67 protein-coding genes and 1 pseudogene (2 of these 68 cut by a window edge) are annotated in these 54,905 nt (G+C 48.9%); 55 read left to right on the top strand and 13 right to left on the bottom strand.

Translation table 11 applies throughout. The annotated features are described in order from the left end of the window. From ACZ6J2_RS03560 to acuI, 3 genes are all read left to right on the top strand, one after another. A protein-coding gene (locus ACZ6J2_RS03560; protein WP_471724820.1) for a replication protein P crosses the window boundary here: on the top strand, positions 1 to 585 show its 3' portion. It extends 102 nt beyond the left edge of the window; only the last 585 of its 687 coding nucleotides appear in the window; its start codon lies off the left edge, out of view; the stop codon is at positions 583 to 585. Positions 586 to 691: 106 nt separating this feature from the next. Next, entirely contained in the window at positions 692 to 991 is a 300-nt protein-coding gene (locus ACZ6J2_RS03555) for a putative quinol monooxygenase (protein WP_047651449.1), read from the top strand. A 334-nt stretch (positions 992 to 1,325) separates the two neighbouring features. Beyond that, positions 1,326 to 2,309 (top strand): acrylyl-CoA reductase (NADPH), encoded by a 984-nt coding sequence (gene acuI, locus ACZ6J2_RS03550; protein ID WP_047651450.1) that lies wholly within the window; start codon positions 1,326 to 1,328, stop codon positions 2,307 to 2,309. A gap of 60 nt (positions 2,310 to 2,369) precedes the next feature. Here acuI and acuR read toward each other — a convergent pair whose 3' ends face one another. Next, a complete protein-coding gene (gene acuR, locus ACZ6J2_RS03545) occupies positions 2,370 to 3,026 on the bottom strand; it encodes an acrylate utilization transcriptional regulator AcuR (RefSeq protein ID WP_047651451.1) in 657 nt (218 codons plus the stop codon). 434 nt (positions 3,027 to 3,460) lie between these two features. Here acuR and ACZ6J2_RS03540 point away from each other — a divergent pair, with 434 nt between their 5' ends. Then, on the top strand, positions 3,461 to 3,679 hold the full coding sequence (locus ACZ6J2_RS03540) for a hypothetical protein (protein WP_072015523.1): 219 nt from the start codon (positions 3,461 to 3,463) through the stop codon (positions 3,677 to 3,679). Between the two features lie 489 nt (positions 3,680 to 4,168). Next, positions 4,169 to 4,615: an Ivy family C-type lysozyme inhibitor gene (gene ivy / locus ACZ6J2_RS03535; RefSeq protein WP_047651452.1), complete on the top strand. Its 447-nt coding sequence runs from the start codon at positions 4,169 to 4,171 to the stop codon at positions 4,613 to 4,615. Between the two features lie 647 nt (positions 4,616 to 5,262). On the opposite strand, the gene ACZ6J2_RS03530 is transcribed toward ivy, so the two are convergent. After that, complete coding sequence (locus ACZ6J2_RS03530; protein WP_047651453.1) at positions 5,263 to 5,484, bottom strand: YgdI/YgdR family lipoprotein; 222 nt, start codon at positions 5,482 to 5,484, stop codon at positions 5,263 to 5,265. 50 nt (positions 5,485 to 5,534) lie between these two features. Then, positions 5,535 to 6,170 carry a helix-turn-helix domain-containing protein gene (locus ACZ6J2_RS03525; protein WP_047651454.1) on the bottom strand — a complete coding sequence of 212 codons (636 nt, stop codon included), beginning with the start codon at positions 6,168 to 6,170 and terminating at the stop codon, positions 5,535 to 5,537. A gap of 1,011 nt (positions 6,171 to 7,181) precedes the next feature. Here ACZ6J2_RS03525 and ACZ6J2_RS03520 point away from each other — a divergent pair. Continuing rightward, on the top strand, positions 7,182 to 7,649 hold the full coding sequence (locus ACZ6J2_RS03520) for an Ivy family c-type lysozyme inhibitor (RefSeq protein ID WP_252046292.1): 468 nt from the start codon (positions 7,182 to 7,184) through the stop codon (positions 7,647 to 7,649). 79 nt (positions 7,650 to 7,728) lie between these two features. Here ACZ6J2_RS03520 and hchA read toward each other — a convergent pair whose 3' ends face one another. Further along, positions 7,729 to 8,586, bottom strand: coding sequence for a glyoxalase III HchA (hchA, locus tag ACZ6J2_RS03515; protein WP_047652133.1), 858 nt, complete (start codon positions 8,584 to 8,586; stop codon positions 7,729 to 7,731). A gap of 319 nt (positions 8,587 to 8,905) precedes the next feature. On the opposite strand from hchA, the gene ACZ6J2_RS03510 reads away from it, so the two are divergent. From ACZ6J2_RS03510 to ACZ6J2_RS03315, 40 genes are all read left to right on the top strand, one after another. After that, entirely contained in the window at positions 8,906 to 9,130 is a 225-nt protein-coding gene (locus tag ACZ6J2_RS03510; RefSeq protein ID WP_471724817.1) for a DinI family protein, read from the top strand. A 106-nt stretch (positions 9,131 to 9,236) separates the two neighbouring features. Continuing rightward, complete coding sequence (locus tag ACZ6J2_RS03505) at positions 9,237 to 9,479, top strand: hypothetical protein (RefSeq protein WP_224065701.1); 243 nt, start codon at positions 9,237 to 9,239, stop codon at positions 9,477 to 9,479. Positions 9,480 to 9,518: 39 nt separating this feature from the next. Next, positions 9,519 to 10,121 (top strand): DUF1367 family protein, encoded by a 603-nt coding sequence (locus tag ACZ6J2_RS03500; protein WP_047652135.1) that lies wholly within the window; start codon positions 9,519 to 9,521, stop codon positions 10,119 to 10,121. A 4-nt stretch (positions 10,122 to 10,125) separates the two neighbouring features. Next, positions 10,126 to 10,332 (top strand): hypothetical protein, encoded by a 207-nt coding sequence (locus tag ACZ6J2_RS03495; protein ID WP_471724815.1) that lies wholly within the window; start codon positions 10,126 to 10,128, stop codon positions 10,330 to 10,332. Then, entirely contained in the window at positions 10,329 to 10,691 is a 363-nt protein-coding gene (gene rusA, locus ACZ6J2_RS03490; protein WP_471724813.1) for a crossover junction endodeoxyribonuclease RusA, read from the top strand. Before ACZ6J2_RS03495 ends, rusA begins: the two co-directional genes overlap by 4 nt. Next, a complete protein-coding gene (locus ACZ6J2_RS03485) occupies positions 10,688 to 11,521 on the top strand; it encodes an antitermination protein Q (protein WP_471724811.1) in 834 nt (277 codons plus the stop codon). Before rusA ends, ACZ6J2_RS03485 begins: the two co-directional genes overlap by 4 nt. Before the next feature lie 204 nt (positions 11,522 to 11,725). Then, the gene (locus ACZ6J2_RS03480; protein ID WP_072049799.1) at positions 11,726 to 12,037 is read left to right on the top strand and encodes a hypothetical protein; all 312 of its coding nucleotides are present in this window, start codon (positions 11,726 to 11,728) and stop codon (positions 12,035 to 12,037) included. A gap of 119 nt (positions 12,038 to 12,156) precedes the next feature. After that, positions 12,157 to 12,354 (top strand): hypothetical protein, encoded by a 198-nt coding sequence (locus tag ACZ6J2_RS03475; protein ID WP_471724809.1) that lies wholly within the window; start codon positions 12,157 to 12,159, stop codon positions 12,352 to 12,354. 1,075 nt (positions 12,355 to 13,429) lie between these two features. Next, a complete protein-coding gene (locus tag ACZ6J2_RS03470; protein WP_028013330.1) occupies positions 13,430 to 13,732 on the top strand; it encodes a hypothetical protein in 303 nt (100 codons plus the stop codon). Further along, a complete protein-coding gene (locus tag ACZ6J2_RS03465) occupies positions 13,732 to 14,268 on the top strand; it encodes a lysozyme (protein WP_045143003.1) in 537 nt (178 codons plus the stop codon). Before ACZ6J2_RS03470 ends, ACZ6J2_RS03465 begins: the two co-directional genes overlap by 1 nt. Then, the gene (locus ACZ6J2_RS03460) at positions 14,265 to 14,783 is read left to right on the top strand and encodes a hypothetical protein (RefSeq protein WP_028013328.1); all 519 of its coding nucleotides are present in this window, start codon (positions 14,265 to 14,267) and stop codon (positions 14,781 to 14,783) included. The genes ACZ6J2_RS03465 and ACZ6J2_RS03460 overlap by 4 nt, the downstream gene beginning before the upstream one ends. Before the next feature lie 388 nt (positions 14,784 to 15,171). Continuing rightward, positions 15,172 to 15,585, top strand: coding sequence for an Ivy family c-type lysozyme inhibitor (locus tag ACZ6J2_RS03455; protein WP_471724808.1), 414 nt, complete (start codon positions 15,172 to 15,174; stop codon positions 15,583 to 15,585). Positions 15,586 to 16,036: 451 nt separating this feature from the next. Then, complete coding sequence (locus ACZ6J2_RS03450) at positions 16,037 to 17,023, top strand: terminase small subunit (protein WP_471724806.1); 987 nt, start codon at positions 16,037 to 16,039, stop codon at positions 17,021 to 17,023. Beyond that, entirely contained in the window at positions 17,001 to 18,308 is a 1,308-nt protein-coding gene (locus ACZ6J2_RS03445) for a terminase large subunit domain-containing protein (RefSeq protein ID WP_047647971.1), read from the top strand. The genes ACZ6J2_RS03450 and ACZ6J2_RS03445 overlap by 23 nt, the downstream gene beginning before the upstream one ends. Position 18,309: 1 nt before the next feature. Beyond that, entirely contained in the window at positions 18,310 to 19,698 is a 1,389-nt protein-coding gene (locus ACZ6J2_RS03440) for a DUF4055 domain-containing protein (RefSeq protein ID WP_126328671.1), read from the top strand. A gap of 1 nt (position 19,699) precedes the next feature. Then, the gene (locus ACZ6J2_RS03435; RefSeq protein ID WP_471724804.1) at positions 19,700 to 20,797 is read left to right on the top strand and encodes a phage minor head protein; all 1,098 of its coding nucleotides are present in this window, start codon (positions 19,700 to 19,702) and stop codon (positions 20,795 to 20,797) included. Between the two features lie 80 nt (positions 20,798 to 20,877). Then, positions 20,878 to 21,648: a hypothetical protein gene (locus ACZ6J2_RS03430; RefSeq protein WP_127731143.1), complete on the top strand. Its 771-nt coding sequence runs from the start codon at positions 20,878 to 20,880 to the stop codon at positions 21,646 to 21,648. Positions 21,649 to 21,659: 11 nt separating this feature from the next. Further along, the gene (locus ACZ6J2_RS03425; protein WP_471724802.1) at positions 21,660 to 22,613 is read left to right on the top strand and encodes a major capsid protein; all 954 of its coding nucleotides are present in this window, start codon (positions 21,660 to 21,662) and stop codon (positions 22,611 to 22,613) included. Beyond that, a complete protein-coding gene (locus ACZ6J2_RS03420; RefSeq protein WP_471725062.1) occupies positions 22,538 to 22,894 on the top strand; it encodes an Ig-like domain-containing protein in 357 nt (118 codons plus the stop codon). Before ACZ6J2_RS03425 ends, ACZ6J2_RS03420 begins: the two co-directional genes overlap by 76 nt. A gap of 36 nt (positions 22,895 to 22,930) precedes the next feature. Beyond that, a complete protein-coding gene (locus ACZ6J2_RS03415; RefSeq protein WP_471724800.1) occupies positions 22,931 to 23,413 on the top strand; it encodes a DnaT-like ssDNA-binding protein in 483 nt (160 codons plus the stop codon). Beyond that, positions 23,413 to 23,763, top strand: a complete 351-nt coding sequence (locus ACZ6J2_RS03410; protein ID WP_471724798.1) for a hypothetical protein — start codon at positions 23,413 to 23,415, stop codon at positions 23,761 to 23,763. The genes ACZ6J2_RS03415 and ACZ6J2_RS03410 overlap by 1 nt, the downstream gene beginning before the upstream one ends. Position 23,764: 1 nt before the next feature. Continuing rightward, the gene (locus ACZ6J2_RS03405; protein ID WP_471724797.1) at positions 23,765 to 24,349 is read left to right on the top strand and encodes a hypothetical protein; all 585 of its coding nucleotides are present in this window, start codon (positions 23,765 to 23,767) and stop codon (positions 24,347 to 24,349) included. Further along, the gene (locus ACZ6J2_RS03400; protein ID WP_143347128.1) at positions 24,346 to 24,756 is read left to right on the top strand and encodes a DUF4128 domain-containing protein; all 411 of its coding nucleotides are present in this window, start codon (positions 24,346 to 24,348) and stop codon (positions 24,754 to 24,756) included. Before ACZ6J2_RS03405 ends, ACZ6J2_RS03400 begins: the two co-directional genes overlap by 4 nt. A gap of 66 nt (positions 24,757 to 24,822) precedes the next feature. Beyond that, complete coding sequence (locus tag ACZ6J2_RS03395) at positions 24,823 to 25,494, top strand: phage tail protein (RefSeq protein WP_143347127.1); 672 nt, start codon at positions 24,823 to 24,825, stop codon at positions 25,492 to 25,494. A 63-nt stretch (positions 25,495 to 25,557) separates the two neighbouring features. Continuing rightward, positions 25,558 to 25,869, top strand: a complete 312-nt coding sequence (locus ACZ6J2_RS03390) for a phage tail assembly chaperone (protein WP_143347125.1) — start codon at positions 25,558 to 25,560, stop codon at positions 25,867 to 25,869. Continuing rightward, on the top strand, positions 25,761 to 26,177 hold the full coding sequence (locus ACZ6J2_RS03385; RefSeq protein ID WP_320338427.1) for a DUF1799 domain-containing protein: 417 nt from the start codon (positions 25,761 to 25,763) through the stop codon (positions 26,175 to 26,177). The genes ACZ6J2_RS03390 and ACZ6J2_RS03385 overlap by 109 nt, the downstream gene beginning before the upstream one ends. After that, positions 26,177 to 29,089: a phage tail tape measure protein gene (locus tag ACZ6J2_RS03380; RefSeq protein WP_471724795.1), complete on the top strand. Its 2,913-nt coding sequence runs from the start codon at positions 26,177 to 26,179 to the stop codon at positions 29,087 to 29,089. Before ACZ6J2_RS03385 ends, ACZ6J2_RS03380 begins: the two co-directional genes overlap by 1 nt. A 119-nt stretch (positions 29,090 to 29,208) precedes the next feature. After that, complete coding sequence (locus tag ACZ6J2_RS03375; protein ID WP_047652153.1) at positions 29,209 to 29,565, top strand: hypothetical protein; 357 nt, start codon at positions 29,209 to 29,211, stop codon at positions 29,563 to 29,565. Positions 29,566 to 29,629: 64 nt separating this feature from the next. Then, positions 29,630 to 29,977: a phage tail protein gene (locus tag ACZ6J2_RS03370; RefSeq protein ID WP_126327716.1), complete on the top strand. Its 348-nt coding sequence runs from the start codon at positions 29,630 to 29,632 to the stop codon at positions 29,975 to 29,977. Then, positions 29,974 to 30,729, top strand: a complete 756-nt coding sequence (locus tag ACZ6J2_RS03365) for a phage minor tail protein L (RefSeq protein ID WP_471724794.1) — start codon at positions 29,974 to 29,976, stop codon at positions 30,727 to 30,729. Before ACZ6J2_RS03370 ends, ACZ6J2_RS03365 begins: the two co-directional genes overlap by 4 nt. A gap of 1 nt (position 30,730) precedes the next feature. Continuing rightward, positions 30,731 to 31,453 (top strand): C40 family peptidase, encoded by a 723-nt coding sequence (locus ACZ6J2_RS03360; RefSeq protein ID WP_471724793.1) that lies wholly within the window; start codon positions 30,731 to 30,733, stop codon positions 31,451 to 31,453. After that, positions 31,453 to 32,043, top strand: coding sequence for a tail assembly protein (locus tag ACZ6J2_RS03355; RefSeq protein WP_046092069.1), 591 nt, complete (start codon positions 31,453 to 31,455; stop codon positions 32,041 to 32,043). The genes ACZ6J2_RS03360 and ACZ6J2_RS03355 overlap by 1 nt, the downstream gene beginning before the upstream one ends. A gap of 53 nt (positions 32,044 to 32,096) precedes the next feature. Continuing rightward, positions 32,097 to 32,813, top strand: a complete 717-nt coding sequence (locus tag ACZ6J2_RS03350; protein WP_471724792.1) for a YnfC family lipoprotein — start codon at positions 32,097 to 32,099, stop codon at positions 32,811 to 32,813. 53 nt (positions 32,814 to 32,866) lie between these two features. Further along, the gene (locus ACZ6J2_RS03345) at positions 32,867 to 36,052 is read left to right on the top strand and encodes a TipJ family phage tail tip protein (RefSeq protein WP_471724791.1); all 3,186 of its coding nucleotides are present in this window, start codon (positions 32,867 to 32,869) and stop codon (positions 36,050 to 36,052) included. Continuing rightward, positions 36,052 to 36,354 carry a hypothetical protein gene (locus ACZ6J2_RS03340; RefSeq protein ID WP_063440020.1) on the top strand — a complete coding sequence of 101 codons (303 nt, stop codon included), beginning with the start codon at positions 36,052 to 36,054 and terminating at the stop codon, positions 36,352 to 36,354. Before ACZ6J2_RS03345 ends, ACZ6J2_RS03340 begins: the two co-directional genes overlap by 1 nt. Then, complete coding sequence (locus tag ACZ6J2_RS03335) at positions 36,354 to 37,031, top strand: hypothetical protein (RefSeq protein WP_126328656.1); 678 nt, start codon at positions 36,354 to 36,356, stop codon at positions 37,029 to 37,031. Before ACZ6J2_RS03340 ends, ACZ6J2_RS03335 begins: the two co-directional genes overlap by 1 nt. A gap of 104 nt (positions 37,032 to 37,135) precedes the next feature. Continuing rightward, positions 37,136 to 37,375, top strand: a complete 240-nt coding sequence (gene cor, locus ACZ6J2_RS03330; RefSeq protein WP_471724790.1) for a phage exclusion lipoprotein Cor — start codon at positions 37,136 to 37,138, stop codon at positions 37,373 to 37,375. Between the two features lie 56 nt (positions 37,376 to 37,431). After that, positions 37,432 to 38,715: a tail fiber domain-containing protein gene (locus ACZ6J2_RS03325; protein WP_126328654.1), complete on the top strand. Its 1,284-nt coding sequence runs from the start codon at positions 37,432 to 37,434 to the stop codon at positions 38,713 to 38,715. Positions 38,716 to 38,887: 172 nt separating this feature from the next. Further along, positions 38,888 to 39,307 carry a translesion error-prone DNA polymerase V autoproteolytic subunit gene (locus ACZ6J2_RS03320; RefSeq protein ID WP_471724789.1) on the top strand — a complete coding sequence of 140 codons (420 nt, stop codon included), beginning with the start codon at positions 38,888 to 38,890 and terminating at the stop codon, positions 39,305 to 39,307. 2 nt (positions 39,308 to 39,309) lie between these two features. Then, positions 39,310 to 40,578 carry a Y-family DNA polymerase gene (locus tag ACZ6J2_RS03315; protein ID WP_126328653.1) on the top strand — a complete coding sequence of 423 codons (1,269 nt, stop codon included), beginning with the start codon at positions 39,310 to 39,312 and terminating at the stop codon, positions 40,576 to 40,578. 376 nt (positions 40,579 to 40,954) lie between these two features. Here the strand turns inward: ACZ6J2_RS03315 and ACZ6J2_RS03310 are convergent, their stop codons facing one another. Beyond that, entirely contained in the window at positions 40,955 to 41,293 is a 339-nt protein-coding gene (locus ACZ6J2_RS03310) for a hypothetical protein (RefSeq protein ID WP_126328652.1), read from the bottom strand. Positions 41,294 to 41,466: 173 nt separating this feature from the next. Continuing rightward, positions 41,467 to 41,694: a hypothetical protein gene (locus ACZ6J2_RS03305; RefSeq protein WP_025910815.1), complete on the bottom strand. Its 228-nt coding sequence runs from the start codon at positions 41,692 to 41,694 to the stop codon at positions 41,467 to 41,469. Between the two features lie 148 nt (positions 41,695 to 41,842). Between ACZ6J2_RS03305 and ACZ6J2_RS03300 the strand changes: the two genes are divergently transcribed. Continuing rightward, complete coding sequence (locus tag ACZ6J2_RS03300) at positions 41,843 to 42,007, top strand: YnfU family zinc-binding protein (protein ID WP_213758942.1); 165 nt, start codon at positions 41,843 to 41,845, stop codon at positions 42,005 to 42,007. Between the two features lie 240 nt (positions 42,008 to 42,247). Here ACZ6J2_RS03300 and ACZ6J2_RS03295 read toward each other — a convergent pair whose 3' ends face one another. Then, positions 42,248 to 42,466, bottom strand: a complete 219-nt coding sequence (locus ACZ6J2_RS03295) for a cold shock domain-containing protein (RefSeq protein ID WP_126328651.1) — start codon at positions 42,464 to 42,466, stop codon at positions 42,248 to 42,250. A 288-nt stretch (positions 42,467 to 42,754) separates the two neighbouring features. Between ACZ6J2_RS03295 and cspF the strand changes: the two genes are divergently transcribed. Next, a complete protein-coding gene (gene cspF, locus ACZ6J2_RS03290; protein ID WP_274239531.1) occupies positions 42,755 to 42,967 on the top strand; it encodes a cold shock-like protein CspF in 213 nt (70 codons plus the stop codon). A gap of 51 nt (positions 42,968 to 43,018) precedes the next feature. Here cspF and ACZ6J2_RS03285 read toward each other — a convergent pair whose 3' ends face one another. The 3 genes and pseudogenes from ACZ6J2_RS03285 to ACZ6J2_RS03275 form a co-directional block, all read right to left on the bottom strand. Then, positions 43,019 to 43,693: an SOS response-associated peptidase gene (locus ACZ6J2_RS03285; protein WP_023344259.1), complete on the bottom strand. Its 675-nt coding sequence runs from the start codon at positions 43,691 to 43,693 to the stop codon at positions 43,019 to 43,021. 313 nt (positions 43,694 to 44,006) lie between these two features. Further along, a pseudogene (locus ACZ6J2_RS03280) lies at positions 44,007 to 44,078 on the bottom strand (hypothetical protein); the annotation flags it as partial. A 156-nt stretch (positions 44,079 to 44,234) separates the two neighbouring features. Next, positions 44,235 to 44,645, bottom strand: a complete 411-nt coding sequence (locus tag ACZ6J2_RS03275) for an ASCH domain-containing protein (protein WP_471724788.1) — start codon at positions 44,643 to 44,645, stop codon at positions 44,235 to 44,237. 680 nt (positions 44,646 to 45,325) lie between these two features. Here ACZ6J2_RS03275 and ACZ6J2_RS03270 point away from each other — a divergent pair. The 7 genes from ACZ6J2_RS03270 to ACZ6J2_RS03240 all read left to right on the top strand — a co-directional run bounded on the left by ACZ6J2_RS03270 (position 45,326) and on the right by ACZ6J2_RS03240 (position 50,408). Further along, positions 45,326 to 46,849 carry an EAL domain-containing protein gene (locus ACZ6J2_RS03270; RefSeq protein ID WP_471724787.1) on the top strand — a complete coding sequence of 508 codons (1,524 nt, stop codon included), beginning with the start codon at positions 45,326 to 45,328 and terminating at the stop codon, positions 46,847 to 46,849. A 496-nt stretch (positions 46,850 to 47,345) separates the two neighbouring features. Continuing rightward, entirely contained in the window at positions 47,346 to 47,690 is a 345-nt protein-coding gene (locus ACZ6J2_RS03265) for a DUF1294 domain-containing protein (RefSeq protein ID WP_064672627.1), read from the top strand. Positions 47,691 to 47,833: 143 nt separating this feature from the next. Then, positions 47,834 to 48,283 carry a hypothetical protein gene (locus ACZ6J2_RS03260; protein ID WP_471724786.1) on the top strand — a complete coding sequence of 150 codons (450 nt, stop codon included), beginning with the start codon at positions 47,834 to 47,836 and terminating at the stop codon, positions 48,281 to 48,283. A 258-nt stretch (positions 48,284 to 48,541) separates the two neighbouring features. Then, entirely contained in the window at positions 48,542 to 49,573 is a 1,032-nt protein-coding gene (locus tag ACZ6J2_RS03255) for a methyltransferase (protein WP_471724785.1), read from the top strand. 65 nt (positions 49,574 to 49,638) lie between these two features. Beyond that, on the top strand, positions 49,639 to 49,836 hold the full coding sequence (locus ACZ6J2_RS03250) for a hypothetical protein (protein ID WP_023616678.1): 198 nt from the start codon (positions 49,639 to 49,641) through the stop codon (positions 49,834 to 49,836). 3 nt (positions 49,837 to 49,839) lie between these two features. Continuing rightward, a complete protein-coding gene (locus ACZ6J2_RS03245; RefSeq protein WP_471724784.1) occupies positions 49,840 to 50,262 on the top strand; it encodes a GFA family protein in 423 nt (140 codons plus the stop codon). Between the two features lie 68 nt (positions 50,263 to 50,330). After that, a complete protein-coding gene (locus ACZ6J2_RS03240; RefSeq protein ID WP_223239581.1) occupies positions 50,331 to 50,408 on the top strand; it encodes a hypothetical protein in 78 nt (25 codons plus the stop codon). 61 nt (positions 50,409 to 50,469) lie between these two features. Here the strand turns inward: ACZ6J2_RS03240 and ACZ6J2_RS03235 are convergent, their stop codons facing one another. The 3 genes from ACZ6J2_RS03235 to nifJ form a co-directional block, all read right to left on the bottom strand. Then, a complete protein-coding gene (locus tag ACZ6J2_RS03235; RefSeq protein ID WP_471724783.1) occupies positions 50,470 to 50,595 on the bottom strand; it encodes a hypothetical protein in 126 nt (41 codons plus the stop codon). A gap of 148 nt (positions 50,596 to 50,743) precedes the next feature. Continuing rightward, positions 50,744 to 51,853: a porin OmpC gene (gene ompC, locus ACZ6J2_RS03230; protein ID WP_471724781.1), complete on the bottom strand. Its 1,110-nt coding sequence runs from the start codon at positions 51,851 to 51,853 to the stop codon at positions 50,744 to 50,746. Positions 51,854 to 52,242: 389 nt separating this feature from the next. Beyond that, positions 52,243 to 54,905, bottom strand: the 3' portion of a protein-coding gene (gene nifJ, locus ACZ6J2_RS03225; protein ID WP_471724780.1) for a pyruvate:ferredoxin (flavodoxin) oxidoreductase. The gene runs 862 nt beyond the window's last position; 2,663 of the gene's 3,525 nt are visible here — the last part of the coding sequence; its start codon lies beyond the right edge, outside the window — the gene reads right to left on this strand; the stop codon is at positions 52,243 to 52,245.

The following is a 54,905-nucleotide window of genomic DNA, read 5'->3' as shown; positions in this document are numbered from 1 at the left end:
CAGGTGGCTCAGATTATCAACGGGCTATTCGTACAGCTGGCCGCCGCGTTCCCGGCAAGCCTGGTTAATCGAAGCCAGGAAGACGTGAATGAGATCCGCCGACAGTGGGTGCTGGCGTTCAAAGAAAACGGGATCACCACTCTGGAGCAGGTTGAAGCCGGAATGCGAGTGGTACGCCGTCAGGAGCGTCCGTTCCTGCCGTCGCCTGGCCAGTTCATCAAGTGGTGCAGGGAAGGGCGATGCGTGCTGGGGATCACCACTGCTGACGTGATGGCTGAGTACTGGAAGTGGCGTAAGCTGGTGTTTCGGTACCCGAGCAGTGAGCAGTATCCGTGGCCTAAGCCGATTTACTACCACATTTGTCTCGAACTGAGGCGCCGCGGAACCGATGGCCAACTAAGCCATAATGAACTCGAGCGTGAAGCCAGCGATATTCTGGATATGTGGGAAAAGCGCGTGCTGGCCGGTAAGCCGATTCCGCCTGTACGGCGGGCGTTGGCCGCGCCGGTATCGCCGAAGGGGCCGACACCGGCAGAGCTTTTGAAAGCTAAATATCAGCGGATGAAAGCCGATGGCAGGGCATAGTGAGGAAATGGTTCGTTATGAGCGAGGAGCGAACATTCTTTTTGAAATAGCCCTTCATGCTGGCATTATCCATCAAAACCCTAGCCATTTTTCTAAAGGAATTCGCATGCTAAAGGTCATTGCCGAAGATTTTATCAAACCCGAATGCGTTGAAACCGTCCTCCCTTTATACCGTGAGCTCATTGCGACAACGAAACGAGAGCCTCTATGTATTGCTTATGATTTGTATCGAGATGAAAAGGATCCGGGGCATTTTATTTTCATTGAGGAATGGCCTGACCGGGCGGCACTCGATGCACATTGCGCCAGTGAGCATTTCACTCGGCTTGTTCCTTTGATTGATCAACACGCGCGTAAAGCAGCGCAGTACATACTAATGGATGGACAGGTGGATCCTGAGAGATAAGTTCAGCTTTTGGCACGAAACGGTCTTCTGACAGACGGAAGGTCCGGTGTGGGCAAACTCATTGAAGCTCAGTTGCTTTATCTCATCATCAGCCGTCTCCTGAAGCATTAGCTATGTATATTTAAGAGATGCTCATTTTCCCATCTGTACCAGATCAATCTGAATCCAGCTTGATGCTGATCAAGATAGACCGTTTTATGTTCATGAAATAAATAATAATTCTTGATTGCTGGCAAAACATCAGGATAGTAGTGTTGATTATTAGACGATCGGTCAATATTATTTGTACATGACTTAATAACTGAACGGTAAACGCCAAAAAGACGAGGTGAAAGTGTTTAAATCTTTATTAATAAACAAAGCAGATGAACGCTATAGTGCGCAACTTGTTGAAATTGCTGAAAGTGAGCTGCCGCAGGGGGATGTTGAGGTAAATATTGAATATTCCTCCATCAACTACAAAGACGCGCTGGCCATTACGGGCCGTGGCCCAATCGTCCGGCACTTCCCAATGGTGCCAGGCATTGACTTTGCCGGTACGGTGTCCGCCAGTTCACATCCGGAATATCAGCCCGGAGATAAGGTTCTCCTGACAGGCTGGGGTGTAGGGGAAAAACACTGGGGTGGACTGTCTGAAAAAGCACGGGTAAAAGGAGACTGGCTGACGCCGCTGCCGGCTGGCTCAAACAGCAAACACGTAATGGCAATCGGAACAGCAGGTTTTACCGCGATGCTGTGTGTCGACGCACTACTGAATCATGGTATTAAGCCTGAAGATGGTCAGGTACTAGTTACTGGTGCCAGTGGAGGTGTCGGGAGCATTGCGGCCATGATCCTGGCGTCGATGGATTACCGCGTGACCGCGTCTACTGGTCGACCTGAAGAAGCTGCCTGGCTTTATAAAACGGTCGGTGTAGAGGAGATTATTAATCGTTCCGAGCTTGCCTCCCCTGGAAAACCGTTACAAAAAGAACGCTGGGCTGCCGCCATTGATACAGTCGGTAGCCACACACTCTGCAATGCCTGCGCCGGGGTGCGGTATGGCAGTATTGTTGCAGCCTGCGGCATGGCTCAGGGGATGGAATTGATGGGCAATGTGGCTCCGTTTATTCTGCGTGCTGTCACGCTGAAAGGGATTGACAGTGTCATGTTCGCGAAAGAGAAAAGAACAGCGATCTGGCAACAAGCGGTACAGTATTTACCAGAGTCCCGACTGGATAGCCTTACCACCATTTACCCGCTCAGTGACGCTATAAATGTGGCTGAAAAACTTCTGAGTGGAGGAATTCGTGGCCGGGCAGTAATTCAATGTAGCTAATGAGATGGAAGCCAGGCTCGGCCTGGGGGGGATAATTACAATTAGGGGCCGCGCCCTTTTTTACTGTTTAACCGTCGTATCCTTAGAGGGTTGATAGCGTACTGACGTTTTGAAATAGCTCCAAAAATCGTACACAGGCTGGGTTGAACAATAAAGTTTGGCACGCATCACGGCACCCTCCCAACTGCTCCAGAAAATGGCCGCCAGTTGTGTATCGTTCATATCGGAACAGATATCGCCAGAGGATAACGCATCGGAAAGACAGGACGCCACAATTGCCTGCCAGCGTTCAAGTATATCCTGAAGCTGTTTAATAAAGGATAGTGGAAGCCCCGGGCTCTCCTGCATCATATTGCCAACCAGGCAGCCCCGGGTGAAATTGTACTTTTTAATGCCGTCGCAGGCATCGTTGATGAAATTTTCCAGACGTACCATTGGTGGGCTGGATGATCCATGAAGGTGTTTTTTGAGTTTGTGCACAAAGAAACTGTCATAGGCGTTCAGAACTGTCTGGGCATATTCCTCTTTGCTCTTAAAATAGTAATAAAATGAGCCTTTAGGGACACTGGCATTTTTGACAATGGCATCGACTCCCGTCGAAAGAAAACCATTCTGCGTGAGCAGTTCAAGTCCACTGCGGATCAGGTCATTACGGGTATCTGCATAGGTACTTTCTGTTTTTCGTGGCCTTCCTCGTCTGCGAATTTCGCCAGTCATGACTCGTCTCCTGCATTTCATTGACGGAAAAGAATAAGTTATTTTCAATGGGAGCTTCAATAAGTTTATCCCGACGGGGATGAGGTGGTCTCATATACCTCTTGGGCAGGAGCAGTGCCTGCATAGTAGGCCGTTGAAGTAAACCTGCTAACCCAGTGCAATGACGAATTCGCTTTGTCCGCTTCTAGCGCAAAGCTGGCATCCCAGCCTATTTATGACTGTAAAAGCACCTTCACATGATTTAGCCGCTTCGGGTTATGACGAGGCGCTTGTGTGACATGCTGGAATGCCAACTTCGATACTTGCTGAAAGCCTGATTGCCCAGGCTAAACGCCCCTTAGAAATTTTTATGGCGAAATAATCACATAAGTCTCCTCCACTGTGTGTTACAACCGAGTTACAAATCGCCACCACTGGCAGTAAAGAGGCATTTCATGAAACTACGTATCACAAGAGCAATCGGCCTCAGCAAGTTCTCTCCACGTTGGGTTAAGGTTATCTGTTTACGATTGACTAAAAACGATATTGAGCGCTCCCTCAACGCTCTGTTGGCCACAATTGATGAATCTGAACTCTCCTCTGAGCAAGTAAATGCATTAAGGGAATGCGTTGAGGGAATTAACATCGCAAGGGGAAAGGGGTTTCAGGCGTGAAAACGGCAACTGAGAGATCTTTGATGAAATCTATCATCCATAATCTGTACATAAGATAGGTAAGCTACGCTGACGGTTGAGGCAACCTGGAAAACCAAATTTGATGCTTGCTGAAAACAACTTAAACCCAAGCTAAACTCCAATTCGGAATTTATAGGGTGCAATAATTACATGTTGCATTTATATCTGTTCCCTCCAATAACAGGGTAGGTACATCGATATCTGCAAAATGTTAATTTAATCCCTGACTTTAGGATTATCTTAGTGGATAGTCAATATCAGCGTGATTGAAGCTATTTGTTGCTTTTGAAGTTTTTATTGATTCATTTTTGTAATTTACATCAGAAAAAACCTAAAAGAAATTTTTTGTCGGTGTTATTGTTTATTGATATTTATGTGGAATGCATTCACCATAGATGTGTGCAAATGCAGTACTTTCTTTTTATGACATTGTCCTAAGCTGGAACTTTTACTTATAGAGGAAAACATATGCTTAAGCTAATTGTGACAACCTTATCATTGTTAACTGCAACTGCTGCCTATGCGCAAACTGAGATGACAGTAAGCAGTCTAGCGACGGATAGTGAAACCAGCAAAGCTTTCCATAAAATGTCGAAGGGTCATAACCTGCCAGACTGGGTGATGAAAGGCGGTACCAGTACACCTGCGATGAGGGTAACCGTGGACAATAAAGCCTACCAGGTAGTTTCTGCCTGCAAACCCCATGATTGTGCAGCGGAACAAATCGCGATCTTGTACTCACCTGATACCAAGAGTATGTCAGCGGTATTTTCAAAACAATCCGAAGAGGGATATCAGCAAAACTTGGTGTGGTTGAATTCAGGAAGTGATATCTCGATAGATGGTAGGACGGTTCTTTTTGCTGCTCTCAGCGGTAGCCTTCAAAACCATCCTGATGCTTTTAACTTCAAATAACTGAGCGAGTCTTTGCTGCTTTGTGTGATTGTCTTTAAGTTTCATTAATAAATTGCTACCTCTTGGGAACTTGCCTGCAGGTATTACGTCATTACTCTGGCTATGGCAAAAATGTAATCCTGCTTTTTGAGTACCACGTCGGGTTATGCCTGCCCGACGTTTTTTTATTTATTAATTTTCTGCCTGTTAAATATGAGTTATTCCCCGGCATCAATACCAAATACTGGTACCTAAGGCAACTTTTTGGGCGCCGTTACATCTTATTTCCAAACTGATGTCGCCATTCTGCATTCATGCCATACGTTACCTGGCTACAAACAGTCAGGCGTGGCATGAAGTTTACCCATAACAAACTTCTTCTCATCATAGAAAGGTTAAATGTAGCCTTACTTGATGAAATTCATTGACGAAGGAAGTATTGGAATCCAGTATAGTGGCTTCATCAGTTGCCTATATTTGTACGGATACCTTCAGGAAAGAAACGATAGCCTTGAACTGAAATAGAAAGTCTGAGCCTGCGTAATTTAACATGGGACAAGGAACAGAGAAGGGGAACCTTAGCACCCGTTTCGGGAGAGCGAGTTAAGGAGCGTAAATCTATTTACGCTCCGGGCTGACGGTAAAGCACTGCTGCCTAGAAATCTGGCTTACCTTATCTGGGTGATTTCTTTCACTTCTGCGCGGTTAATCTGCTGTTTGACACCATTCGCATCCACATACCCTACTAAACCGGCACTGGTTTCTTTAGGTTTTCCTTCACTAATAATGGTTCGACCGTCCTGAGTGACAATGCTGTATGTATGTTTAGCGCATCCTGCAGTAAATAATGTGACGGCAGTGAAGAGGGAAAGAATTACAGCTTTATTCATAAAGTGCTCCTTTGATTTCAGGCATAAAAAGTTATAAAAAGAAATTTTAATTACTGCTTACATTCATACCTCCATTTTCTGTCAATGATTTCCTTGTTTCGTTCATAATACTGCATAAACATTCCGTATCCTCGGCAACCAAATTTTTGCACAATCCTGCTTCGGTAACAGGTAGCTGTCTTTTCACCAAGACAAAATTTCTTTTGAATTTCAGCTATACTGTCGTTATCAAGTAGACTCTGAAGAATATCTAACTCCTTGACAGTCAGTCGCGGGTAGTGATGGTAAATCATAGTGATGCGGCGTCTTAAATAGGCATGGTACAAGGACATAATTGAGTCATGCATGCTTCCTCTTAGATTGGCATAAATATGATATTCACAATCTTCAGGATAAAAACGTCCGTGTCCGGATACATCAAGCCAGATCCAGTCAGCCCCCTTTTTTAGCGACTCGCGTAGCTTATTGAAACCCCTCCAATTACCTTCCTTGAAAATTCGGCCATCAATAAGCACTCGGATCTTACCTTTTCCTCTTATAATAGCGGGAGGATGAGTGGTTCCATCATATGTCATATGAACCAAAGGCAAGCCGGTTATTTTTTTTAAACCATAAAAAAAATAGAAGTCATCCGTTAGTAAAATACTGATATTTTTACTGCTAAGAAAATAGATATATTTTTCCATTTAAACATAATGCGTCATCTCAATCCGTAAAGTTAATAGCCAATACATAGCAATTACACTGTTGATCCCGATGCGTGCTTTTAACAATAATCTTATACATACCGGATACTGGGGCGATGAAGACATTACTCTTCTCAAGTCGGGTGTTTATCTTACTTCCTCTTTGATCCGGGCCAGTCACTCTCAGTTCAAAGCGTTTATCGGATATCTCCATTCTGAGGGGCTGAGACTTCTGTAGAAACACATGGTATTCATCAAATTCACCACTTTTAATTTTCCCGTGAAACTCGGTATAGCTTGGCAGACTGTAGTTCTTCACATAAAACGAACGAGCATTCGTTTTATGAGTTACGGCTATCATAAAGAAACACAGGAGATAGATAACTGATCGGCTATTTAGTGACTTCAAACTACGCATAACACACCTCCTTATCTTAACTTCTGCGTCCTGAACTTCATGCCTCCAAAGTATTTGTTATAACATAACATTTAAGGTCTGGTCAGACAAGTTACAAGGTAATTATGCATACTGCTTTTGATTATTAAATATAAATGAAATTTGAATGGATATTCATCAATTTCGATTAAGTATTTCCTACTTGGTAACAAAACATCTCCATATGATCTGACTATGTTTTTGTTATTATTATGGAAATATTTAAAGCGATGGGCGGGTGGGGGTGAAGGGATTGTAAATAAAATAATGTGGGGAGGTATTCTTTAAGTGCGGCTCTTACAGATAATTCCTGGAGAATGTAATTGATAAATTGTTTTTTCAGATATGTTATAAGTGGGTTGGGGGCTTCTTATATTCACAAGATTTAGTGCGTATATTAATCAAAATATGTACATGATATGTTCAATCTTTACTTTTTTGAAACAATGCCGTTCTTTCCATGTTCTTGGGTATACGTTCAAAACCCGTAAAAGTGGTTATGCTTTACATAAGACGTTTACTAACGTGACTTCCCCGGAAGTTTAAAAAAAGAAATGTCTGAACAGGAGGTTATCATGTACAGGAACCTTATCGGTGTTTCATTATTGATGTTAGCGGAAGGAAGTTCTGCCAACGATAACATAACTATTAATATGCTCGCTAACAATTCATCGACGCGAAACTGTGTTCATCAGATGGTGAAGGCGAATAAGCTGCCGACTTGGGTGCTCCGTAACGCATCGAATTATCCAACTCTCGAAATGACCATTCGTGAAGAGCGTTATTACGTCATGAAAGCCTGTAACCCTGATGACTGTGAACGCGAAAAAATCGTAATTGCTTACTCTCCTCTGCGTAATATTCTATCTGGCGTGTTCGCCGTAACTGACGCCCCTGAACAGCAGCAACTGAAGTGGCTTGGGATCAGTGATGAACTCCCGGACGGAAAGGCTCTGCTGTTTGCCGCATTGTCAGGGAGCCTTGAGAACCTATATGATAATTTTACAGGTATGAATATTGTGCCTCAGAAGGCGGCAGATTAACGCCAGATCCGCTTAGGTTAGGGAGAAGCAAAATGAAGACGGCGGCAGAATAGCCGCCGCGTTTTGGGGCACTAGACGTTCATTGTTGAGCAGCATAAGCGGACAGTAACTCTGTAGCAGCGAGCCGCCCCAGAGAATTAGCGGCAAAAGGGCTGTCGCCGGTCAGTACGTTACGATCTTTGTGAACTGAACCTGTGATGTCATCATTAACAATATTAATACCCATTTCGCACAGTTTTTCTCCAAAATACCATGTTAGATGTCCCGGCATATATCCGATATCGGGGGTTTGTCTATCCGCACTGTCCGGAAATGCACATATCGAGTAACCATGAAGGGGATTTATACCGTGCCTGAGCGAGAGGAAAGCGGCAGGTCCGTGACACAACGATATGACAAATATGCCATTACTCATCGCCCAACGAAGCGTTTCCGCTACCGCCTGGCTTTCTGACAGAGCAATTAGTGCACCATGGCCACCTGGTATGAAGATGGCTGCATAGTCACTTTGAGCTGTCAGACCCACACTTATATCCGCAAGCTTGCGAGGATGCCTGAACGCATCACGATAGCGTTCATAGAACGGCATAATTAACTTATCCTGAGAGGGCATCGCCCAGAATTCAAACTTGGCCATATTTCCGGAAAGTGTGGCTATCTCAAAATCAAACCCAGCAGCACGCATGTGATACATTGGAACCAGTGTTTCCACAGGATGATTTCCTGTCGAAAAGAGGGAGCCGTTGTCCGTAAGCAGATAGCGTTCGTCTGCTGCGATCACTAACACCTTCTTGTTTCCTTGGTAGTGTTCTGAATATTCATAGTCACTTAAATCGGTCACCGGGCTTGTAAATTCACTCAGGGAATAGTCAGACGGAAAAAACGCGTTTTCTTCAGCAGGATCAATTCTTGGGCTCTTGCTTTTCATTTCTTTCATAGGCGTATCCTAAGTCACAGTGAGTTAGAGTCATCAAACTATTTTAATCTATCCCTGTACTAGTGGCGCTGTTGTAGGCGTAAATCAGAATTTGCAGCGGTCTTCCAGCCTTATATGAAGATGTTTGTCATCCTTCGCGCTTCGGCTGCACCATATGGAGATCACGTGTAAAATTTAATACTGACTTACCTCGGCGTTTTTTTTATGTTCTTTCAAACTGATAATCTGCATTCTGTGTTCTTAATGCGTTGCAAAATCCGTGAGATACGTTTATAAATATACTGTATATGCATACAGTATTTTGTCGCGGAGGGAAAGTATGAAAATCGAGTTAGCCATTGATCGCATGAAGAAACTTCCTGATGGAGCAATACCTGCGCTCGAGTTAGAACTGCTCAAAAGACTCAGCAAACAGTTCGATGAATGCCAGCTTACGATTAAGCGTGCCACTAATGACGGTTTGACTGTTTTCGGGGGCGACAAGAAAGAGGTCGAACATATCGTGCAGGAGACCTGGGAAAGCGCGGACGAGTGGTTTTATTAATCGCGTGATTTTCACTGGAGCAGTTTCAAAGAGTATCGCTGTTTGCGTTCCCCTGGCTGTTCCCGATTACTGTTTACCGCGTCAATAAGTCGCTCTGGGGGAAATAGTGTGTAGTGCAGATGCCTTTAATGCAGATGATCAATGGTACGACGTGGTCAGAAGGGCCGATAAAGCAGTTATCTATAGCTTCCCGGCGGAAGGGAGATATCTGGTTTATCGAGTAAATGGAATAGTTTCATTACGACCATTACTCGAAGAGGAAGAAATCTTCACTCTCAACGGGTTTATGCAATTTGCAAAACGACTGGGGTACCGAGTTACACCACCGTCTGATATTATTCTTTCATAGGCCTGAACAACCTATACCTGATGCGCCACGGAGAGAACCATGGCGCTAGAATTACAACTTATCAAACACCACTCAGGAATACTGATCCCGGCAACGCCCGAGACCAGCGATATCCTGCAATCCAAAACCCGGCTCGGCGATGTTCTTGTTGCCGAGTTCAGGCGGGTACGAAACCCGGCATTTCACCGGCGCTTTTTCGCGCTCATCAATCTCGGTTTTGAATACTGGGAACCAACCGGAGGAGCTATCTCGAGTAACGAGAGGAAGCTGATCACCGGCTACGCCAAGTTCCTCGCTACTTATGGTGGGAATGAAGGGGCGCTGATCGATGCCGCTGAGCAGTATCTTGAGCAGGTTGCTTACCGGCGCGTCACGAATGGCATTAGTCTATGCAAATCCTTCGATGCTTACCGTTCATGGGTGATCGTCGAGGCAGGGCACTTTGATGCTATTCAGCTACCTGACGGCACACTCAAAAAGCATCCTCGTAGCATTTCATTCGCCAACATGGACGAACTCGAGTTTCAGCAACTCTATAAAGCTGCGCTCGATGTACTTTGGCGCTGGGTCCTGTCCAGTTCATTCCGCAGCCGTGACGAGGCCGAAAACGTCGCCGCACAGCTGCTTGGCTTTGCGGGGTGATGGAATGAAGTATTCCTGGTTCCACCACACCGATTGCAGCACCGAACAGGCCGACAAACTGGTTAAGCGATACAAAGCGCGCAGCGTGCGAGTAGAGCGCAGCCTTAATCCGGATTACGTGACCTGGACTGTCAGTGCGTTCCTTCCGACATCTAACACACCAGCGCGCCCGGACAGTCGCTGGCGAAACCGGATGTGGGGGGGAACGTGAAGACATATCAAATCACTTTGCCCTGGCCGCCGAGCAATAACCGGTATTACCGGCACAACCGCGGGCGCACGCATGTTAGCGCCGATGGCGTAGCGTATCGCTATGAGGTGGCCACTGTCATTCGAAGCGCCCGGCTTAATATCCGGACGGCCGCACCACTCAAAATCCGAATTGAATGTCACATGCCCGACCGCCGGCGCCGCGATCTGGATAACCTGCAGAAGGCTGCATTTGACGCTTTAACCAAGTCGGGATTCTGGCTGGATGACAGCCAAGTTGTGGATTATCACGTTGTGAAAATGCCTGTAGTTAAGGGCGGGAAGTTAGAACTCACCATCACCGAGCTGGAGACCGCATGAACCTTGAAAACACCCTCAAATATCACTTCGCCAAATCGACAATGATTAGTGATTCTCCGCGTGCAACGGCGTCAGACTCATTAACCGGGACGGATATTATGGCCGCTATGGGCATGACGCAGGAACGGGCCGCCATGGGTTACAGCGCCTTTCTCGGGAGGATGGGGATCAGCAACAACGACCGGGTGAGGGCGATCGAATTGCTGGCCCAGTACGCGCTGACCAAGTGCGACCGGGTTGCTGCACTTCGCAAACTGGATGCCAGGGTTAAGCCATTAGTGATGCACCAGCTGGCCACCTTCGCGTTTGAGGACTATTCCCGCAGCGCCGCCAGCGTGAAGCAGTGCGATGGCTGCAATGGGGAAGGGTTTATTGACGCTGAGGTTTTCAGCATGAAGTCTCACACTCCGGCAAAAGAGAAGAAATTCGTGAAGATGTCTTTGAATATAGGCGCGGAGGATATTCGTCCTTCTGAATATGAGGTGCATAGACAGCTCAGGGAGGTAGCGCGCGTTCTCTGCCCTCAGTGTAAGGGGAAGAAGGTAGTAAGCTGTGCCTGTAAAGATTGTCATGGCCGCGGGAAAGCTGTTAATCAGGCTCTTACAGAGCAGCAGGGCGTTCCGGTACTGGCTGATTGCAAGCGCTGCAGTGGGCGGGGGTTTGAGCGAATTCCATCAACTGAGGCTTACGCAGCTGTATGTGGGATAACGGATGCAATCAGCCTCGATACCTGGAAGAAGTCAGTTAAGCCCTTTTACGATCAGCTAATCACCAAGTTTGACATCGAAGAGGCATGGGCTGATGCACAGCTTAAGCAGATAACAAAATAGGGCATTATTTTATCGTGAGCTATTTACTTTTCCCGAATCTGTGGTAATTTTGCTCTAACGATGGGTTATTGCCTTCGTTTAAAGCCCTGCGGTTAACCCCGTGGGGCTTTTTTATGACGTCAGAATGCATTTTAAACCCCCAAAGAGATTAAATATTATGATAATGTGAATATAAATTCACTTTCAGACATTTAATGGAGGGGTATGATTGTAAGAACATGGCATGGTTGCGTACCAGTACGACACGGTGATGGGTTTGCTGCGCATCTTGAATTAACGGGAGTTAAGCACTCTAAAAGTGTTAATGGCAACCAAGGTGCATACGTACGGCGTGAACGACAGGGAGAATGGGAGCATTTCTTTCTGGCAACTTATTGGCGTGATCTCTCATCCATTAAGGCTTTCGCAGGTGAAAATTACCACGTAGCGGTAACCTATCCAGACGATGAGCAATTTGAGCTTCTTTCTGATCCCTATGTCTTTCAGTTTGAAGTATCTGAGATGAATGAGATTTGACTGAGTAGTTCGGCAACAGTGATGAGGAAGTCCTATCCTCATGACAGAAATAAATCCTGAGTATATCTAACGCCATTCATCTCAACTCAGCAATATACTCATCTCATCATGTTAAGGAGATGATCAGGCAAGAAGGTTACTACTGGATTCAGCACAACGGCAGGATTCAGGTTGCTTACTACAGCAATGGCGTTACTGAAGACCTTGAGACGGGACTTACTTTTAATGGTATTTGGCATCTGACACAGGGTGACGACATCTGCGACAACGGAGAGGCCGAGGTGATTGAAGGCCCTCTTCCTGTACCATTTAAGTGAATATATTCATTTGATTACGTGGCAGATTCTTCATACTGCACATATGCTTCTTAAGCATCCTGCAGAATGGATGTTTCTGAAAGCGTTTTAGTGGTGGATCCCCCTAAGCGGAGGGGCGGTTCAGCAGGACATTTCTCCAGAGTGTCCAACCAGCGCGCGGGAATGAATGCTGTGATCATTTCCACCGGGAGGCACCACTCCCTCAGTTATTGCCAACTTAGCTATTTATGCCTGCTTGTCCGAGCAGGCTTTTTTTTGCGAATGTTGAATAGTATTGACCGGGTGAATGCTTCATGAGTAATTTATGCATGTGGTGAATCCTTTCTAAGCGAAAGGGCGTTCCAGTCAACTGCGCTCTGCAGGTATGCACGCGGCCTTGCTGACTGGGGTAGGGTCACCGGGAGGCACCCGGCACCATGACAACAACAATAAAAGATTAAAATTCCTTGAGAGCCTGCCATAAAACGCAGGCCTTTTTTTATGGCTTGGAAAACTACTGCTACTCTTTAAGTCGTGAGAAGTTACTGAATGCCCGGTGATTCTCCTGGACCGATAGTGAATCAGCCGATACAGCTTCACCTCTGAGCATAAGTCTTACTCACACCTACCTTACAAATAGTCAACTCATTGGCCCGCTTCAAAAGAGCGGGCTTTTTTTCTCTCCATTCAAATTTTCTGAATGGGGTAGCCAAAGAAAGAGGGGGCTAAATGTCTGATCATGTTTCTGGCACTAATGTAATAGCTGGTGGACATTTGATAGCTAGCTCAGTGCACAAAAAAAAAGTGCGGAGAACGACATCAATCTTCTCCGCATGAATAATGCCAGTGCTACCAGCTTGTATCTCTTTTTTCCCTACGAGGATAAGTCATTAACTTAACGCAAATGATAACATTTAAAAACTATGTGAAAAGTTAATTATTTTAAGGGGTTAAATAGCTCTTCTTAAGGATTATTTAATTTATTGCACTTCTCAGGAGAAGGAAGCTGCAGCAGATTTCAATCCTCACAAGGCAGCCGATTGGCGGCCTTTTTTTATTCCAAAATCAGCACCCGCACCTAGCGAGGTGAGAGACCATGAAAATGAATGATTCAGGGAACATCTTCACGCAGTTCTTCGCGTGGGTAGCAGCTCTGGCGTCAGCCATTGGATTTACCACTCAGGATCTGGTGTTCATGTTCTTTGGCGCTGCTGGTCTGCTTATCTCGCTAGCCTCGTACATTAACGGGCGGGTAGATGCAAACCGTAGGCGTAGAGAGGATGAGAAGCGAACAAAAATGGTCAATGACTACCTGAAAGGCGTTGGTGATAAACCCCTTCAAGAGCGTCCTGCCGCTGCAAGCGTGGTCGTTGAGGCATTACAAAAGGAAGGTGAGTGATGGGATCCAGAGCAAAGTTGAGTACTGCAGTTCTGGGGCTGGTACTGGCTGGTGCTCCTGCATCCGTCATTCTCGATCAGTTTCTGAATGAGAAAGAGGGTAACAGCCTCACGGCCTACAAAGATGGCGGCGGTATCTGGACTATTTGCCGCGGCGCAACGATGGTTGATGGTAAACCGGTTGTGCAGGGCATGAAATTGACTCAGGCCAAATGCAATCAGGTGAACGCCATCGAACGCAATAAGGCTCTGGCGTGGGTTGATCGCAATATTACGGTACCGCTTACCGAACCTCAGAAAGCTGGGATAGCTTCTTTCTGCCCATACAACATCGGGCCAGGTAAGTGCTTCCCGTCCACGTTCTATAAGCGCATTAATGCCGGTGACCGCCGCGGGGCATGCGAGGCAATCCGCTGGTGGATTAAAGACGGTGGTCGCGATTGCAGCATGACTAAAGGTCAGAAGAACGGCTGCTACGGTCAGGTAGAACGGCGAGACCAGGAAAGTGCGCTGGCGTGCTGGGGGATAGACCAGTGAAAATTAATCCGGGTATTATCGGCGTTGTCATTATTGCTGGCCTTTCGGTTGCCCTCGTTCGGAGCTGCTCGGAGGCCAGTAATCTTCAAAGCGAAAACGACGTTCTGCGAAGTGACAATTCTCTGCAGGGGCAGGTTATCGCTACCCAGGCATTCAACTTCAATCGATTCAATCAGGTTGCAGAACATGCCAATAGGCTCAACTCCCTGATTGACACCAGCACCGAAGAAACCGTAATCGAATACCGGGAGATTCTCCGCCGTGAAAAAACCTGTGATCTGCCTGTTCCTGCTGACATTGCTGGTGGGCTGCTCAAATACGCGCACCGTTTACGTGCCAGCGCCATGCACACCGATTCCAATGGACCTGACACAGCCGATGATCGTGCCGTTGCCACCAACTCCATGACGTACTGCCAGGCAGTATTGTGGATTAAGCCGCTACTGGCTGTAATTGAAAAGGGCAACAATAATTTCGCTGGCATAAGGCAGATCGAGTTGGAAAGAAAGAATTAGGGATGGCTCGTCCTTGAGCACACGGGTATTCCTGAACGACGGCTTTACCTGACATAGCAAAGCACTATTAAATTGTAGAAAAGACTCAATATTTAACAAGCGAAGCGCAGCATTGTAAAAAAATGCCCTCACAAGGAGGGCTACCAGAGTCTCAGTTTCACTTGCTCTTTTTATGGATGTTTCCCTGGAGTTGGCAAACTCCTCATCAGAGTCTTGAATAGTCTGGCAAGCAGTCCGTAATCAACAAGCATAAGCGGTAGCTATTAGGATGATTCTGAGTTAATCACTTGGGATAGGCAGTAATATGGAATCCTCTAGCTAACTGTAGGGCTGACATAGTAGCCGATAAGGTATAGTGTTGAGAGGTCTTTATGGAATGAGGATTAATATGAAAGGTAAAGTGTTTATCGCTGCTATGGCTTTTGTATCTTTCAGTGCTCTTGCCGACGAGGGGCAGTATCTTTCTGATTTCGCCAGTTCAAAAAGCACGTCTAAAAGCTACTCCCAGCTGATTAGTAAAAACAAACTACCTGCATGGGTAAAAAGTGGTGGCACGAGCACGCCATCAACCGAAGTAACAGTTGCGGGCAAAAAGTATATTGCACTGTCAGGGTGTAAACCACACAGTTGTCCAGAACAGAATATTGCTGTTCTCTACTCACCTGATAGCGGTGATATTCATGGTGTGTTTTCTGATTTCAATGCAGAAAAGAATCGTGAGACATTGACCTGGTTAAACGTGGATCCGATTGATTCTAATGCGATGAAAAATGCGCTTTTCAATCGACTGTACGGCAATTAAATAACCCAAGCTTCAAACTGTAATCCACCAGTTTGAAGCTTCAAAACACAAATCAATCGCCACTCAGTGTGTTGGTCGCTCACATCGCACCCTCGTTTCGCTTAACTTTAGCGATGAATTCCTCTGTGATTGATAGACCCGCTATGATTTCCGAATTTAAGACAGAAGCACCAAATTTGCTTACGAGGTCAAGAAGAGTTTCATATGTCTGGATGAGTTCCATTAGATCGGAAATCACTAATTGATCATGCTCAGTGCGCAAATGAGACCGGGCAGAGGCTTGATGCACTATCCACTCGAGATTGGCCTTGATTTTATGTACGTCATCATAGTTATACATATTTCATAAACTTAAATCCTCATTTCAAGATTTCTTTGAGAAAAATACTTCATTGCTTCAAATACTGAAGCTGTGAGTGACGTCTAAAGTTCATTCAGTTTAGAGGTAACAATGGCTAAGCCGGACTGGGGCGAGCTGCAGAAGCGGTTCCTGTCTGATCACGCTGCTACTGGCATATCCCCTAAGGAATGGTGCGAGGCGCATAATCTTAATTATGTAACTGCTCGCCGCTATATCAAGAAAACTGCTGCGCAAAATACAAAAATTTACCCACGAAAGATAGTGCGCACTGCGCAGAAAGATAAAAGCGCAGAAGAGCTGGTGGACATAAAGCTAAGCGCGAAGGTAAAGCGCTTTATTGCTGAATATCTGAAGGACAATAACGCCACGGCCGCCGCTGCGCGTGCTGGTTATAGTGACCCAAACTACGGTCGTCAGCTCATAGCGAATCCTAACGTTGCGCAGGCTATTGCGCAGCAGCAAAAAGCGTCCATTGCACGCACGCTTGGCAGTGCCGATGAAGTCCTCGCGCAGATGTGGCAGCTCGCCACCTTCGATGCAAACCAGCTTTCGCAGTATCGTCGTGGCGCGTGTCGTTACTGTTGGGGTTTCGGCCATCAATACCAGTGGCGCGATATGGTGGAGTTCGAAGAGAAGCGGCTGGAAGCTAGAGAACGCAATAAGCACGAGCCCGTCGATGTCGGTGGTTACGGTTACGACCACAATCGAGAACCAAACCCCGAATGCCCGCGCTGCAACGGCGATGGTATTGGCCAGCCTTATTTCCCCGATACGCGCAAACTCCCTCAAGTCTCACGGCTCGCATACTCCGGCATTAAGGTCGGCAAGAATGGCGTCGAGATAACCGCAATCAGCCGTGAGCGCATGTTCGAAGCGGTCATGAAGCGCCTTGGCCTTGCTGATAGCGAGTTCGCGCAGCGCCTGCAGCAGATTGAAATCGAGCGCCGGCAGCTGGAGGTAGAAAAGCTTCGTAAAGAGTTGGCCGGTGATGGTGAGGACGATGAACCAACCCCAGTGCAGATCAATATCAACGTAGTGGATGCGAGGGCAGACGATGGGGATCAGCCCGACACTTAACATTCCTCAGGCGCGCTTCCTCGCGATGCAGCACAAATTCAAAGCCTACGTTGCTGGGTTCGGTTCCGGTAAGACGTGGGTGGGTTGTGGGGGCATCTGCAAAGGGATGTGGGAGCATCCTAAAATCAACCAGGGTTATTTCGCGCCGACGTACCCGCAGATTCGTGACATCTTCTACCCGACGATAGAGGAGGTGGCCTTTGACTGGGGGCTGAGCGTCAAAATCAACGAGGGGAACAAAGAGGTTCACTTCTACGAGGGGCGGTGCTACCGCGGGACAACCATCTGCCGCTCGATGGAGAAGCCCGGCTCGATAGTCGGCTTCAAAATTGGTAATGCGATGGTGGATGAGCTGGACGTTATGGCGGCTGCCAAAGCGCAGCAGGCCTGGCGAAAAATCATCGCCCGTATGCGTTACAACATTCCCGGTCTGAGAAATGGAATTGACGTTACGACAACGCCGGAAGGCTTCAAATTCGTCTACCAGCAGTTCGTGAAGGCTGTGCGTGAAAAACCAGAGCTTGCGGCGCTGTATGGACTGATTCAGGCCAGCACGTTCGACAATGCGAAGAATCTACCGCCTGATTACATTCCATCGCTGCTTAGTTCTTACCCTGACGAACTGATTCAGGCCTATCTGCGCGGGAAGTTCACGAACCTTAATAGCGGGACCATTTACCACACGTTCAACCGCAAGCTAAATAACTGTTCTGACGAAATTCAGGATGGGGATCCGCTGTTCATCGGTATGGACTTTAACGTAGGAAAAATGGCCGCGATTGTTCACGTAAAGCGTAACGGCCTGCCGCGTGCGGTACGTGAGTTAGTGAAGGTCTACGACACGCCGGCGATGATTAAGCGCATTCAGGAAGAGTTCTGGCGCTATGAGGACGGTCGCTACGTGAAGAGCCGGGAGATTTATATCTATCCGGATGCCTCTGGCGACTCCCGCAAATCGCAGAATGCCAGCAAGACCGATATTGCTCAGCTTAACGATGCCGGATTCAGCGTCATTGTTGATGATGCCAACCCGCCAGTTAAGGACCGTATCAACTCAATGAACGCCATGTTCTGTAACGCCAACGGCGAACGCCGCTATCTGGTGAATGTCCAGAACTGCCCGGTTTACACCGAGAGCCTCGAGCAGCAAATCTGGGCGGCAAATGGAGAACCGGATAAATCAGCAGATAACGATCACCCCAATGATGCTGGTGGGTACTTCATCGTGAAGGATTATCCGATCGTGAAGCCGGCATACTCAATCACAATGGACACAACTTTCTGATATGGCAAACGACGATATCACCTGGGTTCGACCAGAACACCGGGCGGCTTCTGCTGCCTGGCGGAAATACAGGGACTTCTGCAAAGGAGCTGAGGCCGTAAAGGCGGCGGGTAATAAATATCTGCCTTATCTCGACCCAACCGATAAATCCACGCGTAACCGCAAACGCAACGAAGATTATCTGAGCCGAGCGGTGTTCTACGCCATTGCCGGTAATACGAAGATCGGCATGCTTGGGATGGCGTATCGCAAGGACCCCACGTTTAACGGTCCTGAGAAGCTGAAGTACCTGTTGGACAATGCTGACGGGGCCGGAACCAGCATCTATCAGCAGTCACAGCGGGTGGCTGAGAACGTGCTGGAAGTTGCGCGTGAGGGGCTTTATGTCGATTACGCTGAAGCCTCCGATGAGGCGATCATCCTCCGCTATCCGGCAGAGAACATCATTAACTGGCGAACAAAGCGAATTAACGGACGCGATCAACTGGTGCTGGTGGTCCTGCGTGAATGCGTAGAAGAGCCGGATGGTTACGCTTACAAGGATGAAATCCAGTACCGCGAGCTGGCGCTGGAAGAAGAGCGGTTCATATGCCGCGTATGGCGCCGGGCTGGTGGCACTGCAAGCGGAACCTACACCGTTGACAGCGAATATCATCCGAAGCCTAAAGGAAAGGACTACTGGGATGAAATTCCGTTTACCTTCGTCGGCGCTCAGAACAACGATCCCACTATTGATGATTCACCGCTGGCTGCACTGGTGGAGATAAATCACGGTCATTACCGAAACAGTGCTGACTATGAGGACAGCGTGTGGTTCTGTGGCCAGGTGCAGCCGTACATGACTGGACTCGATACCGGCTGGCGCGATCACCTCGAGAAGAAGGGCGTGAAAATTGGTTCCCGATCACCGCTTTTGCTTCCCAAGGAGGGCTCGTTTGGTTATGCCCAGGCACAGCCGAACATGCTGGCTAAAGAGGCCATGGACAGCAAGCGCGACTACATGGTGCAGCTGGGCGCCCGACTGATTGAGCAGAACGCCACGGCGAAGACTGCGACGCAGGCGAGCGGTGAGCAAACATCATCAACATCGGTGCTCGGTATCTGCGTCTCAAACGTTTCTGAGGCCTATACGCTGGCGCTGGGATGGTGTGCGAAATACCTCGGCATCAAGGGCGAATCGACGAGCTATACAATCAACCAGGAATTCATTGCGAAGGTTGCTGAGTCGGGCATGGTGACGGCAATCGTCAACGCCTGGCAGTCCGGTGCGCTGCGAGATAGCGATATGATTCGCGCGCTGCAGAAGCTTGATCTCATTGACCCGGCCGACAGCCCGGACGAGGTTATTGATGCGCTTCACAATCAGGCGCCAACGTTGACGGGAGGCTGATATGCCCACCATTAACGAAAGCCTGCGTGATGAATCGATCACACATTCCGTCTGGTTAACCCGCTACGCCACCGGCGTGGCAAACCGGATGGTGAAGTTGCTTAACGAGACGGATGCTGACTTGTCGGCACGTCTACTGGATGCGCTGGACAGATTGCCTCCTGAGAGCTTCACCGTTAGCCGTCTGCAGAGTTTACTGGGCAGCGTGCGTGAGCTTAACCATCAGGCCGTAGCCACCATGCAGGCAGGGCTCGAGAGTGAGCTGGTGGCACTGGCAAAGAACGAAGCCAGTTATCAGCTGAGCCTGTTTGATTCCCTTCTGCCATCACAGGTCTTGTCTCACTATCCGTTGCAGGGCATCACCGCCGATATGGTGTATGCCGCGGCGATGGCGCAACCCTTTCAGGGTCGGCTGCTGAGTGAGTGGGCGGAGAATCTGGAATCGGACAGGCTGGCGCGTATCGTGAACGCCGTCCGCAGGGGTTATCTTGCTGGCGACACGGTAGAAACTATCGCGCGCAATGTTCGTGGCCATGCCAACAAAGACTATCGCGACGGGGCGCTGCAGATGAGCAGGGCAAACGCCGCCAGCATCGCTAAAACAGCTGTGAATCATCTGGCTGCCACAGCGCGCAACAGCTTCACCAGTGCCAACAGCGATATCGTGAAAGGCAAACAGTGGCTGTCTACGCTGGACAATAAAACCAGCCACGACTGCATTATTCGTGACCTGCTGCGTTACACCCTGGATAACAAACCGGTCGGGCATAAGGTGCCTTACCTACAGGGACCCGGGAAGATTCATTTTTGCTGTCGTTCTACTGAAACCCTGATTCTCAAGTCCTGGCGCGAACTCGGCATTCATATTGATGAGATGGACGAGGGGAGTCGTGCCAGCATGGATGGACAGGTACCGGCTAAAACCACGTATCTGGAATGGCTCGAGCGTCAGCCAGCTCAACGGCAGGATCAGGTTCTGGGTGCCGAGCGTGGCCGTCTGTTCCGAGCCGGTGAAATCAACCTGGCTGATATGTTCACTGACAAAGGCGAATGGATATCCCTGGAACGTCTGAAGCAACTCTCAGGCACTGACAACTAACAACCACTTCTTACTTCACGCCCTGGCATCCGCCGGGGCTTTTTTATGGGCGAGGCCCGGCAAAATCCCGAGGGGAAAATATGTTAATTCGAAACATGCTTCTGAAATTCTATGCACCAGAAAGCGGCGGCGAGGGCAGCGGCGGCGGTGGTATCGAAATCACCCCAGAAATCCAGAAGCTGATTGATGAGCGCGTGACCAACGAAGTCACTGGCCTGAAATCGAAAAACTCTGAGCTGCTGGGTACCATTAAGCAGCAAAAAGAACACCTGTCTCGCTTTGATGGTATCGATCCTGATGCAGTGCGCGGGATCCTCCAGCGTTTTTCCGACGACGAAGAGGCAAAGCTGATTGCCGCCGGAAAAATCGATGAGGTGCTCGATAAGCGCACCGAGCGTCTGCGTGCTGACGTTGATAAGCAGATTAAAGCCGCAAATGAACGCGCGGACAAAGCCGAAGCGTTCTCCAACAAATTCCGGGATCGAGTTCTGGGGGATGCAATCCGTGCAGCAGCCTCAAAAGCTGGCGCGCTGCCGGAAGCATCCGACGATCTGATTCTGCGTGCCAAAGGCACATTCCAGCTCAACGACGAAGGCGAGGCCGTAGCAGTTGATGCAAATGGCGATGTTCTGTTCGGTAAAGACGGCAAAACTCCACTAAGCCCGCTTGAGTGGGCGGAGTCTCTTAAGGAGACGGCTCCGCATCTTTTCCCACGCGCAGAAGGCACCGGCGCGGGCGGACACAAACCAAACGGCGGTGGCAGCCTGAAACGTTCCGAAATGAGCGCCAGCGACAAAGCGGACTACATCCGCAAGCATGGCCAGCAGGCCTTCCTCAAACTTCCGAAATAAGGGATTAACCCATGCCTACCACTGTTAATAGTGACCTGATCATTTATGACGATCTGGCGCAGACCGCTTTCCTCGAGCGCCGCCAGGACAACCTGGCAATTTTCAACGCGTCCTCCAACGGAGCGATCCTCCTGGATAACGAGCTGATTGAAGGCGACTTCCGCAAGCGTGCCTTCTACAAGGTTGGCGGCTCAATCGAATCGCGTGACGTTAACTCCACCGAAAAAGTGACGGGTAAGAAGATTGGCGCCGGTGAAGCGGTATCCGTCAAAGCACCGTGGAAATACGGCCCGTACGAAACCACGGAAGAAGCCTTTAAACGCCGTGGACGCTCTGTTGATGAGTTCTCCGAAGTGATCGGCGTTGATGTCGCTGATGCCACGCTGGAAGGCTACGTGAAATACGGCCTGAAAGCGCTGACTGCGGCGATTGGTGCTAACGCCGACATGGTTGTAACCGCCGACATTGAGACCGACGGTAAAAAGACCCTGACGCGCGGCCTGCGCAAATACGGGGACAAGTTTAACCGCGTGGTCCTGTTCGTGATGCACTCTGCCACCTACTTCGACATTGTTGATGAGGCGATCGCCAACAAAATCTACGAAGAAGCGGGCGTGGTGGTTTACGGCGGGCAGCCAGGCACGCTGGGTAAACCTGTGCTGGTGACCGACACCATGGACGCTGATGCGATCCTTGGGCTGGTAGCTGGAGCTGTTACCGTCACTGAGTCACAGGCGCCGGGGTTCCGTTCCTACGACATCAACGATCAGGAAAACCTTGCGGTTGGCTATCGCGCTGAAGGTGTGGTGAACGTTGATCTGCTGGGCTACAGCTGGGATACCGCCAAAGGCGACAACCCGGACCTGACCAAAATCGGCACTGCAGGTAACTGGAAGAAGCACTTCACCAGCAACAAATCAACGGCAGGCGTGCTGATCAAACTGGGATCCGCAGCGGGGGAGTAACGCTGTCAGCGGATAAAACCTCCGCAACCGCTGACAGCACCGATGCGGTCACCATTTCCCTTAAGTACGCGCTAAACGGCGCAGGTGTTTCCGGCAAAACTGTTGCCTGGAATTCAACCGGCGGCACGCTCAGCACTGCCAGTTCTCAGACCGGTTCTGCTGGTGGGGCGACGGTCAAACTTACCTCTGATACAGCAGGTAATTTCACAGTCACTGGTACCGTTGATGGTATTGCTAAATCGAGTGAGGAAATCACCTTCACCGCGCCTGCTGCAGGCTAACTGATGGGGCGTAAGCCCCATTCAACGGATGCTCAGATGATTAATACTGATATCACCGCCGCTGACGTTAACAGTTACGCCAGCGAAGATGAACTGGCGTCATTTGCCGCGCTGAGAGGGATTGAGCTGCCTGAAAAGCTCGCGCCGTTACTGATTAAGGCGATGGACTATCTGGAAGGGCTTGATTGGGTAGGTTCCAAAGCAGACCCTCGACAGCCGCTGGCATGGCCACGCGTGAATGTCGTTCTGGATGAACATGATTTCCCACCGGATGAAGTACCACGGCAGGTTATAACCGCGCAGTGCATGCTGGCGGTAGAGGCAATCGACGGCGATTTACTCTCCAGCGTGCGCGAAGCCGCTGTGAAAACCGAACGTGTCGAAGGCGCCGTAACCATGACCTATGCGGTTGCCGATGGTGAGGTGTTCACACCATCCTACCCGGCGGTAATGGCTATTCTCGGCGACCTGGCTGGTGGGCGTGGATATGCAATCAATGCTTTCGCGGAGCGTGCGTAATGGCCATCAACTATCAGCGAATGCAGACGACAACGACTCGTATGCTCAAGCAGAACGGCATTGCATACAACGTCACGCGTAAGGGCACGTTAATCGTCATCGGTGGTGTAGAGCATCGTTCCGATGATATCCAGTTCACCGCCACAGGAGTGAAGACGGATTACTCGCCAGGTGAAATTGACGGAACCGTCATTGAAAACGGCGATGTTCGGATTGTCTTCAGTGCTGAGAAGGACATTAAAACCGGCGATCTGATCGACGTGGACGGCGTAAGCCACCGCGTAGTTAAACCAAACCCCGTGAAACCGGGCGCTGTGGTGCTCTGCTACAAAGCTCAGTTGAGGGCATAACATGGACGATAATAAGGCGTTCACGGCTGCCATCACCGCGTTCGTGGACAAAGCCAAAGCGAATCAGGAAGCGGTCGTACGTGCTGTCGGCATTCGGATCCTTAATCAACTGGTGATGATGTCACCTGTCGGCAACCCCGAACTCTGGGGCATCAACCAGACGGCAGCCTCTTACAATCAGGCGGTATACGACCATAGCGAAGCGCAAAAATCGGACCCTGCCAACCTGACTAAAACCGGACGACTTAAAAAGAAGGCTCGACTGGTTGATGGGATGGATATCAAAGCACCGCCGGGGTATACGGGCGGACGCTTTCGCGGTAACTGGCAGGTGTCTTTTGATGCACCGACCACAGATGAAATGGGACGTGTAGATAAAACCGGAAATCTGACAAAAGCCGCAGGGAATTACACGCTGTCGCTCTTCAAAGTCGGGATGAAGGCCATTTATTTCTGCAACAACGTGCCCTATGCCTACCCGCTTGAAATGGGGCATTCCACACAGGCTCCGGGCGGTATGGTCCGCATAACTGCAGCTGAGTTTCAACGCTTCTTTGAGGAAGCTGTCAGGGAGGTGACTAAGTGATTCCTGATATTGCATCTGCACTGGCCGCCAGATTGGGTGCCTGGGCCGATGCCGAGGGCATTTCGGTTGCATGGGAGAACGTGCCGTTCACACCTCCTGCTAACGAGATGTACCTGGCCGTTCACGATATGCCCGTTACGCCGCGAACAATCGATCTCGGATTGCGCTGCCGGACTTATTCAGGCGTGTACCAGATTAATGTCGTGGCGCCAGCCGGCTCCGGCCGTACCTCCGTCGTTGCTCTGGCTGACCGCGTGGCTGAATTGTTCCCCGAGGGGCAGGAGATTGAAGGCAGGGGTTTTACATGCTGGATAGATCAAACGCCTGGTGTTTTCCGCGGTATCACTACATCTGTCTCTTATACCGTTCCCGTTAGTCTCAATTATCGAGCTGATATCTCCAGCTAATCCTCACAACCTACTAAACCTGACCGGCTCTTTGCCGGTTTTCCCGTTTCTAAAGGAGTAACCAATATGGGCTTTGCATTGCCTAATGGCGCCCACGTCTATCTGGCATCGGGCTATGGCCCAGCCATATCTTTCACCGGGGCGACGAACGCCGAAAATATGGTGATCACCGTGAGTGAAGCGGACGCACTCAAGGTGGGTGATATTGTTCATGTGAACTGCAACTGGTCCGGTGTTGATAACGTCATTGCAAAAATTGATGCGATTGCCGAAAGCGCCGTAACTCTTCGCAATATCAATACCACCAACAAAAACAAATATGCCGCTGGTGGCGGTACCGGTTCGATCCGCAAGGTTCTTGAATGGACCGAGCTGCCGCAAATTACTGAGGTGTCGAAATCTGGTGGCGATCAGAACACCACACAGATTCAGTTCCTGAGCGACGACCGCCAGCGAAACCTGAATACCTATAAATCCGCAGTCTCTCAGACCTACTCGATTGCTCACGACTCAACTCTCCCGGTATATCCGTTGCTGCGCCAACTGGACGAAGACGAAGAGACGATTGCGGCTTACATGTACGTGCCGAAGGCGAAGGAAAACCGTTACTGGGCGGCCACGGCGTCCTTTGACGATACGCCAACTACTGCAGTTAACGAGGTAGAGACAGTGAGTGTGGTGCTAAACCTGCAGTCACCGGCGATGACGTTCTACAAGGTGACTGACGCTGCCGCCTAGCCGTCAGAGCTTTCACTATTCCATGCCTCCCATTGTGGAGGCTTTTTTCAGTTAGAGGTATCGATGGCGACCAAATTTACTCTTCAGCCCAAACCAACATTTAAAGCCAATGTCTCGATCCCCCGAGCCGGCGATGAGGATGGTGTGCTGACCTTCACGTTTAATCACAAGCCACTCAAAGAACTTGCGGATCTGGAGAAAATGGATGGCAAAACCGCCACTGATTTTCTGATGGAAATCATTGCTGGCTGGGCACTTCCCGACGCATTCAACGCGGAAAACCTGTCGGTGCTGCTGGAGAACTATCCGGCGGCGATGAAGGCCATCCCGGAAACCTACTACCGCGAGCTGATGGGGCAGCGCGAAAAAAACTGATAGCGGTTGCCTCTGCGTTCTATACGCCTGAACCCACCGCGGCAGATCTGGCGCCTTACGGGCTTACGCCGGATGACTATGACGATAATTTCGTAGATGTCTGGCCCGATATCTGGCCTTCATTCCTGGTATTTCAGGCTGTCAGCACGCAATGGCGAACGGGAATGGGCGGCGCGTCCGGGCTCGACTATAACGTTTTGCCTTGGGTAATGCGTCTGCACAACGTCGACGACGAGGCAACCGCGCTTTCGGACATCCGGGTGATGGAAAGTGCTGCGCTAAAAATTATGCATAAAGAGAGGGCGTAATGAGTAACGATATCGCCACGATTTCCCTGCGTGTAAATACCAGTGAGCTGGAGCGCGGTAATCAGGCACTGGATCGCTTTCAGGAGACCGCGTCCGCCGCGGCAGGTAAAGCGGATGACCTGAACAGTACGTTCCGCACCGGTATCGACAACCAGAAGAAGAACAGCGAAAGCCTGAAGCAACAGCGCCAGGAGCTGCAGAACCTGTTGAATAAAATCAGCCCGGTCAACAAGGCGCTGGATGAACTGGACACGATCCAGGAGAGCCTGGCGAAGTTTCGCGGTAAAGGGCTGGTGGGAGACGAGGACTTTACTCGCTACAACAGCGTGCTTGAGACGACCCGAGCTAAACTGGCGCAGGTCATGGAGTCTGAGACCGCAGAGGGGCGGGCTCGCATTGAACAGGCACAGGCAGCGCAGCGTGCAGCGGCGGCGGGCAAAACCTTTATCGATTCGCTGGAAGAGCAGGTCACAGCAATCGGAAAAACGCGCGCAGAACTGTTAGAGCTAAAAGCAGCCCAACTTGGCGTGTCCGATCGTGCTGCACCGATGATCGCCCGACTGAAAGAGCAGGAGGAAGCGTGGAAGTCAGGAGCGATCAGCGCGGGGCAATACCGCAACGCGATGCGTTATCTACCAATGCAAATGACCGACATCGTAACTTCATTGGCGTCCGGTATGCCGGTTTATATGGTAGCCATTCAGCAGGGTGGCCAGCTGCGCGATTCGTTTGGCGGTGTAGGCAATGCTCTGAAAGCGATGTTATCGATGGTGACTCCTGCCCGAGTGGCCATTGGTGGCCTGGCCGGTGCTGTTCTGATTGCTGCAAAAGCGGGAGCGGACTACTTCACAGCCTACGACGAAATTAACAAGGCCATTATCAGGACTGGCAACATTGCAGGCACGTCAGCGCTCCAGATAATGGCTTCCTCCCAGTCGATTGCTGCCTCTACTGGCGCTACTGTAGAAACCGTTCAAAGTCTGATGACTGAACTGATTAGCATGGGATCGCTTACACAGCAGCAGCTTGAAAAAGTGGCAGGCTCTACGGCACTAGCAGTTCAAACCGGTATTGTTTCGGCGCAGGACATCACCAAGGCATATCAGGATATAGAAAAGGATCCGGTTAAAGCCCTTCAGAGTCTAAACGAACAATACAATTTCCTGACTGTTTCGCAGCTTAAGCACATTGATGAGCTGGTGAAACAGAAGGACCAGACCGCGGCCGTTACACAGGCTATGGACCTGTTTGGCGATACGATGGCAGAACGTGGAGAGCAGGCTTACGACTCGCTGACACCGTTTGGTCGCCTGTGGCTGGATATCAAAGACTGGGCGTCTGAGGCCATGCAGAATATCGGTCAGTGGGTAGCTGAGCTGGCATCAAACACACTGAAGGAATTCAACGCAATTTATTACAGCGTTGCGATAGTTTTCCAGAAACTGAACCAGATCATTTCTTCCTCTATCGCTGCCGCGATTAATCTCGTTCCTGACTGGGCGAAAACAGATACTCTGCAGGGATGGCAGGACTATAACGAACAAATGGCCGGTGCTTATGGCGACAGCGTTTCTCAGCTGAAAAAAGACTGGGATGCCGCAGACATTAGTGCAAGTAAATACCTTGATACCACCCGCAAGATAAAAACCGCGACCACACAGAAGGATCGAGAAGAAGTCGCTGCTTTTGGCAAAAAGTCGAAAACCGGAAAGCAGGGCACTATATCGGCTGGCGATCGCAGCACGGATGCTGCTCAGGCCGAGTTACTGGCGCTTCAGGCACAGTTACGCGCGCTGCAGCAGCATAAAGGGTTGAACGACACCATCAGCCAGCAGCGCAAAGATCTGTGGACGACTGAAGCGAAATTTCAGGTGCTGGAGGAGGCCTTGCGTTCACGTTCACTGACAAAGCAGGAACAATCCCTGCTGGCGAGTAAAGACCAGGCGCTGCAGTTAGCGCGGCAGAAAGCCCTGTTGGGTGATCAGATTTCCGCGCAGGAACTGCTGAACAAGCGCATGGATACCTCGCAGAAATACGTCACGCAGATGGCTGAGAAACAGGCCGCATTACTGGGTGGCGCGGGGATGAGTGACCGCCAGGCGCAGCGAGAGCTGGCAAAGAGCCAGCTCGCCGCCGGCTGGAAAAATTCAGGTGGTTCGCTGGATGATGGCGGATATAAGAAGCAGCTTAAAGCGGCGAATGATTACTATGATGCAGAGGACAGGTTGCGTGGCGACTGGTTGACCGGCGCGAAAAAGGGCTGGGCTGATTTCGAAGACAGCGCGACCAATGTCTACTCCCAGGTGCAGACGGTTACCAGCAACGCATTCACCGGCATGGCCAGCACCCTGACTGATTTCTTCACAACAGGTAAATCTAACTTCTCAGATTTCCTTTCCACTTTCCTCAAGGGCATCGCCCAGATGCTGACCCAACTGGCTCTGGTTAATGGAATGAAGTCAGCGTTTGGTGGAGCCGGTATCGGCGCGTTCTTTGGTTTCTCAGGTGGTGGTTTGGTCCCCGGTTTTGATGGAGGCGGCTACACGGGAGATGGCGGTAAATACCAACCGAAAGGCGTTGTACACGGCGGTGAGTTTGTGTTTACGAAGGAAGCGACAAGTGCATTAGGTGTTGGCAATCTCTATGCGCTTATGCGTGGAGCTCAGGGGTATGCAAACGGTGGTTATGTTGGCACAGCCCCAATGTATGGGCTGCAATCGAATGCAGCTGGCGGCGTAACCGTTCAAACTTCCGTGGTCGTTCAAAACCAGAACACTCACCAGCAGACTTCCGGCAATAACGATGCTATTTCTCGGGCTTACAAACAGACCATCGATCAGTCTGTTCGTACTGGAATTGCCAAACAGCTTCAGCCTGGTGGTCTAATCTGGAATGCGACGAGATCGAGATGATGAATAGTGACCGTTATTTGTTATATCCCTTTTTGGTAATCGTGCCATAAATAACCACCATCCGGGCATTTTGACTGGTATGATTATGTCACTGAAATTAATGGCTTAAGGGACACGAAATGGCTTCAGTTAAGGTGACGGCTCTATGGGTCGGGGATGAAAAATCGAGTATTTCATTCGTTTCTCCAGTTCTGAATGACAAAAAACTCAATTATGACAATGCTTCCTTCGGTTTTGGCGTTGTAGAAAACTACGAGGCATGGGGAGTCGAACGATACCCATTTGTAATGGAAGAATTTGGGAAAGGTTTAGCCCTTCTTGATTGGGGGTCAACAATCCACAAAAACATAGCCACAATTGATGTATTGGATGTCCCTCTAAATGTTGACGGCATCATTACATACAACGAAATTGACGAGAACGGATCGCAACGTGGGCCTTATGTCTACCGAATTTCGACTGTGGAATCGTTTTAATAATAAATAGGATCTCACGTGATTAACCCAGCCTTCGCTGGGTTTTTTTATGCCCGGAGGAAAGGTGGCGATCGAAACATTTACCTGGCGAACCCAGATTCAAGCGGGAATGGAAGGGGAGTTCACTTACGCAACACGCTCTGCATCCTTCGGAGACGGCTTTGAACAGATCGCCGGTGAAGGCATCAACCCTGAAAAACAGTCATGGCCGATGACCTTAACGGGAAAAAAGGCAGAGATGCTCGATGCGCTGAGTTTTTGCCGCAAGCACATAACAAAATCCTTTATCTGGACGTCTCCTGTTGGCGAAACCGGTTTATACCGGATTGAAGCTGATTCCATTAAAGCCCAGCCGCTATCCAGCAAAGTGATGACCATAAAAGCAACCTTCAAACAGGCATACGCACCATGATTACTGAAGATTATCAACGCCTCGAACCGGGTGAAAAAATACGTCTTCTTGAGGTAGACGGTTCTACGTTTGGTCTGGACGACGTTCTGCGCTTTCACGCTTATAACCTCCCGCATACTGAAGAAGAGATTACGGCGGCTGGTGGCGACGAATCAAAGTTAAAGGCGAAGAGTATCTGGTGGCAGGGCGAAGAGTATGGTGCCTGGCCATATAAGCTCGAGGGACTGGAAGCTTCAACCGATGGCAGTAGCGCCCAGCCGACGCTCACCGTTGCCAACATTGACAGTTCTATCACTGCGCTCTGTCTGGCATATGACGATATGCTGCAGGCCAAAGTTACGATTCATGAAACTTTTGCGCATTACCTGGATGAGCGCAATTTCCCGGATGGAAATCCCACAGCAGATCCTTTGCAGGTGAGAAAGCGGGTTTTCTATATCGACGGTAAAAATAGCGAGCTTCCAGGTGAAAGTATCGAGTTTGTTCTTACCAGCCCGATGGATCTGCAGGGATTGATGATTCCGACCAGACAGCTGCATTCACTTTGCACATGGTGCATCCGGAACAAGTACCGCACCGGCGATGGGTGCGATTATGCCGGCACGCTTTACTTCGACAAAAACAACAATCCGGTAAGCGATCCCTCATTGGATGAATGCAACGGCACGCTCACCGCCTGCAAGCTTCGGTTTGGCGAACACAATGAACTTCCTTTCGGTGGTTTTCCGGGAACATCTTTGATCAGGAGTTAACATGCGTCAGAAAACAATTCAGGCCATCCTGGCGCATGCAGCGAAAGAATATCCCCACGAATGCTGCGGCGTGATAGCACAGAAAAGCCGGGTGGAACGCTATTTCCCTTGCCGTAATCTGGCTGCTGAACCAACGGAACAGTTTCACCTTTCACCAGAGGATTACGCCGCTGCTGAAGACTGGGGGATGATAACGGGAATCGTACATAGTCACCCTGACGCGACGACCCAACCAAGCGAACTGGACAAGGCTCAATGCGATGCAACGTTGCTGCCCTGGTATATTGTCAGTTGGCCTGAAGGAGACTTTCGTACCATTACTCCCCGAGGTGAATTGCCGTTGCTCGGGCGCCCGTTTGTGCTGGGACACTACGACTGTTGGGGGCTGGTGATGAGCTATTTCCGGCAGGAGCATGATGTCGAACTTCAGGATTACCGTGTTGATTATCCGTGGTGGGAGGACTCCTATCCGGATAATTTCTATCAGGATTGCTGGTACGAATGTGGGTTCCGAGAATTCAGTGGATCACCAATGCCGGGCGATTTGATCATCATGCAGGTGGAATCGAATAAGTGGAACCATTCAGGGATCTTGCTGGAGGGGAACATGCTTCTTCATCATCTTTATGATCACCTCAGCCAACGTGTGCCATATGGAGGTTACTGGATGGAGAGAACCATGAAAATTGTCAGGCATAAAAGCCTAATCATGCAGGAGGGATAATGTGCGAATCCGTCCGTACTGTTCGTCTATATGGTGTTTTGGGTACTACGTTTGGCCGCGAATTCCAACTTTCGGTAGCCTCACCAAAAGAAGCCATCCGCGCATTGTGCGTTATCGTGCCAGGCTTTGAGCGGTTTTTGAATACCAGCAAGCAGCGTGGGCTTACTTACGCTGTATTCAGTGGAAAGCGTAACCTGAACGATGACGAACTCTCTATGGATCAGAGTAGTGCTGATATCCGTATTGCTCCGGTTATCCTCGGGAGTAAACGTGGTGGAGTATTCCAGACCATCTTAGGCGTGGCTTTGGTCGCAGTTGGTGCTGTGGCGTCATACTTTGGCGGTGGTGCTGTCGGCGTTCCTCTAATGCAATTTGGCGCTGCGATGGCCCTTGGCGGTGTCGTTCAAATGCTTTCTCCACAGACAACCGGACTTGCCAGCAAGCAATCGGCAGACAACAAGGCTAGTTATGCCTTTGGTGGAGTAACAAATACGACAGCTCAGGGCAATCCGGTACCGCTCTTGTACGGACGGCGCCGTATAGGTGGCGCGATCATCTCCGCCGGTATCTATGTTGAAGATCAGCAGTAAGCATGCTGTAATGGGCTTACTTAATATGTGGTAACTTGAGCTTAGATTCAAAAATGAAAAAAATATCTACTCTTTTCCTTTGTACTTCCTTATTTTCAGGCATGGCTTTAGCTGATAACCATTACATACCTCTCCTCTATAATTTATCTACTATTTTTGATTTCAATCCAGTTAAAGGAGCTGTCAAATCATTAGATACTAATCTTGAAGAAAATGGTAAGGTCACTTATAAAATCTCCATCAGACTAGCTAAGAATGGTTGTGTCGAAAGCTTAGATCTTGATAACGTTTCGTCTGGTCATGAAACAAATCTAAAAAATAGTAATGGAAGTCTTGTTGGCCAAAGAGATGGTAAGCCTTTCTCTATACAGCTCGATGAAAAATGTAATATTTTGACTCAAAATGAAAATGGTGACGAGTTGCGATATAGTCTTTACTCGAATGGCTTAATTAAAGACACCTATTATTTGGGTAAGAAAATATCTGAGCATTTTTATGATGATAATTCTAATTTGATACGTTCTGAGTTTTATGGTTCTGGTAAGGTCCTCTCTAAAAACGAAATATCTTATGTTGATAAAGACAGGAAGCCTCTTGATTATAAAATTATAAACACATCAGTTTACTCGGAAGGTTATACAGCAACGAATACTTGTCATTATAGCGAAAAGCTTGTTCCTGAAATATGTAAAGTAACAATGCAGAGCGCAGGGAATCCTGTGCCGAAGCCAGTACCAATGACAGCGAATACGAAAGTTGAATTCTACTAGATTAAACACATTTCAATAAGCCACCTCCGGGTGGCTTTTTTTATGGGCGCAATATGGCTATAGCAACCGCTATTAAAGGCCGCAAGGGCGGCAGTTCAAGCTCAAGAACTCCTACAGAACAGCCAGACGATCTGCAGTCAGTAGCCAAGGCAAAAATCCTTCTCGCGCTGGGAGAGGGGGAGTTTGCTGGTGGCCTTACTGCGCGCGATATTTATCTTGATGGCACCGCACTTGAGAACGCAGATGGTTCACAGAACTTCAGCGGTGTGGCGTGGGAGTTTCGTTCTGGAACTCAGGCGCAAAAATACATTCAAGGGATCCCGGGTACCGAAAATGAAATCAATGTAGGTTCCGAAGTTTCCAGCTCTACAGCGTGGACGCGCACGTTTACCAACACGCAGCTTTCAGCTGTTCGCCTGCGTCTAAAATGGCCCTCGCTTTTCAAACAGGAGGACGACGGCGATCTGGTCGGTTACTCGGTTAATTATGCGATTGACCTGCAGACGGACGGCGGCACATGGCAGACGGTACTCAATACCAGCGTGACCGGCAAAACGACATCAGGTTACGAACGCAGCCACCGTATCGATTTACCTCAGGCTGGCAGCACCTGGACAATCCGACTGCGTAAGATTACCTCTGATGCAAACAGCGCGAAGATCGGCGACACGATGACGCTGCAAAGCTTCACAGAAGTAATCGACGCCAAACTGCGCTATCCGAATACCGCGCTACTGTACATCGAATTTGATTCGAGCCAGTTCAATGGCTCGATACCGCAAATATCCTGCGAGCCTCGCGGACGTGTTATCCGTGTGCCCGATAACTATGACCCAGAAACACGAACGTACAGCGGCATCTGGACGGGCGCTTTTAAGTGGGCATGGACAGATAACCCTGCGTGGATATTTTACGATCTGGTGGTCACTGACCGCTTCGGCCTTGGTAATCGGCTAACGGCAGCCAATATCGACAAATGGACGCTTTATCAGGTCGCTCAATATTGTGATCAACCGGTACCGGATGGTAAGGGTGGTAGCGGAACTGAACCTCGTTACACCTGCAACGTATACATTCAGGATCGAAATGACGCTTACACCGTCCTGCGTGACTTCGCCGCCATTTTTCGAGGCATGACCTACTGGGGAGACGATCAGATTGTTGCCCTTGCGGACATGCCCAGAGATGTCGATTTTACCTACACGCATGCTAACGTTGTCGACGGCAAATTCGTATATTCCAGCAGCACAACCAAAAGTCGCTACACAAACGCTCTTGTATCCTGGTCTGATCCGGCAAATGGCTATGCTGATGCAATGGAGCCCGTCTTCGAGCAGGCGCTGGTGGCGCGCTATGGTTTCAACCAGCTTGAGATCACCGCCATCGGGTGCACCCGACAGTCTGAGGCAAACAGGAAAGGGCGCTGGGGGATCCTGACCAACAATAAAGACAGGGTTGTAACGTTTGACGTTGGTCTGGACGGCAATATTCCTCAGCCGGGCTACATAATTGCTGTTTCTGATCGCAATCTCTCTGGTCGAGATTTAGGCGGTCGATTATCCGCGGTTAATGGTCGTGTACTCAAACTTGACCGGGTACCAAGTGCTAAGGTCGGCGACAGGATAATGGTAAACCTACCGTCGGGTGTTACCCAATTCCGGACGATTCAGTCCCTGTCAGGTGAAATGGTTACCGTGACATCCGCCTTTAGTGAACTTCCGCAGGCTGAGGCTGTATGGGTTATTGAATCTAATGAACTTTATGCGCAGCAGTACAGGGTAATTAGTGTCACCGATAATAATGACGGGACATATACCATCACGGGGGCAAATCACGATCCGGATAAATATGCCCGTATCGATACAGGTGCCGTTATAGATCAGCGGCCGGTGAGTGTCATTCCTCCGGGTAACCAGTCGCCGCCAGCCAACATCGCGATCAGCTCGTTTTCGGTGGTTCAGCAAAATATCAGCGTCGAAACCATGCGTGTAAGCTGGGACCAGGCACAAAATGCCATCGCCTATGAGGCGCAATGGCGCCGCAATGATGGGAACTGGGTTAACGTGCCGCGCAGCTCTACCACGTCATTCGACGTCCCGGGGATTTACGCCGGACTGTACCTGGTGCGCGTGCGAGCTATCAACGCAGCGGAAATTTCTTCCGGGTGGGGATATTCAGAAGAGAAGACGTTGACCGGCAAAGTGGGCAATCCGCCCAAGCCAGTGGGCTTTATGGCTACGGCCATCAACTGGGGTATTCGTCTGAACTGGGGGTTCCCGGGAAACACCGGCGATACCCTCAAAACAGAAATCCAGTACACGACCAACAGCGACTTTTCCGATCCGTTGCTGCTATCGGACGTACCTTATCCATCTGCTGAATATACCCAGCTCGGGCTGAAAGCCGGGCAGGAATTCTGGTATCGCGCGCAGTTGGTTGATAGAACGGGTAACGAGTCCGGCTATACCGACTGGATCAGGGGAATGTCTAACGATAATGCTGATGATTATCTGGGTGAAATCGCAGACGATTTCCTTAACTCGGCCGACGGCGACCGCTTGACCAGCGATATTGATACCAATCTTGAAGCTGCAATGCAGAACGCGCTGGCCAACCACGGAACAGTTGAACATCAATGGGCGCAATACGGAGAGGTACGCGCCGATATCCTGGTTGTGAAAACGACTATTGCTGAGGTGGATAGGGCAATGGCCGAAATGTCGACACAGGTGCAGGCGCAGATCGACAACGTCACCGCTTCCCTGGAAGACAAGCTCACAGCCGTTGTCGATGCCTCCGGTGCTTCGGCAATATACACCCTCAAAACAGGTGTGAGGATAAACGGGGTGATTTACAACGCCGGGATGTCGATTGCTGTGCTTGCTGAGGCCGGGAAACCGGTAATAACTAGGGTTGGCTTTAACGCTAATCAGTTCGTGCTGATGAGTGGCAGTGGTGATACCCAGTATTCACCGTTCGCAGTGGTTAATGGTCAGGTCTTTATTAGCTCAGCGTTTATTCAGGATGGCACGATCACCAATGCTAAAATTGGCAACTTCATCCAGTCCAACAATTACGTACCAGGGCAGTCCGGGTGGAAACTGGACAAAGGCGGTACCTGGGAAAACTACGGCAGCGATGGGCAGGGCGCAAGAAAGACCACGAACGTTACTGACAGCATCAGGGATGCGAATGGTGTCCTCCGCGTACAGATTGGTAAACTTACAGGAGTATTTTAATGACGTGGGGCATTCAGACATGGGATGCCAATGGCAATCCGAACAATTATGGTATTAAGCCAGTTTCAGTGGTCGGACGTATTCAACTTTCTGAGGGGCAAAACTCTGGAAGCTGGTCGTTTACCATTCCGGCAGGTATGAAGGTCGGATTTGTCGTTTCTCTGGATAAGGGGGCGGTCTCGGTAGGGCGCAGTATCGTCGCCAGCGGAAATACGATAACTCTTGGCGCGGCAAACAGCGTTGGGATTGGAAACTATCCAGCCTCTGAATGTGAGCTCGTAGTTTTTGTGGAGAAAGCATAATGGCAGATTATGGCGCACTGATAGCTCTGGATAATGGAAATCCCTTTATTACGCCTCAGTCCACGCCATTTTGTCTCTACAGGAGGGTAGTGGTTAACTCAGTAGCAAGCGGGGCATATCACGGTGCATCTGCAACAATAGCTCTGGACGTTTCTTATCCGGCGATGGTTTTTTGCAAAACGAGTGATACTGCTCAGCCTACTGTGGTTACTGCAGCCAGATCAGGAGGAAATATTCTTGTTGGATCAAGCAATGCCTATGGACAGGCACATACATTAACGGCTTACATCTTTGCTATTTATCCTCAGACATTGCCAAAATGGGGATTTGCTATCTGGGATGCCACCGGGAAGTTGGTTCTGACAAACGAGAGTCGGATATTGAGTGACCTTGTGACTGTTGGGACGCCTGGAGCTACGACAGGTGGAATTAATATTGACGTCACTCTGCCTGGTAGTTATGCGGTGGCACCCGCTATTCTTGGCTCCCAGATCATCCAGAACAATAACACTAAACCACCCACTATTGTGAATATTACAGCCTACTCTGGATGTCGGTTTAATGGTTCATCAACCAGAATTAATGCCGCGCCCTCGACAACGGCTACCGGTTCTGCTGCGGGTGGGACAACGACTGGAATAGCTTTGACGGCTATCAACACCGCCGCCTATGATTGATCGTTTTAAGCGATCAAATTCACTTAATTGATCTGTTATATCTATTTTATATTTCAGTACCGCTGCGTTAGTTTTCACTTAATAAAAAGTAATCAAGGTGTGAAATGACGAAAATAATGTTAGCGATGGCATTTTGCCTGTTTCTTTCTGCTTGCTCTGGTTCAGTTCTGCAAAAGCAAAAGCCATTATGCGAGGCAGAAGCACTTATTGGAGGTCAGGTTCTGTCGGTACAGATTTACGATGTGCGCAAAGTAGCCAGTCAGACAGAATATAGGGCAGGCTACCCCTTCAATTGGCGATGGGTGAGCAAAAATAACTTCACCAGGTCGACCTGTTCAAAGTGAACAAAACAAGAACCCGCTTCGGCGGGTTTTTTATTATCTGCACTCAGGAGTCTTTTATGTCGGCAGGTACCCTCACCCTGACAAATGGATCCGCTATTGTTGGCGGTTCCGGAACCTCTTTTACTACCGAACTTGCCGCAGGTGACTTCATTGTCTCTACTGTGGGCGGCGTTCCGTACACGTTACCAGTAAAAACGGTAGATAGTGATACCCAACTGATACTGGTCAGCAACTTTACCGGGCCAACGCAATCTGGCGCGGCCTGGTCAGCGGTCCCGCGCGTGGCGCTGAACATGGTCACTGCTGCGCTGGTGGCGCAAAGTGCTGAAGCGCTGCGTGGACTGAATTACGACAAACAGAACTGGCAAAGTATTTTTTCTGGAACCGGAAATGTAACGGTAACCCTGCCAGATGGCACAACATGGACGGGCCCAGCCTGGAATAGCATTACCACATCACTTTCAGGCAAGGCGGCAAAAGGTGCAAACCGCGACATCACCTCTCTCAGCGGACTTACGACAGCGCTATCTGTAGAACAGGGCGGTACCGGTTCGACAACGGTATCAGGCGCTCGCACAAACCTCGGTTTAGGAAACAGCTCTACCAGGGATGTTGGAACAGCAGCGGGAACAGTGGCCGCTGGTAACGATTCACGATTAAATTCCGTCGATCAGAAAGCGGGTGGGAAAATCACGAGCCCAATTACAGTCCAGCCCGGCGTAGGCGGTAATCCCGGATTTGCCATCAGTTCAGGAGATAATGGTGGCGGTGGTTTGATGAATAACGGAATCAGCCTGATCGTTGCCAATGGGTATAACCCAAATACAGGAAATTATGTCAACATTCTTAGAGGAACCTGGTATACAGGGGAATGGACATTCGGGGGGGCCCGTGGCGGCGGGGCTAATTTTGATAACGTGACATTGGGCCTGAAAGGGTCTGATCAGGAAGGACTTGTTGCATGGGTATTCCATTCAAATGGCGCTGCGATAGGCAATTGGGTAACTTCTTCCGATGAGCGCATTAAAGAAAATATAACGGTAATAGCTGATCCGCTTATGAAAATGCAGCAGCTTCGAGGCGTTGAATGGGACCGCCTCGATACTCCTGCGCACGGGTATGGCTTCATAGCTCAGGAAGTCGAGAAGGTTTTTCCTGACGCAGTTAAATCATATGGAAAAACAACCTTACGAGATGGCTCAGAAATTGAGGATGTTAAATCAGTAGATACCTTCGGTGTGGCCGCCGCCCTTCACCATGAAGCAATCCTTGCTCTAATGGATGAAGTTAGTTGCATCAAAAGGCTAATCAAAGAACTGGATGTAGGGGCGTTGGATTAAAACTACTCAATTGGAGTTTGAATTGAATAATTTACAAAAGTCATAATTCGAAACGAGAGAGAAACTTAGAAACGAAACGGCGAAGCTTTAAGCAGTGAGGGTAGGGCCTGTATCTTGCGGACACTTACAAATAAAACTACTGTATATAAAAACAGTATTTGAGGTGTGTGCAATGGACTTCATCAGGCCAACAGAACTGCGAGAAATTTTCACTCTTCCGCTTTTCAGTGACTTAGTACAGTGTGGTTTCCCAAGCCCCGCGGCTGATTACGTGGAACAGCGCATCGATCTCAATGAGTTACTTGTTGCTCACCCGAGTTCCACATACTTCGTTAAAGCCGCGGGTGATTCAATGATCGAAGCGGGGATCAGCGACGGTGATCTGCTGGTGGTGGACAGCTCACGCACTGCTGAGCATGGTGACATTGTCATCGCCGCGGTGGAAGGGGAATTTACTGTTAAACGCCTGCAGTTACGCCCGACAGTACAACTCATCCCAATGAATAGCGCCTACAGTCCGATTGTTGTAGGCAGCGAAGATACGCTGGACGTTTTCGGCGTTGTTACTTTCATCGTCAAATCGGCGAGCTGAGTATGTTTGCGCTCTGTGACGTGAATTCGTTCTACGCATCATGCGAGACGGTGTTTCGTCCCGATTTGAAAGGGCGGCCAGTGGTTGTTCTTTCGAACAATGACGGCTGCGTAATCGCGCGCAGCGCCGAGGCCAAGGCGGCTGGAATTACGATGGGGGAGCCTTTCTTCAAGCAAAAGGACTTATTTCGGCGCGCTGGGGTTGTTTGCTTCAGCAGTAACTACGAGCTCTACGCTGATATGTCGAACCGGGTGATGACAACACTCGAAGAAATGAGCCCCAGAGTTGAAATTTACAGTATCGACGAAGCATTTTGCGACCTGACAGGTGTTCGCAACTGCCGGGACCTGACGGAATTTGGCAAAGAGATCCGCGCTACAGTTCTGAAGCGTACGCACCTGACTGTCGGGGTTGGTATTGCCCAGACAAAGACACTGGCCAAGCTCGCAAACCATGCCGCCAAAAAATGGCAGCGGCAAACGGGCGGGGTAGTGGACCTATCCAATCTCGATCGCCAGCGCCGACTGCTTGCTCTGGTTCCGGTGGAGGACGTGTGGGGCGTCGGCAGGCGTATAAGTAAGAAGCTTAACGCCATGGGCATCAAAACGGCTTTGGACCTCTCAGAACAAAGCACCTGGATTATCCGCAAACACTTTAACGTGGTACTCGAGCGAACGGTCAGGGAGCTGCGCGGCGAGCCATGCCTCGAGCTGGAGGAGTTTGCACCAGCTAAGCAGGAAATCGTCTGCAGCCGGTCTTTTGGTGAACGCGTCACAGAATATGAGCAGATGCGTCAGGCCATCTGCAGCTATGCGGCCCGTGGTGCTGAAAAGCTTCGTGGTGAGCACCAGTATTGCCGGTTTATCTCTGCGTTCGTGAAAACCTCTCCCTTTGCGCTTAACGAGCCGTATTACGGTAACAGTGCGTCCATGAAGTTTCTTACCCCCACTCAGGATTCACGCGACATCATTAACGCCGCGGTAAAGTGCCTGGACAAAATCTGGAAAGACGGACACCGTTACCAGAAAGCCGGCATTATGCTGGGTGACTTCTTTAGCCATGGTGTGGCCCAGCTCAACTTGTTCGACGAGAACGCGCCGCGTGCTGGTAGCGATAGGTTGATGGAAGTTCTGGATTATCTGAACGCAAAAGATGGAAAGGGAACGCTTTATTTTGCCGGGCAGGGCATACAGCAGCAATGGCAGATGAAACGGGATATGTTATCTCCACGATATACTACGAGGTATTCAGACCTAATAAAAGTTAGATGATTCTTTAAACGGTATATTCATTCGAACCTAATTATCGGCTATGAGTATTAAGATTAATATGTCTACTACTATGCTTTTGTAATGTAAATAAGCCCCTGCAATTATACAGGGGCTTATGGGTATGATGCCGGGTGCCTCCCGGTGAGTCATTGAGCTAACCACTCGTGACTCGCTGCTTCAGAAATTCACGATGAGCCGCTTGATATACAAATCATCAGGTTAGTTAGCCCTGCCGCTGAGGAGGATTCATCATTAAACCGAATGTAACAGCAATGCTTAGCAAATGATACAAAATTTACTGATGTGCCTCATGATTTTCTTTCGCAGTTTTCACGGTCACGGTATTTTCAGATGGTGAAGGTTAAAATATCGATGTTCATTTTTTTACTTTAAGTCTTGAAACAAAGGTTAAGGTTTTATCTTCTGGGCAAATCATTAGAAAAATTGCTGTGGGAGACTCTTCTAAACGTGTAATTCCATGCAGCATCTGGTAGAGTCTTTTTTTTAGTTTTTCCGCTCCATCTTTTTCAGACTCCCACTCTAAAACTGCCTGACCCTCTGAACCAATGAATGCATGGGATGGAAGTTTAACGCCTCGGTTTGACTTACTTGAATAGTTTCGGTCATGCAAGAGACCTAAGATAAGAGGGTTGATATTATTATCTGAGAATGGGGCTTCAATAACTATTAATACTGTGTAATATAGAATTTTCATGGAGGCCTTATGGTTTCTTCAGCAATAAAGTCATATTGCCATGGTGTTGGATGTAAATGTCTTAATTATAAATGTTTGTGTGGGGGTAAAAAAAAGCCTGCGTTAAGCAGGCTATAATAATTAAACGTAGTTATAATAATGATTTCATGAACGTTGGCGTTGAATCCCTTGCGTCAAAGATACTTCTGCGCCGCATCTAATATTTCCTGAGAGGTAAGCTCTCGATCTGATGCCACATAGACCACTTCATGGTCACCTGTTAAAGAGGGAAAACCTGCTGACATTATCTGAAGGTTTATCACTTCTCCATTAGGATATTCTTCGCGTATTGATGTCACACCTTTAAGCACAGTGATAACTTTACTTGGCTTACCATTAAAAAAAATGATTACTTTTTTCATATATCACCATGTATTTTGAGGGCTTTTAGCCCCTGCAGGTGTTCGAAAGGGGGCTGTTTGTTCATTTTTTTTGCCTCTATCGAAATTAAAACAAGCATTATACTGACTTAACGTGTACTGTAACGGTCCATTTCAACTGGAGAAATCTATGTCAGCACGTAAAAACACTCAATTCCGCCGAAATTATTTAGTAAAATGTCCTTGTCCAAACTGCTCAAAAGATTCCGAACATAGTTACAATCGTGTACAAAAGGGGGCTCAATTGGTGTGCCCATACTGCTGTGCTTTATTCAAATCTCCCCAGCGCTTCTAAGAAAATTAAAAAAATAAGAAGTGATGCTTTTAGAGGCTGCCTAACCTCTTACGCACTTTAATATTTTATAAGCAGTTAGCTTCTGCTTTGAGACTGTTCATGCAGCAGTCCTGCATTTCATCACATCGGTCAGCAAACTTGATGGTAAGTAAATATGCTGGCCTGTTGTAATGATGTGCGTAACCGAACAATCACCTTCCACTGATAAAGTCATGCTGGCTTAAGTAAACCATCTAAAAATTATCTATCGCAAAGTGTTACCTTGGCAGCGATTGGACCTTTAGTTCCAGCTATGATAGCGAATTTGACTTTTTGTCCTTCAAATAGAGTATTAAATTTTTCTCCCAGCAGGGAAGAAGTGTGAACAAGAACATCTTTACTTCCATCGAGTGGGGAGATAAAGCCAAACCCCTTATCTTCGTTAAACCACTTAACAAGGCCTATGATTTTAGATGACATACAAACTCCGTTTGAACATTTCAAACTGACAAGCAAGCTCATGATAAGAAACGTATGCTGGTATATGTTTGGACTCAAGAGGAGGAGGTATCAGAGATAACACCTGGTTATGAGAACGGCTTTTGGAAAAGTTAGATTCATCATCGCAACGAATCAGTCAAACCATTAAGGCACGTGCTGAATGATTAAGCAAATTTTATTTTAGCCTTCCAGAAGGCCAATAAAATAGGATTAGCTATTATTAACCAATCCTGTATAGTCAAATCTGGATTGCCATTAGGAAAATATTTGTCTCGTAAAATGACAGGAATTGTCAAAAGTTTTGACTTCAAGAGCGGAAAGGGATTGATTATCCCATCAGATGGCAGAAAAGATGTTTTTTTACATATTTCTGCATTAAGTAATAATGAAAGCCAAACGTTAAAACCTGGCGTTCGTGTTGAATTTTATCGTATAAATGGGCTTAGTGGCCCGATGGCTGCAAATATATTTCTTTCTTAAAGTGAGATAAAATTGAACCAAATATAAAGTACACATCAAAAGTACATCAGATTATATATCTATTTGTTCTATCAATTTTCTCCCCTGATTTTTTACATTTCCTACTTCACGGGTCACAGCATGCCAGATAAACATCTCAGCTGGTACAGAGCCGTCAGATACAATCTCTTCCGCTTCTTTCCCTCCAACGTCCTGGCGCATCCATTCCCGGGCCGCTTCAGGCGATAGGACCAGGGGCCGGCGGTCGTGAATATCCACTAAGCCTTTGTCAGCGGCAGACGTTACTATCAGAAAACCTTCTGCCTCATCGCCTCGCTCGAACGGTGTGCTGCCGATCGCCGCCATAAAAATCGGCTGACCGTCTGCCCGATGGATAAAATAAGGCTGTTTCTTGTCACCTTCTTTCTTCCATTCGAACCATCCATCTGCAAAGCAGATCGCCCGGCCATGTTGCCACAGAGGTTTAAACATTCTGCTTGCGGCCGCGGTTTCGACGCGAGCGTTAATCAGTGGCGGCTTATCCCACCATCCGGGCGCATAACCCCAGAAAACCGGATCAAGATGCAGCTGCTCGTCGCGTTCGCTCAACAGCAGCACTTTGGTGCCGGGCGCGACGTTGTATCGGCCAATAGGTTCAGGGTCGTATGCGATGTCGCGATCAGCTTCATCGGACAGGTAAGCCAGGTATTCTTCACGCGTTTGAGCTTGTGCAAAACGTCCACACATAGAAACCTCCAGCCAGATGTCAGACTTAAAGTATAGGGCAGGGAGAAGAAGGGGGGCGCGCTGGCTAAAGTTAGGGGCAAATTTAGGGGCAAAAATGCGAAATAGGGGCAAAAAAAGGACACAAAAAATGTAGTTCTGGGTAGCTTTAGGGAGAAGTTATTATGCTATAACTAATTGAATTAAATTATAAATTAAATGACATCAATGGGTTGGCAAAATCAGCGTAGCTTATTCAGGTTGTATTGCTCTTTTTTGTTAATCTCTTGATTCTGTTGCATTTAGTACTACCTTCGGAGCCAGCAGGGGCAAATATTGTATGCCGCGTATGGTACGGATTCCGGCGGCGAATACCAGCACGTTTTACAGCTGCGTTAAATCTGGAGCCCTATAATGATTCACATCATGCAGGCTTAAGGGTAATGGCTAGTGATGCCGGGGTGATGCGTTATATCGACAAGGGTAGCTTTAAAAAGCCTGACAAACCTGGGAGGGCATCAGAAGGGTGCAGGCTCGCTGGGATAAGTATCACTTTTATCTCAGCTTACAGCACCTCAACCAATTCAAATTCTTCCGCGATCAGTTCCATATCTTCAGAAAAATGGCCTTCGCGGAAGAAAAATCGCTGATGCTCTTTCTGCCAGTATTCAAGGCTTAAATCGCCTTCACCCTCTTTGCGAGCGAATTCTTCATTTACATCGCAAAAACGCACCAGCCGCATTGAAACCAGCCGGATCACACAGACCGGGACATTCTGGCCATCAAGAATTATGTTGTAGCTCCCCATCCGCGGAGCAGACACATCCTGCGCGTACGAGGCAAAAGATCCGCAGGTGGCCGTTTTGATTCCTTTTTTAATCAGCTCCGCAAGCACGCTCGCCAGTTCCGGGCCGTCACCCATTTGCCAGGCCACTGCGCCTGGGTACTTCATTTTTAATTCTTCAACCTGAACCATTCAAATCCCTTCTTAACTCTTAACCAAAAGAATCGGAATAGCGGTTTTAGCATAAACCTCCTCGACTGTAGAAGCATAGTCGCCTTTCCTTGCATTTTTAGTTCAGGTGGGAAGGAAAACAAAGCGTTGCGCGTATTGTCCTGGTAAATATATCCTTACGAGGTTATCTGTGTGGTGAATCTGCTGTCTGCAGCCAGGCGCGTGGCTTTGAATATCAGTAACGAGTCACCTGGATGCAACCAGCACCACGCTTTTTCTTAAAATTTTATCCCATTGGAAGGGTTTAACGTGTTCAAGCTTATTTCATCTCTACTGGCAATTTTCCAGCTGTCAGGCTGTAGCTCCGATCTGGTTCTCAGTCCACCTAAGCAACCCGAATACAAGTCAATGCCTGAAATAACCCAGTCTGTGACGCCAACGCAACAGCGTGCCATCATGGCCGGCGAGCGGCCAGACTGGTCAGAAAGAACCCCGATCAATACAATAAAGCGATATTAATAGATACTTATCCACCAGGGCTGCCGTTCGGCGGCCTTTTGTTTCCCCTGAATCTGGTTTACGAGAACTTTTCTGACGCCTGTCATGGTATTTATTACGTTATCAACCATGCTTAAGACGATGACAATTCAATCACTTCAGCATCGTTGAAGCGGCTACTTCACTTAAATCGAGAACCCTAAATGCGCCATGCATCTATCCCCGTAGCTGCAGCCACGACTATGTTTTTGCTCGGCGTTTTTATCATTAATTTACAGGTTTGGTATTCTGCACGGGCCGATAGCCTGGCAGAGGCGCATTACGTCGTGCGGAACATGAATGTTATTCTTAAAGAAGCTCGTCATGCGACTGAGATGGCAATGCAACTTGCCGAGAATGAGTGTGATGCTGAAGGGCAATATCGGCTGGGCACCGAGGCGGCATTACAGCCTCACCTGAGAACGATCGTTATTCTGAAAAATGATGCGGTCTGGTGCTCCTCGTTACCGGGAAACCGCGTATTGTTGGTCAACAGCTCAGTGCTGCCTGAGTCATCATTGCTCCTCGTCCCTTCGGCCAGTACCGTCAACGGTCTTCCGGTTCTCTTATATCAGACAATTCACGCCGGAAGCCGAATCATCGTTAGCATCAGCGATAGCCATATCCGTGATGCGCTGGATATGCCATTAAATGGCGTTGAATATTCCCTGAGAGTAGGCAATACGCTTTTAGGTCTGACAGGCGATGTGACGACGGCAGACCCTACGAATAAAGAGGTATTAACGGTAAAAGCCTCTACTTATCCTTTCTCGGTACAATTCAACTCTCCACCTCTTTTTAGCCTTAAGAGATTATTCAATCGAGCCGGAGGCGTGGTGTTATTCCTGCTGATAATATCGTCTCTCTCTGCTTATATTCTTCAACGCTATATTTCTAAGGATGTCTCACCCGAAGAGTCACTGCGCATCGCCATTTACAGAAATGAAATTATTCCGTATTACCAACCCGTTGTGAGCGGCAAAGAGGGAACCTTACGGGGTGTGGAGGTGCTGGCCAGATGGAAGCATCCTCAATCAGGGTTTATTTCCCCCGCATCCTTCATTCCTCTTGCGGAGAAATCCGGTTTAATTATTCCTTTGACTCAAAGCTTAATGAGGCAGGTTGCAATACATATGAATGCTATTGCGACATTGCTGCCGGAAGGGTTTCACGTAGGGATTAACTTCAGCGCTTCTCATATCGTTGCGCCCACCTTTGTTGAAGAGTGTCTCCACTACAAGCGCAGCTTCACTCAACAGGATCTTAACCTCGTCGTTGAGGTGACGGAGCGTGAACCACTCGACATTGATGAACATCTCGTTAATACATTGAATGAGCTACATAACAACGGATTTGCCATTGCGCTGGATGACTTTGGTACGGGTTATTCCGGTCTGTCCTATCTGCAGGATCTGCATATTGATTACATTAAAATCGACCAGAGCTTTGTTGCCAGGGTTAACGCGAATGAGGACTCAACGCTAATCCTTGATTCGGTACTGGAGTTGGCCAAAAAACTCTCAATTAGCATCGTGGCGGAAGGCGTTGAAACAGAAGAGCAGCTCGATTACCTCACTCGCAATCATATCCGGTTTTTACAGGGTTTTTTCTTTTACAAACCTCTTCCTTTCAAGGAACTGGTCAAAGTTCTCTTGTCGAAGCCAAAAGTTAAGGTCAGGGTGGAATAATGTTTATTCGGTTGTTTCTGAGAAAATAAAAAGGGGGGACATCATCCCCCAAAAATGCAGACCATTATTGTTTTAACCACGGGAATATTTTGTTATGCATTGACCGGATGGTCAAATTAATTGTTTTCAACATTGTTTTGGGTGTTCTTAAACGAATGGATGACTTTGAATATTAGCTGGCTAACGTTTAATTTGACTTTAATCAATATTGTCGCGCCCTCTTTAGATTGATGGATGCAATGATTATTGTTTTGTTAAAACAATGCGCTTACGCTGTGTTTTCGACGTAAGATGTTTCAGGTTAATTTTTTAAGAAAAAAATGCTAGCGGTCAACGCATAATGAAATAATGCTTACTTATTACCGCAGTTTAAATGTTAACCAGTAAAGGCCCGGGGCGCAGTTTGCATTTTAGAATAGCCGTCTCACTCTGAGATTTTCGTCAGTTAACGTATAATGCGTCATCCAAAACTGCTAAACACCCCGTGGCTCGTGCTATGACCCTTAATCGCTTTTGTTATTTACTCCTGATTATCGCTGCGATCGGCAGCCTTCTTGCTACCCATTCTCTGGTCATGTGGTTTCTGGCGATCAACGTGATGACGTTGTTCATGTATGGCGCCGATAAAATGGCGGCGCGGAAGGGGATGCGCAGGGTTCCGGAAGCGACATTGCTGGTATTTGGCGTGACAGGTGGCTGGCCTGGCGCCATTGTCGGCCAACAACTCTTTCGCCATAAAACCCAAAAGCAGCCCTTCAAAAGCTACTTTTTCATCAGCGTCGTCGTCAGCATCGCCATGATGGCGGCCGTTTATCATTTTTCTTCTTATTCTCTTTTATGAGCGTTGGCAGGGACTGCTGACGGTAAGGCATATCTTTAATTTACTCCTCCGTCACTGTCAATAGTAGTAGGACTATTCTTAAGTGGTTGCTGTTTTTTGCACAATCTGAATAATACGTGCAACAACACGGACGACAACATCCCATGAAAATAGAATCTCTTATTCTGGCAGTGCTGGTGCTCTTTTCTGCGCCTTCCTGGTCTGCTTTTCAGGAGCGGGAATATAATACCTGGTATATAAAAAATGCGGTCCTTTATGATATGACGCAGACCTCGGAAGGTTTCCCGGTCATGGTGAGTGTCTCCCAGCCAGGAAGAAAATCCGCTAATTTACTGGTGTCCTATATTACTGAAGGCCGTTGCGGTGAGAAAAACCTGCCGCTAAATGTGAATGGTAAAGTACTGCCCGCCAAATATTATTGCGTTCAGGTAGGACTGAGCAGAATTGAACATTTTTCCGTGGTTGATGCGGACAGCGTCAATGGCATGGTGACGCATTTAAAATCTGACTTCACGATCCTCCTGCAAAACGATATCAAGATTTGGGCTGCAAACATCAAAACGCCAAAGTTTGGACTGACGCCGAGATTTTAAATATGAAATGTCATGTCTCATGGCAGGCATTTTTCTCATCAAAGCAATTATTTACACAATAATAGTGTCACTATGTTACTAATCAAAATAAAGAGTAAGTGGCCCTGTTTTTTTACATATTTAAAGAGATTGTATGCTAAACGGTACGAAACCGCATAAATAATCCTTTCTGAAATTATGGATAAAGCTCACTACCAGACTTACGCTTGCTAGCGAATTTAAGTTGTTCAGCGCATCTTTACTGGTAAGGAGCAGAAAATGTCACAACGTAATAGTCTGGATTTGCTAAGCCGTAAAGAAGGAATGTGTTTGTTAGAGCAAAGCATGGGTTTTGTCTGGCAGGCAGCACTTCGGGCTGTCGCGGTATTAGGCGTTGCAGATCTTCTGGTTGAAGGAAAGAAATCCGTTAAGCAGCTGGCGAAGGAGCTTAATGTCGATGGCGACTATCTTCATCGAATCATGCGCTTATTGTCTTCGCGTGGGGTGTTCAACGAATTATCCGAAACGGAATACGGTCTTAGCCATTCAGCTCAATTCCTGCGTTCCGATCATGAATTTTCCTTACGGGCGGCAGTTCTCATGTTGACAGACCAAACATTCTGGCAGCCAGCGGCTAGAATGGATGAAATATTGCAAGGCAAACCTGTTTTTAATTCATTGTTTGGAAAGCCTTTTTACGATTACTGGCAGCATGATGACACGGTGACGGGAAGCAACATTTTTCATGCCGGTATGGCCTCTATGTCATCCGTAGAGAATGAGGTCATTGCAGATAGCTATTCGTTCCCTCAAAACGCTGTCGTTGCCGATATCGCCGGTGGGTTGGGTAACTTATTGCTGACCGTTTTACGTCGAAATCCGACCTTAACGGGGATCCTTTTCGATCAAAAAGACGTGCTTGAGCGAAATCGACTGCACCTGTTAAAGGATAATCGTCGATGGGAGACCATTGAGGGCAGCTTTTTTGAAGCCTGTCCTGTAGCGGACATTTACCTGCTTAAATACATTTTGATGGACTGGCCTGATGAGAAGGCCATTCAGATCCTTCAATGCTGCAGAACGGCTATGAAAGATAACTCCCGATTATTAATTTTTGAACCGCTTATTAAAAAAGAAAATAATCAGCAGGGACGATTTGAAATTGACCTTCTTCTGTTAACAAGCTTTGATGGCGGGCGGGCAAGAACAGAGCCTGAGTATCAGGTCTTGTTTGAACAGACCAGTTTGAAGCTGAACAAAATAATAGATACCGGTTCCTATCTGTCGATTTTAGAAGTCATACCTGTCTGAACTTGTCCGTCATTCCGTTTTACCGTATTCCTGCTAAGCTTGTTGGTTGGACCAGGAGCGTAAGCATGATGAACAAAGATGAACAAACCGGATTAGTGGGGCTGGCGATTGGGGCCGCCGTTATTGGGCTAGTTTCAGCGCAGAAACCGATCCATCGCAACAGCATTGTCGATGAACTGGTCAGGCTCGGCAGGCAAAAAGGCGATGGCGTAGAAGATGAGGTTTTCGTTAAGGCTGCCGAGTTGGTGAGAAAAGGGGTATAGCCCATGGCTGAAAAACGAAATGCGAAGTGCCATTGCGGCGCGGTGGCGTTCACCGTTGAGCTCACTGATGGACTCAATACCGCACGGCGCTGCAGCTGTTCCTTTTGTCGTATGCGGGGCGCGGTCGTTGTCTCTGCGCCGTTGTCAGGGATTAAGGTGACCAAAGGTGAAGATAAGCTCACCGAGTACCGCTTTAACACGGGAACGGCACGGCATTTCTTCTGCTCGGTGTGCGGGATTTACACGTTCCATCAGCGGCGTTCTAACCCAAACGAATATGGCGTTAATGTCGCCTGTTTTGAAAACGTTTCACCTTTTGATTTTCCAGAGGTGAAGGTGATGGACGGCGTTAACCATCCTATGGATGGGGGAAGTGGGGTATTTGGTTATCTCTCTTTTCGCGAGAAAGGGGAAAAGCAGGCATGATTGCCGCCTGGCCACGCTTTTACTCCTCCGGCTATAGTAGGCAGTGGGTAACTGAAACAGGAGAAACTATGCTCTGTGTTGAAAAAGACGATCCGCGTGAGGCCCCTGAATCAGGTGATAAAAAGCCTCAACCTGTGAAAAAATAACGCGACATACGCGTTTACCCGCCACCGGCACTGCTGGTGGCTTTTTATTTCCAGGGAATAGTTAACTGCCATCCAGATGGTTTAGCAGCGTGCCGAGATGCCCGACAATATCACCAAAATCAAAAATTAACGCCATCCACAGCAATGCTAAAAGGGTAAGTAAGGCAAGGGATACACGACCAAACAACGCTGTTATCCTTAGTGACGAAAGGGCTATCACCGCAGTTTAACCAGCTTACTTTCAACTTTCCCTCAACCAACCCCTTTCTTAAACTGCCTTTTGTGACGAACTTCAAAAAACAAGCGAGCCCGCATAATTATGCGGGCTCTGACAATCAGAACTGGTAAACCAGACCTAATGCGACGACATCATCCGTGCCAATGCCGTTGTTTTTGTAGAAGCTGTCATCTTCATCCAGCAGGTTGATTTTATAATCAACGTAGGTGGACATGTTTTTATTGAAGTAGTAGGTCGCGCCTACGTCAGCGTATTTAACCAGATCCTGGTCGCCCTGACCGTTGCCCAGGTCCTTACCTTTCGACTGCAGGTAGGAAAGGGACGGACGCAGGCCAAAGTCGAACTGGTACTGCGCGGTCACTTCGAAGTTCTGGGTTTTGTTCGCCACGGCGTCGGTATTATCACCATACGGTGTCATATTGCGGGTTTCAGAATACATTGCCGCCAGATAGATGTTATTGGCGTCATACTTCAGGCCCGCCGTCCAGGCATCCGCTTTGTCTCCACCCGCAGTGGTATTCATGACCTGCTCGTTGGTGCGGTCAGAAGAGGTATACGCGGCACCCGCAGTAATCCCCATGCCGAAGTCATAGGTTGTGGAGATACCAAAGCCGTCACCGTTCTCGTGACGTGTGTCGCGACCGTTGTTGGTGCCTTCCTGGTTGTTGCTGGCGTCTTCATTTTTGCCCTGGTACTGCAGCGCAAAGTTCAGGCCCTGCACCAGACCGTAGAAGTCGGTGTTACGGTAGGTTGCCACGCCGTTTGCGCGGCCGGTCATGAAGTTGTCGGCTTTGGTGTAGGAGTCGCCACCGAACTCAGGCAGCATATCGGTCCAGCCTTCCACGTCGTACAGGACACCGTAGTTACGACCGTAATCGAAGGAGCCGTAGTCACCCACTTTTACACCGGCGAAGGCCAGACGCGTCCAGGACTGATTATCAGACCCTTCCGTGTTATTAGCCTGAATGTTGTATTCCCACTGCGCATAGCCGGTCATCGTGTTGTTGATCTGCGTTTCACCCTTGAAACCCAGACGCATATAGGTTTGATCCCCGTCAGCGCCTTTATTATCTGAAAAGTAGTGCAGACCATCTACTTTTCCGTACAGATCTAATTTGTTACCGTCTTTATTATAAATTTCTGCTGCATGTGCAGAACCAGCCATTAACAGAGCCGGAATCATCAGAGCCAGTACTTTTCTTTGCATTGTGATATTCCTTTGCAGTTGTTTTTATTTAATTACCTGTTGAACTTTCAGAATGAGAAAGTTGTCTCATGCTAAATTACTCTCGTGTAAGAGTAATAAAATATAATTGTTACGAACTAAGTAAAATCTAAACCGAATAAATCAGCGGAAATGGTCATTGGTTTGATGAATGATTTGAAAGTAACTATATTAAATTGAAATTATTAATCAGGGGTTAACTAAGGTAATCTAACCGGCGTTATATGCCTGTAAGATGATTCATCCATAATTAACGTGAATGCTATTAAGGAAACTAAATAGATATTCAATGATTATCTGGATTCGCCCGGTGCTAATACGCCGGGCTTTTTTTATGGCAAAAAAATGCCCGGACAAGCCGGGCAGGGGAACTAGTCGCTGGTCGGTTTTTCGGCTTTACCCGCCATCTGCGCCAGGAAGTCATAGCGTTTTTGCAGATCAGCAGCGGCATCTTTCCAGAGCTGTTCAGCCACTTCCGGCTGCTGGGCGTTAAGGCGACGGAATCGCTGTTCCTGCATTAACGTCTCGGCCAGGGCATCCGAAGGCGGACGCGAATCCAGCGCAAGCGGTAATTTACCCTCGTTAGCACGACGCGGGTCGAACCGGTACAGCGGCCAGAAGCCGGTCGCGGTCAGCTGGCGCATCTGGTCGTGGCTGAGGGCCAGATCGTAGCCATGCTCTTCGCAAGGGCTGTAGGCAATGATCAGCGACGGGCCAGGATACGCTTCCGCTTCCTGAATCGCTTTCACCGTCTGGTTAAGCTGGGCTCCCAGCGAGATTTGCGCGACGTAAACGTGACCGTACATCATCATGCTCACGCCGAGATCTTTGCGCGCCTTGCGTTTACCGTGTTCGCCGAATTTCGTTACCGCGCCTAACGGCGTGGCTTTCGACGCCTGGCCGCCGGTATTGGAATAACACTGCGTATCCAGAACCAGGATGTTGACGTTTTCGGTCAGGCTCAACACGTGATCCAGCCCGCCAAAGCCGATATCGTAAGCCCAGCCGTCGCCGCCAATGAGCCAGATTGATTTTTCGACCAGGGCGTCAGCGTCGGTCAGCAACTGTTCAGCTCCCGCCACGCCCTGCAGCGCGCGGCGCAGCTCAGCAACCTGCTCACGGCGTTCTTCTGGCGTCGCGTCCGCATGAAGCGCGTCATTGAGCTCAGCGGGGATCTGCCCGGCAAACTGCTCCAGCAGGCGCATCACGCGCGCGCGGTGCTGGTCGACGGTCAGGCGGAAGCCCAGGCCGAATTCGGCGTTGTCCTCGAATAGCGAGTTTGCCCACGCCGGACCGCGCCCATTCGCGTCGGTGGTGTACGGCGTAGAAGGCAAATTGCCCCCGTAGATGGATGAACAGCCGGTTGCGTTGGCAATCAGCATCCGGTCACCGTACAGCTGGGTAAGCAGCTTGATATACGGCGTCTCACCGCAGCCGGAGCAGGCGCCAGAGTACTCAAACAGCGGCGTAATCAGCTGTGAGGTACGAATATCAATACGTTCCAGTTTGCTGCGATCGATTTCCGGAAGATTCAGGAAGAAGTCATAGTTGACCTTCTCCTCTTCAACGTGCTCCAGACGCGACATCATATTGATGGCTTTGATCTCCGGATCCTGCCTGTCTTTCGCCGGACAGACCTCGACGCACAGGTTACAGCCGGTGCAATCTTCCGGCGCGACCTGCAGAACGTATTTCTGTCCGCGCATATCGCGAGATTTCACATCCAGCGAATGCAGGCTGGCCGGCGCGGCTTCCATCTCTTCCGGTGATACCACCTTGGCTCGAATGGCAGAGTGCGGGCAGGCCGCAACGCAGTGGTTGCACTGGGTACACAGCTCTTCTTTCCAGATGGGGATCGCTTCGGCAATGTTGCGTTTTTCCCAGCGCGTGGTGCCCATCGGCCAGGTGCCATCCGGCGGTAGCGCAGAGACGGGCAGGGCATCACCCAGACCGGCCAGCATCGCCGCCGTCACGGTCTTAACGAAATCAGGCGCCGCATCGGACACCACCGGAGGGCGGTTCGGGCTTGCGGCATTCACCGGCTGCAGCGGTACCTCAAACAGCGATTCGCGTGCCAGCGCCAGCGCCTGCCAGTTTCGCTCGACCAGCTCCTGGCCTTTGCTGCTGTAGCTTTTAGCAATCGCACCCTGCAGCTCCACCAGCGCGCTGTCGCCCGGCAGAATATTGGTCAGATGGAAGAAGGCCATCTGCATAACGGTATTAATACGCGCAGCCAGGCCACATTCGCGGGCAATTTTCGCGGCGTTGACCACGTAGAAACGGGCTTTTTTCTGGTTCAGCACCGCCTGAACTTCCTGCGGCAGCCGCGCCCAGACTTCGTCCGCGCTGTACGGCGTATTGAGGAGGAAAATGCCGCCGGGCTTCAGGCGCTCGGCCATCTGGTATTTATCGATAAACTGCAGCTGGTGGCAGCCAACAAAATCGGCCTGAGAGATAAGATACGCGGAGCGGATGGGCTGCTCGCTCACGCGCAGGTGGGAAACGGTCAGGCCGCCTGCTTTTTTGGAGTCGTAGACGAAGTACCCCTGGGCGTACCACGGCGTGGAGTTACCGATGATTTTGATGTTGTTTTTGGTCGCGGAGACGCTGCCGTCGCTGCCCAGACCGTAGAACAGTGCCTCAAGTTTGGCGGTCGAGGGCAGGGTGTTTTCCGGCAACGACAGGGAAAGATTCGTCACATCATCATAAATGCCGACGGTAAAGCGCGGTTTGGGTTTCGCTTCGCTTAACTCGTTGAATACCGCCAGCACGCAGTCCGGCCCAAACTCCTTGGAGGACAAGCCATAGCGACCGCCAATCACGCGCGGCAGCGTTTCACGTTCGCCCTGATTAAAGGCTTCTGCCAGGGCGGTCATCACATCCAGATAGAGGGGTTCCGCCTGCGCGCCCGGCTCTTTGGTACGGTCGAGCACCGCCACAGCGCGCGCGCTTTCAGGCAGAGCCGAAAGCAAATGTTTGGCCGAGAACGGACGGTAGAGACGCACCTTAAGCACGCCAACTTTTTCACCGCGCG

The sequence above is a fragment of the Enterobacter sp. E14S genome (assembly GCF_055666685.1).
The sequence above is the reverse complement of the archived record's forward strand: the minus strand, read 5'-3'. Positions and strand labels throughout refer to the sequence as shown.

Excerpts from the sequence above, each read along its gene's own strand:
- ACZ6J2_RS03555 (WP_047651449.1), top strand. The coding sequence starts at position 692 with ATGCTAAAGGTCATTGCCGAAGATTTTATCAAACCCGAATGCGTTGAA.
- acuR (WP_047651451.1), bottom strand. The coding sequence starts at position 3,026 with ATGACTGGCGAAATTCGCAGACGAGGAAGGCCACGAAAAACAGAAAGT.
- ACZ6J2_RS03540 (WP_072015523.1), top strand. The coding sequence starts at position 3,461 with ATGAAACTACGTATCACAAGAGCAATCGGCCTCAGCAAGTTCTCTCCA.
- ivy (WP_047651452.1), top strand. The coding sequence starts at position 4,169 with ATGCTTAAGCTAATTGTGACAACCTTATCATTGTTAACTGCAACTGCT.
- ACZ6J2_RS03530 (WP_047651453.1), bottom strand. The coding sequence starts at position 5,484 with ATGAATAAAGCTGTAATTCTTTCCCTCTTCACTGCCGTCACATTATTT.
- ACZ6J2_RS03525 (WP_047651454.1), bottom strand. The coding sequence starts at position 6,170 with ATGGAAAAATATATCTATTTTCTTAGCAGTAAAAATATCAGTATTTTA.
- ACZ6J2_RS03520 (WP_252046292.1), top strand. The coding sequence starts at position 7,182 with ATGTACAGGAACCTTATCGGTGTTTCATTATTGATGTTAGCGGAAGGA.
- hchA (WP_047652133.1), bottom strand. The coding sequence starts at position 8,586 with ATGAAAGAAATGAAAAGCAAGAGCCCAAGAATTGATCCTGCTGAAGAA.
- ACZ6J2_RS03510 (WP_471724817.1), top strand. The coding sequence starts at position 8,906 with ATGAAAATCGAGTTAGCCATTGATCGCATGAAGAAACTTCCTGATGGA.
- ACZ6J2_RS03500 (WP_047652135.1), top strand. The coding sequence starts at position 9,519 with ATGGCGCTAGAATTACAACTTATCAAACACCACTCAGGAATACTGATC.
- ACZ6J2_RS03495 (WP_471724815.1), top strand. The coding sequence starts at position 10,126 with ATGAAGTATTCCTGGTTCCACCACACCGATTGCAGCACCGAACAGGCC.
- ACZ6J2_RS03485 (WP_471724811.1), top strand. The coding sequence starts at position 10,688 with ATGAACCTTGAAAACACCCTCAAATATCACTTCGCCAAATCGACAATG.
- ACZ6J2_RS03480 (WP_072049799.1), top strand. The coding sequence starts at position 11,726 with ATGATTGTAAGAACATGGCATGGTTGCGTACCAGTACGACACGGTGAT.
- ACZ6J2_RS03475 (WP_471724809.1), top strand. The coding sequence starts at position 12,157 with ATGATCAGGCAAGAAGGTTACTACTGGATTCAGCACAACGGCAGGATT.
- ACZ6J2_RS03470 (WP_028013330.1), top strand. The coding sequence starts at position 13,430 with ATGAAAATGAATGATTCAGGGAACATCTTCACGCAGTTCTTCGCGTGG.
- ACZ6J2_RS03465 (WP_045143003.1), top strand. The coding sequence starts at position 13,732 with ATGGGATCCAGAGCAAAGTTGAGTACTGCAGTTCTGGGGCTGGTACTG.
- ACZ6J2_RS03455 (WP_471724808.1), top strand. The coding sequence starts at position 15,172 with ATGAAAGGTAAAGTGTTTATCGCTGCTATGGCTTTTGTATCTTTCAGT.
- ACZ6J2_RS03450 (WP_471724806.1), top strand. The coding sequence starts at position 16,037 with ATGGCTAAGCCGGACTGGGGCGAGCTGCAGAAGCGGTTCCTGTCTGAT.
- ACZ6J2_RS03445 (WP_047647971.1), top strand. The coding sequence starts at position 17,001 with ATGGGGATCAGCCCGACACTTAACATTCCTCAGGCGCGCTTCCTCGCG.
- ACZ6J2_RS03440 (WP_126328671.1), top strand. The coding sequence starts at position 18,310 with ATGGCAAACGACGATATCACCTGGGTTCGACCAGAACACCGGGCGGCT.
- ACZ6J2_RS03435 (WP_471724804.1), top strand. The coding sequence starts at position 19,700 with ATGCCCACCATTAACGAAAGCCTGCGTGATGAATCGATCACACATTCC.
- ACZ6J2_RS03430 (WP_127731143.1), top strand. The coding sequence starts at position 20,878 with ATGTTAATTCGAAACATGCTTCTGAAATTCTATGCACCAGAAAGCGGC.
- ACZ6J2_RS03425 (WP_471724802.1), top strand. The coding sequence starts at position 21,660 with ATGCCTACCACTGTTAATAGTGACCTGATCATTTATGACGATCTGGCG.
- ACZ6J2_RS03415 (WP_471724800.1), top strand. The coding sequence starts at position 22,931 with ATGATTAATACTGATATCACCGCCGCTGACGTTAACAGTTACGCCAGC.
- ACZ6J2_RS03410 (WP_471724798.1), top strand. The coding sequence starts at position 23,413 with ATGGCCATCAACTATCAGCGAATGCAGACGACAACGACTCGTATGCTC.
- ACZ6J2_RS03405 (WP_471724797.1), top strand. The coding sequence starts at position 23,765 with ATGGACGATAATAAGGCGTTCACGGCTGCCATCACCGCGTTCGTGGAC.
- ACZ6J2_RS03395 (WP_143347127.1), top strand. The coding sequence starts at position 24,823 with ATGGGCTTTGCATTGCCTAATGGCGCCCACGTCTATCTGGCATCGGGC.
- ACZ6J2_RS03390 (WP_143347125.1), top strand. The coding sequence starts at position 25,558 with ATGGCGACCAAATTTACTCTTCAGCCCAAACCAACATTTAAAGCCAAT.
- ACZ6J2_RS03380 (WP_471724795.1), top strand. The coding sequence starts at position 26,177 with ATGAGTAACGATATCGCCACGATTTCCCTGCGTGTAAATACCAGTGAG.
- ACZ6J2_RS03375 (WP_047652153.1), top strand. The coding sequence starts at position 29,209 with ATGGCTTCAGTTAAGGTGACGGCTCTATGGGTCGGGGATGAAAAATCG.
- ACZ6J2_RS03365 (WP_471724794.1), top strand. The coding sequence starts at position 29,974 with ATGATTACTGAAGATTATCAACGCCTCGAACCGGGTGAAAAAATACGT.
- ACZ6J2_RS03360 (WP_471724793.1), top strand. The coding sequence starts at position 30,731 with ATGCGTCAGAAAACAATTCAGGCCATCCTGGCGCATGCAGCGAAAGAA.
- ACZ6J2_RS03355 (WP_046092069.1), top strand. The coding sequence starts at position 31,453 with ATGTGCGAATCCGTCCGTACTGTTCGTCTATATGGTGTTTTGGGTACT.
- ACZ6J2_RS03350 (WP_471724792.1), top strand. The coding sequence starts at position 32,097 with ATGAAAAAAATATCTACTCTTTTCCTTTGTACTTCCTTATTTTCAGGC.
- ACZ6J2_RS03345 (WP_471724791.1), top strand. The coding sequence starts at position 32,867 with ATGGCTATAGCAACCGCTATTAAAGGCCGCAAGGGCGGCAGTTCAAGC.
- ACZ6J2_RS03340 (WP_063440020.1), top strand. The coding sequence starts at position 36,052 with ATGACGTGGGGCATTCAGACATGGGATGCCAATGGCAATCCGAACAAT.
- ACZ6J2_RS03335 (WP_126328656.1), top strand. The coding sequence starts at position 36,354 with ATGGCAGATTATGGCGCACTGATAGCTCTGGATAATGGAAATCCCTTT.
- cor (WP_471724790.1), top strand. The coding sequence starts at position 37,136 with ATGACGAAAATAATGTTAGCGATGGCATTTTGCCTGTTTCTTTCTGCT.
- ACZ6J2_RS03325 (WP_126328654.1), top strand. The coding sequence starts at position 37,432 with ATGTCGGCAGGTACCCTCACCCTGACAAATGGATCCGCTATTGTTGGC.
- ACZ6J2_RS03320 (WP_471724789.1), top strand. The coding sequence starts at position 38,888 with ATGGACTTCATCAGGCCAACAGAACTGCGAGAAATTTTCACTCTTCCG.
- ACZ6J2_RS03315 (WP_126328653.1), top strand. The coding sequence starts at position 39,310 with ATGTTTGCGCTCTGTGACGTGAATTCGTTCTACGCATCATGCGAGACG.
- ACZ6J2_RS03310 (WP_126328652.1), bottom strand. The coding sequence starts at position 41,293 with ATGAAAATTCTATATTACACAGTATTAATAGTTATTGAAGCCCCATTC.
- ACZ6J2_RS03305 (WP_025910815.1), bottom strand. The coding sequence starts at position 41,694 with ATGAAAAAAGTAATCATTTTTTTTAATGGTAAGCCAAGTAAAGTTATC.
- ACZ6J2_RS03300 (WP_213758942.1), top strand. The coding sequence starts at position 41,843 with ATGTCAGCACGTAAAAACACTCAATTCCGCCGAAATTATTTAGTAAAA.
- ACZ6J2_RS03295 (WP_126328651.1), bottom strand. The coding sequence starts at position 42,466 with ATGTCATCTAAAATCATAGGCCTTGTTAAGTGGTTTAACGAAGATAAG.
- ACZ6J2_RS03285 (WP_023344259.1), bottom strand. The coding sequence starts at position 43,693 with ATGTGTGGACGTTTTGCACAAGCTCAAACGCGTGAAGAATACCTGGCT.
- ACZ6J2_RS03275 (WP_471724788.1), bottom strand. The coding sequence starts at position 44,645 with ATGGTTCAGGTTGAAGAATTAAAAATGAAGTACCCAGGCGCAGTGGCC.
- ACZ6J2_RS03270 (WP_471724787.1), top strand. The coding sequence starts at position 45,326 with ATGCGCCATGCATCTATCCCCGTAGCTGCAGCCACGACTATGTTTTTG.
- ACZ6J2_RS03265 (WP_064672627.1), top strand. The coding sequence starts at position 47,346 with ATGACCCTTAATCGCTTTTGTTATTTACTCCTGATTATCGCTGCGATC.
- ACZ6J2_RS03260 (WP_471724786.1), top strand. The coding sequence starts at position 47,834 with ATGAAAATAGAATCTCTTATTCTGGCAGTGCTGGTGCTCTTTTCTGCG.
- ACZ6J2_RS03255 (WP_471724785.1), top strand. The coding sequence starts at position 48,542 with ATGTCACAACGTAATAGTCTGGATTTGCTAAGCCGTAAAGAAGGAATG.
- ACZ6J2_RS03250 (WP_023616678.1), top strand. The coding sequence starts at position 49,639 with ATGATGAACAAAGATGAACAAACCGGATTAGTGGGGCTGGCGATTGGG.
- ACZ6J2_RS03245 (WP_471724784.1), top strand. The coding sequence starts at position 49,840 with ATGGCTGAAAAACGAAATGCGAAGTGCCATTGCGGCGCGGTGGCGTTC.
- ACZ6J2_RS03240 (WP_223239581.1), top strand. The coding sequence starts at position 50,331 with ATGCTCTGTGTTGAAAAAGACGATCCGCGTGAGGCCCCTGAATCAGGT.
- ompC (WP_471724781.1), bottom strand. The coding sequence starts at position 51,853 with ATGCAAAGAAAAGTACTGGCTCTGATGATTCCGGCTCTGTTAATGGCT.